This window comes from Janibacter cremeus (assembly GCF_029395675.1).
Taxonomy (GTDB): domain Bacteria; phylum Actinomycetota; class Actinomycetes; order Actinomycetales; family Dermatophilaceae; genus Janibacter; species Janibacter cremeus_A.
Genome location: NZ_CP115184.1, coordinates 913,990 through 970,640 on the forward strand (window position 1 = coordinate 913,990; position 56,651 = coordinate 970,640).

At 71.1% G+C, this 56,651-nt stretch carries 54 protein-coding genes and 2 tRNA genes (2 of these 56 only partly in view); 42 read left to right on the forward strand and 14 right to left on the reverse strand.

Features of this window, described 5'->3' with window-relative positions:
- On the forward strand, window positions 1-597 hold the final stretch of the coding sequence (locus O9K63_RS04185) for a cytochrome P450 (RefSeq protein ID WP_277240827.1). The gene continues 657 nt to the left of window position 1, outside the view; only the last 597 of its 1,254 coding nucleotides appear in the window; the start codon falls outside the window, past its left edge; the stop codon is at window positions 595-597.
- On the opposite strand, the gene O9K63_RS04190 is transcribed toward O9K63_RS04185, so the two are convergent.
- On the reverse strand, window positions 581-1,438 hold the full coding sequence (locus O9K63_RS04190) for a helix-turn-helix domain-containing protein (protein WP_277240829.1): 858 nt from the start codon (window positions 1,436-1,438) through the stop codon (window positions 581-583). The two genes, O9K63_RS04185 and O9K63_RS04190, sit on opposite strands and share 17 nt — an antisense overlap.
- Before the next feature lie 216 nt (window positions 1,439-1,654).
- Between O9K63_RS04190 and O9K63_RS04195 the strand changes: the two genes are divergently transcribed.
- The 4 genes from O9K63_RS04195 (at window position 1,655) to O9K63_RS04210 (ending at window position 4,273) form a co-directional block, all read left to right on the forward strand.
- Window positions 1,655-2,677, forward strand: coding sequence for a chorismate-binding protein (locus O9K63_RS04195; protein ID WP_277240831.1), 1,023 nt, complete (start codon window positions 1,655-1,657; stop codon window positions 2,675-2,677).
- Window positions 2,674-3,519: an aminotransferase class IV gene (locus O9K63_RS04200; protein WP_277240833.1), complete on the forward strand. Its 846-nt coding sequence runs from the start codon at window positions 2,674-2,676 to the stop codon at window positions 3,517-3,519. Before O9K63_RS04195 ends, O9K63_RS04200 begins: the two co-directional genes overlap by 4 nt.
- Window positions 3,520-3,536: 17 nt before the next feature.
- Window positions 3,537-4,106 carry a PGPGW domain-containing protein gene (locus tag O9K63_RS04205; protein ID WP_277240835.1) on the forward strand — a complete coding sequence of 190 codons (570 nt, stop codon included), beginning with the start codon at window positions 3,537-3,539 and terminating at the stop codon, window positions 4,104-4,106.
- A 90-nt stretch (window positions 4,107-4,196) separates the two neighbouring features.
- Window positions 4,197-4,273 (forward strand) — tRNA-Val (locus tag O9K63_RS04210).
- Between the two features lie 50 nt (window positions 4,274-4,323).
- Here O9K63_RS04210 and O9K63_RS04215 read toward each other — a convergent pair.
- Window positions 4,324-5,700, reverse strand: coding sequence for an NAD-dependent succinate-semialdehyde dehydrogenase (locus O9K63_RS04215; RefSeq protein ID WP_277240837.1), 1,377 nt, complete (start codon window positions 5,698-5,700; stop codon window positions 4,324-4,326).
- Window positions 5,701-5,891: 191 nt separating this feature from the next.
- On the opposite strand from O9K63_RS04215, the gene O9K63_RS04220 reads away from it, so the two are divergent.
- Entirely contained in the window at window positions 5,892-7,004 is a 1,113-nt protein-coding gene (locus tag O9K63_RS04220; protein WP_277240839.1) for a class I SAM-dependent methyltransferase, read from the forward strand.
- On the opposite strand, the gene O9K63_RS04225 is transcribed toward O9K63_RS04220, so the two are convergent.
- Window positions 6,967-8,139 (reverse strand): cysteine desulfurase family protein, encoded by a 1,173-nt coding sequence (locus tag O9K63_RS04225; RefSeq protein ID WP_277240841.1) that lies wholly within the window; start codon window positions 8,137-8,139, stop codon window positions 6,967-6,969. The two genes, O9K63_RS04220 and O9K63_RS04225, sit on opposite strands and share 38 nt — an antisense overlap.
- A gap of 135 nt (window positions 8,140-8,274) precedes the next feature.
- On the opposite strand from O9K63_RS04225, the gene O9K63_RS04230 reads away from it, so the two are divergent.
- A complete protein-coding gene (locus tag O9K63_RS04230) occupies window positions 8,275-9,960 on the forward strand; it encodes an ABC-F family ATP-binding cassette domain-containing protein (RefSeq protein ID WP_277240843.1) in 1,686 nt (561 codons plus the stop codon).
- Here O9K63_RS04230 and O9K63_RS04235 read toward each other — a convergent pair.
- Together O9K63_RS04235 and O9K63_RS04240 are read right to left on the reverse strand one after the other, a co-directional pair.
- Window positions 9,944-11,893 carry an acyl-CoA dehydrogenase gene (locus O9K63_RS04235; protein WP_277240845.1) on the reverse strand — a complete coding sequence of 650 codons (1,950 nt, stop codon included), beginning with the start codon at window positions 11,891-11,893 and terminating at the stop codon, window positions 9,944-9,946. The genes O9K63_RS04230 and O9K63_RS04235 overlap by 17 nt on opposite strands.
- Window positions 11,894-11,937: 44 nt before the next feature.
- The gene (locus O9K63_RS04240; protein ID WP_277240846.1) at window positions 11,938-12,624 is read right to left on the reverse strand and encodes a TetR/AcrR family transcriptional regulator; all 687 of its coding nucleotides are present in this window, start codon (window positions 12,622-12,624) and stop codon (window positions 11,938-11,940) included.
- A 122-nt stretch (window positions 12,625-12,746) separates the two neighbouring features.
- Between O9K63_RS04240 and O9K63_RS04245 the strand changes: the two genes are divergently transcribed.
- From O9K63_RS04245 to O9K63_RS04260, 4 genes are all read left to right on the forward strand, one after another.
- Window positions 12,747-14,033, forward strand: coding sequence for an acetyl-CoA C-acetyltransferase (locus tag O9K63_RS04245; protein WP_277240848.1), 1,287 nt, complete (start codon window positions 12,747-12,749; stop codon window positions 14,031-14,033).
- A gap of 29 nt (window positions 14,034-14,062) precedes the next feature.
- Entirely contained in the window at window positions 14,063-15,400 is a 1,338-nt protein-coding gene (locus tag O9K63_RS04250) for a 3-oxoacyl-ACP reductase (RefSeq protein ID WP_277240850.1), read from the forward strand.
- Window positions 15,400-16,269 carry a MaoC/PaaZ C-terminal domain-containing protein gene (locus tag O9K63_RS04255; protein ID WP_277240851.1) on the forward strand — a complete coding sequence of 290 codons (870 nt, stop codon included), beginning with the start codon at window positions 15,400-15,402 and terminating at the stop codon, window positions 16,267-16,269. The genes O9K63_RS04250 and O9K63_RS04255 overlap by 1 nt, the downstream gene beginning before the upstream one ends.
- A gap of 124 nt (window positions 16,270-16,393) precedes the next feature.
- Entirely contained in the window at window positions 16,394-16,756 is a 363-nt protein-coding gene (locus O9K63_RS04260) for a VOC family protein (protein ID WP_277240853.1), read from the forward strand.
- Window positions 16,757-16,763: 7 nt separating this feature from the next.
- Here the strand turns inward: O9K63_RS04260 and O9K63_RS04265 are convergent, their stop codons facing one another.
- Window positions 16,764-17,492, reverse strand: a complete 729-nt coding sequence (locus O9K63_RS04265; protein ID WP_277240855.1) for an MOSC domain-containing protein — start codon at window positions 17,490-17,492, stop codon at window positions 16,764-16,766.
- An 81-nt stretch (window positions 17,493-17,573) separates the two neighbouring features.
- On the opposite strand from O9K63_RS04265, the gene thrS reads away from it, so the two are divergent.
- The 6 genes from thrS to O9K63_RS04295 all read left to right on the forward strand — a co-directional run bounded on the left by thrS (window position 17,574) and on the right by O9K63_RS04295 (window position 23,519).
- A complete protein-coding gene (gene thrS / locus O9K63_RS04270) occupies window positions 17,574-19,592 on the forward strand; it encodes a threonine--tRNA ligase (protein WP_277240857.1) in 2,019 nt (672 codons plus the stop codon).
- Between the two features lie 2 nt (window positions 19,593-19,594).
- On the forward strand, window positions 19,595-20,152 hold the full coding sequence (locus O9K63_RS04275) for an HIT family protein (RefSeq protein ID WP_277240859.1): 558 nt from the start codon (window positions 19,595-19,597) through the stop codon (window positions 20,150-20,152).
- 64 nt (window positions 20,153-20,216) lie between these two features.
- Window positions 20,217-20,843, forward strand: a complete 627-nt coding sequence (gene pgsA / locus O9K63_RS04280; protein ID WP_277240861.1) for a phosphatidylinositol phosphate synthase — start codon at window positions 20,217-20,219, stop codon at window positions 20,841-20,843.
- A complete protein-coding gene (locus tag O9K63_RS04285) occupies window positions 20,840-21,772 on the forward strand; it encodes a phosphatidylinositol mannoside acyltransferase (RefSeq protein WP_277240862.1) in 933 nt (310 codons plus the stop codon). Before pgsA ends, O9K63_RS04285 begins: the two co-directional genes overlap by 4 nt.
- Window positions 21,769-22,950: a glycosyltransferase family 4 protein gene (locus O9K63_RS04290; protein ID WP_277240864.1), complete on the forward strand. Its 1,182-nt coding sequence runs from the start codon at window positions 21,769-21,771 to the stop codon at window positions 22,948-22,950. The genes O9K63_RS04285 and O9K63_RS04290 overlap by 4 nt, the downstream gene beginning before the upstream one ends.
- A complete protein-coding gene (locus O9K63_RS04295; RefSeq protein WP_277240866.1) occupies window positions 22,947-23,519 on the forward strand; it encodes a hypothetical protein in 573 nt (190 codons plus the stop codon). Before O9K63_RS04290 ends, O9K63_RS04295 begins: the two co-directional genes overlap by 4 nt.
- Before the next feature lie 10 nt (window positions 23,520-23,529).
- Here the strand turns inward: O9K63_RS04295 and O9K63_RS04300 are convergent, their stop codons facing one another.
- Window positions 23,530-24,867 carry an aminotransferase class I/II-fold pyridoxal phosphate-dependent enzyme gene (locus O9K63_RS04300; protein ID WP_277240868.1) on the reverse strand — a complete coding sequence of 446 codons (1,338 nt, stop codon included), beginning with the start codon at window positions 24,865-24,867 and terminating at the stop codon, window positions 23,530-23,532.
- A 123-nt stretch (window positions 24,868-24,990) separates the two neighbouring features.
- Between O9K63_RS04300 and pdxS the strand changes: the two genes are divergently transcribed.
- The gene (pdxS, locus tag O9K63_RS04305) at window positions 24,991-25,884 is read left to right on the forward strand and encodes a pyridoxal 5'-phosphate synthase lyase subunit PdxS (protein ID WP_431190353.1); all 894 of its coding nucleotides are present in this window, start codon (window positions 24,991-24,993) and stop codon (window positions 25,882-25,884) included.
- A gap of 18 nt (window positions 25,885-25,902) precedes the next feature.
- Here pdxS and O9K63_RS04310 read toward each other — a convergent pair whose 3' ends face one another.
- Window positions 25,903-26,937 carry a YihY/virulence factor BrkB family protein gene (locus O9K63_RS04310; protein ID WP_277240870.1) on the reverse strand — a complete coding sequence of 345 codons (1,035 nt, stop codon included), beginning with the start codon at window positions 26,935-26,937 and terminating at the stop codon, window positions 25,903-25,905.
- Window positions 26,938-26,974: 37 nt separating this feature from the next.
- Window positions 26,975-27,268 (reverse strand): YtxH domain-containing protein, encoded by a 294-nt coding sequence (locus tag O9K63_RS04315; protein ID WP_277240872.1) that lies wholly within the window; start codon window positions 27,266-27,268, stop codon window positions 26,975-26,977.
- 118 nt (window positions 27,269-27,386) lie between these two features.
- On the opposite strand from O9K63_RS04315, the gene pdxT reads away from it, so the two are divergent.
- The 10 genes from pdxT (at window position 27,387) to O9K63_RS04365 (ending at window position 37,575) form a co-directional block, all read left to right on the forward strand.
- Window positions 27,387-28,001 (forward strand): pyridoxal 5'-phosphate synthase glutaminase subunit PdxT, encoded by a 615-nt coding sequence (gene pdxT, locus O9K63_RS04320; protein ID WP_277240873.1) that lies wholly within the window; start codon window positions 27,387-27,389, stop codon window positions 27,999-28,001.
- An 84-nt stretch (window positions 28,002-28,085) separates the two neighbouring features.
- Complete coding sequence (locus O9K63_RS04325) at window positions 28,086-28,844, forward strand: YebC/PmpR family DNA-binding transcriptional regulator (RefSeq protein ID WP_277240875.1); 759 nt, start codon at window positions 28,086-28,088, stop codon at window positions 28,842-28,844.
- A 95-nt stretch (window positions 28,845-28,939) separates the two neighbouring features.
- Window positions 28,940-29,476, forward strand: a complete 537-nt coding sequence (gene ruvC, locus O9K63_RS04330; RefSeq protein ID WP_277240877.1) for a crossover junction endodeoxyribonuclease RuvC — start codon at window positions 28,940-28,942, stop codon at window positions 29,474-29,476.
- Complete coding sequence (gene ruvA / locus O9K63_RS04335; protein ID WP_277240878.1) at window positions 29,473-30,072, forward strand: Holliday junction branch migration protein RuvA; 600 nt, start codon at window positions 29,473-29,475, stop codon at window positions 30,070-30,072. The genes ruvC and ruvA overlap by 4 nt, the downstream gene beginning before the upstream one ends.
- Complete coding sequence (gene ruvB / locus O9K63_RS04340; RefSeq protein WP_277240880.1) at window positions 30,069-31,193, forward strand: Holliday junction branch migration DNA helicase RuvB; 1,125 nt, start codon at window positions 30,069-30,071, stop codon at window positions 31,191-31,193. The genes ruvA and ruvB overlap by 4 nt, the downstream gene beginning before the upstream one ends.
- Before the next feature lie 137 nt (window positions 31,194-31,330).
- Window positions 31,331-31,630 (forward strand): preprotein translocase subunit YajC, encoded by a 300-nt coding sequence (gene yajC / locus O9K63_RS04345; RefSeq protein ID WP_277240881.1) that lies wholly within the window; start codon window positions 31,331-31,333, stop codon window positions 31,628-31,630.
- Between the two features lies 1 nt (window position 31,631).
- Entirely contained in the window at window positions 31,632-33,518 is a 1,887-nt protein-coding gene (gene secD / locus O9K63_RS04350) for a protein translocase subunit SecD (RefSeq protein WP_277240883.1), read from the forward strand.
- Window positions 33,518-34,744 (forward strand): protein translocase subunit SecF, encoded by a 1,227-nt coding sequence (gene secF / locus O9K63_RS04355; RefSeq protein ID WP_277240885.1) that lies wholly within the window; start codon window positions 33,518-33,520, stop codon window positions 34,742-34,744. Before secD ends, secF begins: the two co-directional genes overlap by 1 nt.
- Window positions 34,744-35,271: an adenine phosphoribosyltransferase gene (locus tag O9K63_RS04360; protein ID WP_277240887.1), complete on the forward strand. Its 528-nt coding sequence runs from the start codon at window positions 34,744-34,746 to the stop codon at window positions 35,269-35,271. Before secF ends, O9K63_RS04360 begins: the two co-directional genes overlap by 1 nt.
- A gap of 9 nt (window positions 35,272-35,280) precedes the next feature.
- Window positions 35,281-37,575 (forward strand): RelA/SpoT family protein, encoded by a 2,295-nt coding sequence (locus O9K63_RS04365; RefSeq protein ID WP_277240889.1) that lies wholly within the window; start codon window positions 35,281-35,283, stop codon window positions 37,573-37,575.
- A gap of 107 nt (window positions 37,576-37,682) precedes the next feature.
- Here the strand turns inward: O9K63_RS04365 and O9K63_RS04370 are convergent, their stop codons facing one another.
- The gene (locus O9K63_RS04370) at window positions 37,683-39,059 is read right to left on the reverse strand and encodes a DUF349 domain-containing protein (protein ID WP_277240891.1); all 1,377 of its coding nucleotides are present in this window, start codon (window positions 39,057-39,059) and stop codon (window positions 37,683-37,685) included.
- A gap of 57 nt (window positions 39,060-39,116) precedes the next feature.
- On the opposite strand from O9K63_RS04370, the gene O9K63_RS04375 reads away from it, so the two are divergent.
- The 11 genes from O9K63_RS04375 (at window position 39,117) to O9K63_RS04425 (ending at window position 50,133) form a co-directional block, all read left to right on the forward strand.
- Window positions 39,117-39,821 (forward strand): MBL fold metallo-hydrolase, encoded by a 705-nt coding sequence (locus O9K63_RS04375; RefSeq protein ID WP_277240892.1) that lies wholly within the window; start codon window positions 39,117-39,119, stop codon window positions 39,819-39,821.
- Window positions 39,818-41,185: a histidine--tRNA ligase gene (gene hisS, locus O9K63_RS04380; RefSeq protein ID WP_277240893.1), complete on the forward strand. Its 1,368-nt coding sequence runs from the start codon at window positions 39,818-39,820 to the stop codon at window positions 41,183-41,185. Before O9K63_RS04375 ends, hisS begins: the two co-directional genes overlap by 4 nt.
- A gap of 1,056 nt (window positions 41,186-42,241) precedes the next feature.
- Window positions 42,242-43,153: a site-specific tyrosine recombinase XerD gene (gene xerD / locus O9K63_RS04385; protein ID WP_277242257.1), complete on the forward strand. Its 912-nt coding sequence runs from the start codon at window positions 42,242-42,244 to the stop codon at window positions 43,151-43,153.
- 66 nt (window positions 43,154-43,219) lie between these two features.
- The gene (locus O9K63_RS04390; protein ID WP_277240895.1) at window positions 43,220-44,107 is read left to right on the forward strand and encodes a ParA family protein; all 888 of its coding nucleotides are present in this window, start codon (window positions 43,220-43,222) and stop codon (window positions 44,105-44,107) included.
- 5 nt (window positions 44,108-44,112) lie between these two features.
- Window positions 44,113-44,997 carry a segregation and condensation protein A gene (locus tag O9K63_RS04395; protein WP_277240897.1) on the forward strand — a complete coding sequence of 295 codons (885 nt, stop codon included), beginning with the start codon at window positions 44,113-44,115 and terminating at the stop codon, window positions 44,995-44,997.
- Window positions 44,990-45,640 carry an SMC-Scp complex subunit ScpB gene (scpB, locus tag O9K63_RS04400; protein ID WP_277240898.1) on the forward strand — a complete coding sequence of 217 codons (651 nt, stop codon included), beginning with the start codon at window positions 44,990-44,992 and terminating at the stop codon, window positions 45,638-45,640. Before O9K63_RS04395 ends, scpB begins: the two co-directional genes overlap by 8 nt.
- Entirely contained in the window at window positions 45,637-46,563 is a 927-nt protein-coding gene (locus O9K63_RS04405) for a pseudouridine synthase (RefSeq protein ID WP_277240900.1), read from the forward strand. The genes scpB and O9K63_RS04405 overlap by 4 nt, the downstream gene beginning before the upstream one ends.
- Window positions 46,560-47,687 carry a prephenate dehydrogenase gene (locus O9K63_RS04410; RefSeq protein ID WP_277240902.1) on the forward strand — a complete coding sequence of 376 codons (1,128 nt, stop codon included), beginning with the start codon at window positions 46,560-46,562 and terminating at the stop codon, window positions 47,685-47,687. The genes O9K63_RS04405 and O9K63_RS04410 overlap by 4 nt, the downstream gene beginning before the upstream one ends.
- A 22-nt stretch (window positions 47,688-47,709) precedes the next feature.
- On the forward strand, window positions 47,710-48,408 hold the full coding sequence (gene cmk / locus O9K63_RS04415) for a (d)CMP kinase (protein ID WP_277240905.1): 699 nt from the start codon (window positions 47,710-47,712) through the stop codon (window positions 48,406-48,408).
- Between the two features lie 73 nt (window positions 48,409-48,481).
- The gene (der, locus tag O9K63_RS04420; RefSeq protein ID WP_277240907.1) at window positions 48,482-49,960 is read left to right on the forward strand and encodes a ribosome biogenesis GTPase Der; all 1,479 of its coding nucleotides are present in this window, start codon (window positions 48,482-48,484) and stop codon (window positions 49,958-49,960) included.
- Window positions 49,961-50,059: 99 nt separating this feature from the next.
- Window positions 50,060-50,133: transfer RNA gene (locus O9K63_RS04425), tRNA-Pro, on the forward strand.
- Between the two features lie 96 nt (window positions 50,134-50,229).
- Here the strand turns inward: O9K63_RS04425 and O9K63_RS04430 are convergent.
- From O9K63_RS04430 to O9K63_RS04445, 4 genes are all read right to left on the reverse strand, one after another.
- Window positions 50,230-50,466, reverse strand: coding sequence for a DUF2249 domain-containing protein (locus O9K63_RS04430; RefSeq protein ID WP_277240908.1), 237 nt, complete (start codon window positions 50,464-50,466; stop codon window positions 50,230-50,232).
- Complete coding sequence (locus tag O9K63_RS04435) at window positions 50,463-50,723, reverse strand: hypothetical protein (protein ID WP_277240910.1); 261 nt, start codon at window positions 50,721-50,723, stop codon at window positions 50,463-50,465. Before O9K63_RS04435 ends, O9K63_RS04430 begins: the two co-directional genes overlap by 4 nt.
- A 107-nt stretch (window positions 50,724-50,830) precedes the next feature.
- The gene (locus O9K63_RS04440; protein WP_277240913.1) at window positions 50,831-52,711 is read right to left on the reverse strand and encodes a multicopper oxidase domain-containing protein; all 1,881 of its coding nucleotides are present in this window, start codon (window positions 52,709-52,711) and stop codon (window positions 50,831-50,833) included.
- Entirely contained in the window at window positions 52,708-53,763 is a 1,056-nt protein-coding gene (locus tag O9K63_RS04445; protein ID WP_277240915.1) for a hypothetical protein, read from the reverse strand. Before O9K63_RS04445 ends, O9K63_RS04440 begins: the two co-directional genes overlap by 4 nt.
- Window positions 53,764-53,979: 216 nt before the next feature.
- Here O9K63_RS04445 and O9K63_RS04450 point away from each other — a divergent pair, with 216 nt between their 5' ends.
- The 3 genes in view from O9K63_RS04450 to O9K63_RS04460 are tightly spaced (at most 43 nt apart) and all read left to right on the forward strand, a layout consistent with a single transcriptional unit that may run on beyond the window.
- Complete coding sequence (locus O9K63_RS04450; protein WP_277240917.1) at window positions 53,980-55,347, forward strand: branched-chain amino acid ABC transporter permease; 1,368 nt, start codon at window positions 53,980-53,982, stop codon at window positions 55,345-55,347.
- Between the two features lie 21 nt (window positions 55,348-55,368).
- A complete protein-coding gene (locus O9K63_RS04455; protein WP_277240919.1) occupies window positions 55,369-56,361 on the forward strand; it encodes a branched-chain amino acid ABC transporter permease in 993 nt (330 codons plus the stop codon).
- A 43-nt stretch (window positions 56,362-56,404) separates the two neighbouring features.
- A protein-coding gene (locus O9K63_RS04460) for an ABC transporter ATP-binding protein (protein ID WP_277240922.1) crosses the window boundary here: on the forward strand, window positions 56,405-56,651 show its 5' portion. The gene runs 620 nt beyond the window's last position; the window shows 247 of its 867 coding nt (coding positions 1-247); its start codon is at window positions 56,405-56,407; the stop codon falls past the right edge of the window.

Consider the following 56,651-nt stretch of genomic DNA (forward strand, 5'->3'; position numbering starts at 1 on the left):
GTGGCGGCCGTCGAGCTGCTCAACCTCGTGCGGCCCCTCGTCGCGGTGGCCTGGTTCGCCGCGCTCGTCCCGATGGCACTGCAGGAGCGGCCCGACTGGCGCGAGCGGGTGGGGGAGTGCGGTGACGACGAGTCCCGACGGGCCTTCGTCCACGAGCTGCGGCGGCACTACCCCTTCGTGCCGGTGCTCGCGGCCCGCGCCACCCGGGACATCGAGTGGGGCGGCCACCACCTGGCCCGCGGTGGCCGCGTGCTGCTCCACGTGGTCGCCACCAACCATGACCCGCGGACCTGGGAGGAGCCGTGGGCGTTCCGGCCCGAGCGGTTCGAGGGGGTCGAGCCGGGTCCGTACGAGTATGTCCCCCAGGGCGGCGGTGACGTCCAGCGGGGCCACCGGTGCCCGGGGGAGCCCGCGACCGTCGAGGTGCTGCGGTTCCTCGTCGAGCGGGTCGCCGAGCTCTCGGATGGGCAGGACGACCTCGTGCTGGACACCACGCGCATGCCCACCGCGCCGACGCCACGCCCACCGCGGGCGGGGCCCGACGCGGGTGCCGGGGTCCGGCACCGCCGGGGCGGGTGGCTCACCAGGTCCAGGTGAATCCGTAGGCGCCGGGGTCGGCGTCCTCGAGGACGAGTGCCGCCTGCAGGGTGTCGTCGAGCGGCACCTCGTCGAGGAACTCGAAGTCCTTCCCCGGTGCCTTCTGCACGCGGCGCAGCGTCGTCGGAGCGACGGCGAACTCGACCGAGACGACGATGCTCCTCGTCGTGTGCGGCGCGCCCCAGATGAACCCGTCCGAGTAGCCGAGGGTGCCGTCCTCGTCGGGGTGGGAGAGGACCTCGTACTCGTAGGCGTGGAACTGGCCCTTGGCGAGGCGGCGCGGCAGGTCCACCCCGAAGACGGTGACGTTGCTGTCCTCGAAGTCCCACCGTCGGGAGAGCCGACAGCCCCGCAGCGGCACGAACTCCAGACGGGCAGCCGTGGTGTGCTCATCGCCGTTCTGGACGTTGAAGACCCGCTCCAGCCCGTCCTCGACCGCCTCCAGCGCGATCTGGCAGCGGGTCGTGGACATCCGGCGGTCGGCGCCGATGGTGGTGTGCCAGTTCTGGTTGATCACCCGGTAGGCCCCCAGGCCCGAGCGGGTCATCGCGTCGATCTGCTCCATCTCCGACAGGGTCGGGTCGACGAGGAGGCCGTCGTACCCGGGGTGTGGCGGTGTGGCCCACGCGTGCATGAACTCCGCCTGCTCCTGCGGGGCGAGCTCCATCGCCAGGGCCAGCTGCTGCAGGGTGGCCAGCTGGGGGCGCTGGATCTCCCCGCGCTCCAGACCACGGATCGTGCGCACGCTCACCCCGGAGCTGCGACCGAGGTCGCTCTGCGTGGAGCCGTGCGACTGCCGCAGACTCTTCAGAAGCGCGCCGGCGCGGGCGGGATGACTCATGGCTCCACCCTGCCGGAAACGGTCGGATCCGTCGCCCCGGCGACCCGTCGGGCCGCCCCTACCCCCTGGAGGAGCGGCCCGCGGTCCTCCCCCCGGAGCCAACCGTTATCGACGCTAGAGGGTCCACCCAGCCGATGACCAGACTTCATGAGCAAATTGCCGCTGGGTTGCCGCTCCCGGCGCGGCTCCTCCCCGGAGGGCCTCTATCCTTCCGGCGTGGAGTTCGCGCGATTCGGGTCGACGACGTGGTCCGACCCGGTGGAGGTCAGCCACGACGCGGCCGACCTCGAGCGCGGCTCGTGGGTCGTCGTGGTCACCTTCGAGGGGGAGCTGACCGCCGTCCGCTTCGCCCACCGCGACGAAGGGGGCGAGGCGCCCGGCCGTGCCGCTCGGTGGCCGGGCGTGGCCGGTTGGCGGGCGAGTCTGGACCGGGCCGGGTACGTCGCCGGCGTCGAGGAGGTCCGTCGGCGGATCGCCGCAGGGGCCGTCTACCAGGCGAACCTCACGACGATGCTCGAGACGCCGCTGCCGGCGGAGGCGCACCTGCCCGACCTCGCCGCGCGGCTCGCGGGAGGCAACCCCGCCCCCTTCGCCGGGACCGTCCACGTGCCCTCGGCGGGGCTGGACCTCGTCACCGCCTCCCCGGAGCGCTATGTGGCCCGCAGCGGCGACAGGCTGCTGTCCAGCCCGATCAAGGGCACCGCCCCGACGCCGGAGCAGATGCTGACCAAGGACGTCGCGGAGAACGTGATGATCGTCGACCTCGTGCGGCACGACCTGCAGCGGGTCTGCGCAGCGGGCAGCGTGGTCGTCGAGCGGCTGTGCGCACCGGAGGCGCACCCGGGGCTGGTCCATCTGGTGAGCGACGTCGCCGGACGTCTGCGCCCGGGCGTCACGTGGGCGGACGTCCTCGCGGCGACCTTCCCGCCCGGGTCGGTCAGCGGCGCGCCGAAGTCGAGCGCCCTGCAGGCGATCGCCGACCTCGAGACGGTCCCGCGGGGTCCGTACTGCGGCGCCATCGGGTGGATCGACCGGGACGACGACGGATGCGCGACCGGGGAACTCGCTGTGGGGATCCGGACGTTCTTCGCGACGACGGCCCCGGACGGGGGACGACTGCTGCGCTTCGGGACCGGAGCGGGCATCACGTGGTCCTCGGACCCGGAAGGGGAGTGGGCCGAGTGCGAGCTCAAGACCCGGGTCCTGATGGATCTGGCATCTGGAAGAGTAGAGCCATGAGCGACGTACGCGTGTGGGTCAACGGATCGATCGTGGGGCCGGACGAGCCGTCCCTGGCTGCGCTCGACCACGGCGTGACCGTGGGTGACGGGGCCTTCGAGACGTGCAAGATCGTCGACGGCGAGGTCTTCGCCGCCGATCGTCACCTCGCGCGCATGGATCGCACGCTCGCCGGCTTGGGCCTGCCCGCCGCCGACCGGGGTCTTGTCCAGCAGGGCATCGATGCCGTGCTGGGGGCGGGGGAGCGGATCGGCTTCGGCCGTCTGCGCTACACGATCACGGCCGGGCCGGGCCCGCTCGGCTCGGACCGGGGGGACCAGGGGATGAGCTACATCGTCACGGCCGCGGAGGTCGGCCCCCTCGCGCCGACGACAGCGGTCGCGACGGTGCCGTGGACCCGCAACGAGCGTGCCCCCACCGCGGCTCTGAAGACGACGTCATACGCGGACAACGTCATCGCCCTCGCGCATGCCAAGGACCGGGGCGGGACGGAGGCGATCTTCGCCAACACGCGTGGGGAACTGTGCGAGGGCACCGGCAGCAACATCTTCGTCGTCGTCGACGGGGTGCTGCGCACCCCGCCGCTGGACAGCGGGTGCCTCGCCGGCATCACCCGCGAGTTGACCATCGAGTGGGCTCGGGAGATCGGCGTCGAGGTGCGTGAGGAGGCCCTGCCCCTGATGGTGCTGGAGACCGCCGAGGAGGTCTTTCTGACCAGCAGCACGCGGGACGTCCAGCCCGTCCACGCCGTCGACGGGCGCGAGCTGCCCGCTCCCGGACCCGTGACCGAGCGCGTGCGGGAGGCCTTCGCCAAGGCCTCCCGTGCATCGATCAACCCGTGAGCCCGACGGAGGGCACCATGACCACCGAGTCGTCGACACCCGAGAAGGAGTCCCCGGGGCGCACGGCCGACGGCCGGCGCAAGACCTACCGGGTCGTGCGCGACGAGCAGCACGCCATCGTGCGTCAGGAGCTGCTGGACCGCTTCGGCACGGACGGGCGGATCGACGCGCACGAGGACCCGGTCCGGTGGCGGCGCGCCATCCGCACCAACCCGATGACCGGGACGATCTACCGCGTCGTCGTCGCCGTGGTCGGTCTGGCGCTGGTCGTCGCGGGGCTGCCCCTGGTGCCCCTCGTCGGCCCGGGCTGGGCGATCATCTTCATCGGCCTGTTCCTGTGGAGCACCGAGTTCATGTGGGCCCGCCGCGTCACGCAGTACGTCAAGGCGGAGGTCAAGGCCTTCGAGCAGTACACGCGGGCCCTGCCCTGGCGGGCGAAGATCCCGCTGCTGATCGCCTCCGCCGTCTTCGGATGGCTGTGCTTCTGGCTGGCCCTGACCATCACGGGCATCCCGGGGTGGCTGCCGGACCACCTCGAGGACCTGCTCCTCCAGGTCCCCGGCATCGAGCTGATCCCGCCGCGGTGAGACACGAACGGGGCCGATTGGCACGTTCGTGAGTCCGCCGGGTACTCTGCTCGGGTTGCCCGGCCGGGACGCTGGTCCGGGACACACCACGGACGTATAGCTCAGTTGGTTAGAGCGTTCGCTTCACACGCGAAAGGTCAGGGGTTCGAGTCCCTTTACGTCCACCACCAGACCGGCCCCGCACATCCGTGCGGGGCCGGTCTCGTTTGGGGCGGGCTCACTTCGCGGCGACCCGTACCAGCTTCCGGTTGACGAACTCGTGCATCCCGTCGCGGGCCAGCTCGCGGCCGTAGCCGGAGCGCTTGACGCCGCCGAAGGGCAGTCCCGGCAGCGTCGTCCCGTGCTCGTTGACGTAGGCCATGCCGACGTCGAGCCGTGTGGCGACCTCCGCGGCCTTCTCCGGGTCGTCGCTCCACACCGAGCCGGACAGGCCGAAGGTGGATGCGTTGGCCTGCTCCACCGCGGCGTCGACGTCGGTCATCCGGTAGACCATCGCCACCGGGCCGAAGAGCTCCTCGTCCCAAGCCCGCATGTCGGGCGTGATGCCGGTGAGCACGGTCGGCGCGTAGAACGCGCCGGGACCGTCCTGGGGCCGGCCGCCGGTGTGGACCGTCGCCCCCTTCGACACCGCGTCCTGCACCTGCTCGTGGAGGTCGTCGCGGGCCTGCATCGAGGACATCGGCCCCATCTGCGTCGCCTCGTCCAGAGGGTCGCCGACGACCGTCTTCTCGACGTTGCGCGTCAGCGCGGCGAGGAAGTCGTCGTGGATCTCGTCGGCGACGAAGATGCGCTTGGGCGAGTTGCACGCCTGACCGGCGTTGGACAGCCGCGCCTTCGCCGCGGTCCGGGCCATCGCCTCGACGTCGGCCGCATCGAGCACGATCATCGCGTCCGACCCGCCGAGCTCGAGCACCGACTTGGTCAGGTTCTTGCCCGCGGCCTCGGCCACCGAGGCGCCGGCGGCCTCGCTGCCGGTGAGCGAGACGCCCTGCACCCGGGGGTCGGCGATGACATCGGGGATGATGCTGCTGGGGGCGAGGAGGTTGACGAAGCCGCCGTCGGGGAGCCCCGCCTGCAGCAGGATCTCCTCCATGAGCGCGTTAGAGGCGGCACAGATCCCCGCGTGCTTGAGCAGGATCGTGTTGCCGATCATGAGATTCGGCGCGACGAAGCGTGCGACCTGGTAGTAGGGGTAGTTCCACGGCATGACGCCGAGCAACGCACCGACCGGCTCCTTGCGGACCGCGCTGCTCATCGCTCCCTGCGGGTCGAGCTGCTCGTCCTCCAGCAGGGCCGGCCCGTGGTCGGCGTACCACCGGTAGATCGACCCGGCGAGCTTCACCTCGCCCTTCGCCTCCTTCAGTGGCTTGCCCATCTCGACGGCGATGGTGCGGGCCAGCTCGTCGGCCCGCTCCTCGTACAGGTCCGCCGTGCGGCGCAGCACCTCGGCCCGCTCCTGCGCCGGGACGGTGCCCCACTGCTCGTACGCCGCGTGGACACGGTCGACAGCGGCGATCGCGCCGTCACGGTCGAGGGCGTCGAAGGTGCGCTCCACCTCTCCGGTCGTCGGGTTCTCGGTGCGGTAGCTCGACATGTCGTCCTCTCGTCGTGTGTTGGGGCGTCCCATCGGGCCTACCCGACGAGCCCCATGACATGCACGGCACCTCCGGCTGCGGACGTCGTGCGCGAAGGACGGTGTGGCATCCTCTGACCGGCGACGCCCGTCCAGCCACGTGCGTACTGCCTGCCAGTTCGCCGAGACACGTCCGAGCACCAGGGAGTCAGATGTCGATCCGCTGGACCGAGGACGGCGTCGAGCGATCCGCCGTCTGGCACTCCGAGAACTCCACCCCCGCACCGGCCACGGTCGTCGTCGTCGACGACACCATCCGGGCGGACACCGCGTACCGCCTGGCGAGGAAGGGGACCGGTCTGCTGTGGCGCGGTGACTATCACAACGCGCGACAGCTGCTGAAGGCGCTCGACCGCCGTCTGCAGCGGGATGCGTCACGGCATGGCGCCCAAGACGACTTCGTCGCCCACCGGGCCCAGCGGGCCGAACGCTCCCGCGTGCTGGGCATGCTCCTCGTCGAGCTGGAGGCCGACCACTCACTCCGGCTCCGGCGGGCTCCGGACGTGCGCGCTGCCTGCGACAGCGCATACGGCGAGCCCACCGGCCCCATGAGCGTCGCCCTGCAGGAGCTGCTCGGTGTGATCGGTGCCCACCAGTGGCAGACGAAGGGGGTCCCGGTCCCCGCCCTCGATGCGTCCGTGCACCCGGGGTACGGGGTGTTCTCGCCGGTGCGCGGGGAGTACATCGACCTCGTCGCCACGGCGCCGCTGCCCGTCGAGGCGCCACGGGTCTTCGACCTCGGGACCGGCACCGGGGTGCTGGCGGCGGTCCTGGCCCGGCGCGGGGCCGCCCGGGTGCTCGCGACGGACATCAGCGGGCGGGCGGTGGCGGCGGCACGCGACACGATGACCAGATTGGGTCTGGCGTCCACGGTGGAGGTCATCGAGACCGACCTCTTCCCCCCGGGCCGGGCGGACCTGGTCGTGTGCAACCCGCCGTGGCTGCCCGGCACACCCACCTCGACGCTCGAGGCAGGCATCTACGACCCCGACTCCGACATGCTGCGCCGGTTCCTCGGCGGACTCACCGGGCACCTCGAGCCCGGGGGCGAGGGCTGGTTGGTCATCTCCGACCTCGCCGAGCACCTCGGCGTGCGCACCCGGGAGGAGCTCCTCGCGCTGGTCGCCGACGCCGGGCTGCGCGTGGCCGGCCGGCACGACACCCGGCCCCGTCACGCCCGTGCCACGGACGCCAAGGATGCCCTCCACGCCGCACGGCGGGCCGAGGTCACCTCGCTGTGGCGTCTCGTGCCGGACCTCCCCTGACGGTGGGCGAAGGGGGCGGTCCCCCCGTGAGCGCGTGGCCGAGCACCTCGGCAGCGTGCTGGATCTGCGCCCGGGTGGTGCTGCGTCCCAGGGACAGGCGAACTGCCCCCAGCGCCGTCTCGTGGTCCAGGCCCATGGCCAGCAGCGCCGCGGACGGAGTGTGCTCCCCGGCGTGGCAGGCGCTGCCGGTCGAGGCCGCCACATCCTCCACCCGAGCGAGCACCTCGGCACCGATGCGTCCCGGGGCGGCGACCATGAGCGTGTTGGGCAGGCACCCGTCGGTGGGGGAGACCCGGACCAGGTCCGGCGCCACGCGGGCGAGCTCTTCCCACAGCAGGTCCCGCAGACCGGCCTGCCGGGCGCCCTCGGCCTCGAGGTGTGACCCGGCGAGCTCTGCCGCGGCGCCGAGGGCGACGATGCCCGGGACGTTCTCCGTCCCCGGGCGCAGGCCCCCTTCCTGCCCGGCGCCACGCAGCAGCGGCACCAGGGTGGTCCCGCGACGGACGACGAGGGCACCGACCCCCTTCGGCGCGTAGAGCTTGTGGCCGGCGATCGACATCAGGTCCACACCGAGGTCCTCCACCGACACGGCGATCTTGCCGACCGCCTGGGCCGCATCGGCGTGCACCACCCCACCGGCCGCGTGCACCCGCTCGGCGAACTCCGCCACCGGTTGGACGGCGCCCGTCTCGTTGTGGGCCAGGATCAGGGAGCCGAGACCGACCGGGGCCGTGGGGACCTCGGTCAGACGCACGCGGGACCCGTCGTCGACCGGCAGCTCGTGCACCCTCCACCCCAAACCACGCAGGTGCGCCAGGGGCGCGACCGTGGCGGGGTGCTCGATCGCCGAGGTGAGGACGTCGTACGTGCTGGCGACGGCGGCGGTGCCACGGATGGCCAGGTTGTTCGACTCCGTCCCGCCCGAGGTGAAGACGATCTCGTCGGGGTGGGCGCCGACGAGGCCGGCGACCTGCTCCCGGGCGTGGTCCACCGCCGCGCGGGCCCGTGCCCCGAGCGGGGTGGTGCTCGAGGGGTTGCCGAAGTGGTCCACCAGGTAGGGCCACATCGCCTCGGCGACCTCGGGCGCGACCGGCGTGGTCGCGTTGTGGTCCAGGTAGGTCGATGCGCTGCTCATGCCGGTCTCCGGTCGCGTCCGTGGTGTGCCCATCCTGCTCCACGTCCGCCGGACGCGCGAGGGGGCGACCATGGCGGTCCGCGCCGACGAAAGCCACTGGCCCCCGGTGAACCAGGTGGAGGATGATGCCGTCCCGTGGGACATGTGGACGTGGCCGGTGTGCGGTACGAGCTCTCGGACGGACGGGTGCTGCTCGACGACGTGTCGTTCCGGGTGGGCGAGGGAGCGAAGGTGGCGCTCGTCGGGGCGAACGGTGCCGGCAAGACGACCCTGCTGCGCATCATCACCGGCGAGCTCGCTCCGCATGCCGGGTCGGTCTCGCGCACCGGGGGTCTGGGCGTCATGCGTCAGCACGTGGGTGCCGGCCTGGGGGAGCGGGCCACGGTCGCCGACCTGCTGATGTCCGTCGCCCCCGCCGCGGTCCGGTCGACGGCCGCAGAGGTCGAGCGCCTCGAGCTGGCCCTGATGGAGACCGAGGACGAGCGCACCCAGATGCGGTATGCCACCGCCCTGTCCGACTACGCGGACGCAGGTGGCTACGACGAGGAGGTGCTCTGGGACGTCTGCACGATCGCCGCCCTGGGCATGCCCGTCGAGCGGTGCAGGTACCGCGAGCTGACCACGCTCTCCGGGGGAGAGCAGAAGCGTGTCGTGCTGGAGCACCTGCTGCGCGGGCCGAACGAGGTCCTGCTCCTCGACGAGCCGGACAACTACCTCGACGTCCCGGGCAAGATCTGGATGGAGGAGCAGATCGGCGCCTCCGACAAGACGATCCTCTTCATCAGCCACGACCGTGAGCTGCTGGCCAACACCGCGACCCGGGTCGCCACCGTCGAGCTCGGTCGCGCGGGCAACCACGTGTGGACCCATCCGGGCGGTTTCGGGAGCTACCACCGCGCCCGGGAGGAGCGCTTCGCCCGCTTCGAGGAGCTACGCAGGCGGTGGGACGAGGACCATGCGAAGCTCAGGGCCCTCGTCCTGATGTACAAGCAGAAGTCGAAGTACAACTCCGACATGGCCACGCGCTACCAGTCGGCCCGCACCCGACTGGAGCGGTTCGAGGCGGAGGGTCCGCCGACGGAGCAGCCACGCGAGCAGAAGGTGACCATGCGGCTGCGCGGCGGCCGCACCGGCAAGCGTGCCGTGGTCTGCGAGCGGCTCGAGCTCACCGGCCTCATGCAGCCCTTCGACCTGGAGGTCTGGTATGGCGAGCGCGTCGCCGTGCTCGGGTCGAACGGCTCCGGGAAGTCGCACTTCCTCCGGCTGCTCGCGGCCGGGGGCAGCGACCCGGACACGGAGAACCAGCCCGTCGGCGAGGCCGTCATCGCGCCGGTGGCGCACACCGGTCGGGCCGCACTGGGGGCGCGGGTGCGGCCGGGATGGTTCGTGCAGACGCACGAGCACCCGGAGCTGGTGGGACGCACCCTGCTGGAGATCCTGCACCGCGGCGACGACCACCGCACCGGGATGGGACGCGAGGCCGCCAGCCGGGTCCTCGACCGGTACGAGCTCGCCCACGCGGGCGAGCAGACCTTCCAGTTTCTCTCCGGTGGGCAGCAGGCCCGCTTCCAGATCCTGCTGCTGGAGCTGTCCGGCGCGACACTGCTCGTCCTCGACGAGCCGACCGACAACCTCGACGTCGAGTCGGCCGAGGCCCTCGAGGAGGGACTCGACGCCTTCGACGGGACGGTCATCGCGGTGACCCACGACAGGTGGTTCGCGCGCGGGTTCGACCGGTTCCTCGTCTACGGCGCGGACGGTCGGGTGCGTGAGACGGACGGCCCCGTCTGGGACGAGGGACGGGTCACGCGGGCCCGCTGAACTGCGCCAGGTCGGCCATCATCTCGGTGGTCAACCACTCGTCGGGGATCCCGAAGGCGTCGACGAGGACGCGCGCGTGGGGGCGCAGCTGCTCGCACAGCTCATCGGTGCGCGCGATGACCCCCTTCGCCTGCCTCGCGCTGAGTCGTCCGTGCTCGAGGAACCACCCGCGGTCGGTCTCGACGGTGCTGAGGACGAAGAGGTCGCAGACCTGCTCCAGCAGATCCCGCCCGGGCCCCTGCGGGGCCTCGTCGATCGCGGTGACGAAGGCCTCCAGCGCGACCCGGTCCATGTGTGCGCGGGCGGCCCGGAGGAGGTGGTCCTGGGCATCGTTGAAGACCCGGAAGGAGTCGGCGTCGTCATCACCGGCGCGACGCAGTCGCATGGCGAGGGTCTCCGTCAGGTGGGACTCCCGGTCCTCGAAGAAGGCCAGCTGTCCGCCGCGGTCGGTCAGGGCATCGTCCCCGTCACGCCCGGGGGCACCGGAGATCAGGCGCTGGATCAGCGAACCGCCGATGGTGTGCTCGATCGCCGAGCTCGTGACCTGCTTGGCGCCGAAGAGGATCGCCCCGCGGGTGTCGAGGTCGTTGAAGTCGCTCGCGTAGTTGGTGAGCATGCCCTTGGCGACGAGCTGGAGCAACACGGTGTTGTCGCCCTCGAAGGTCGTGAAGACGTCCGTGTCGGCCTTGAGGTCGGCGAAGCGGTTGAGGCTCATGTAGCCGGCGCCGCCGCACGCCTCCCGGCAGGCCTGGATGGTGTCGGTGGCGTGCTCGGTGGTCATCGCCTTCAGCCCGGCCGCGCGGGCCTCGAGCTCACGCTGGGCCGTCTCGCCCTCGACCTCCCCGGAGTCGAGCGCGGCCATCTTCTCCACGAGTCGGTTCTGTGCCAGGGCCAGGGCGTAGGAGCGGGCCAGCCGCGGCAGCAGCTTGCGCTGGTGTGCCCGGTAGTCGAGGAGCACGACCTCGTGCTCGCCGTCGGGGTAGGTGAACTGGGTACGGGCCAGGCCGTAGTCCATGGCGATGGCCAGAGCGCTGCGGGCAGCCGCGCCGGCTCCGGCCCCGACGGTGATCCGGCCGCGGACGAGGGTGCCGAGCATGGTGAAGAACCGGCGGTTGACGCTCTCGATGGGGGAGGAGTAGCGGCCCTCGTCGTCGATGTCGCCGTACCGGTTGAGCAGGTTCTCCCGGGGCACGCGGACGTGGTCGAACATCAGTCGCCCGTTGTCGACACCGCGCAGCCCCATCTTGGCGCCGCAGTCGCTGATCCCCACCCCGGGCAGCGGTGCGCCGGACTCGTCGCGGATGTGGACGAGGACGCAGTGCACCCCGTGGTTCTCCCCACCGACGACGAGCTGGGCGAAGACGGCCGCGAGCCGGCCGTCGCGCGCGGCACCGCCGATGTAGTCCTTGCGGGCAGCAGGCGAAGGGGAGTGGATCACCAGCTCGTCCGTCACCGGATCGTGGGTGGCCGTGGTGAGGATCGACTGCACGTCGGAGCCGTGGCCCGTCTCCGTCATGGCGAAGCACCCCGGCAGGGAGAGGTCGGCCATGCCCCTGATGTACCGCGCGTGGTGCCGCTCGGTCCCGAGGTTGATGATCGCCCCGCCGAAGAGTCCGAACTGCACACCGGCCTTGACGAAGACCGACAGGTCGCCGTGGCCGATCATCTCCAGACCGGTCACCGACGCGCCGAGGTCGCCCGTACCGCCCTGGGCCTCGGGAAGGCCCGCCCGCACGAGCTCGCTGCCCGCGAGCGAACGCACGATGTCCAGGGTGCGCCGGCGGTGCTCGTCCAGCCCCAGCTCGAGGGCGGGCACGGCGACGGGGAAGTCGGGATCCGCGCGCAGCTGCTGGCGGACGTGGGCCCAGCGACCGTCCAGGACGATCCTGATCTGCTCGGCGACGGGATCCTTGGGCGACTCGGACGTGACCATGTCGGCATCGTCGCAGATTGCAGTGACCCCCGGGTAACGTCGGGTCAGGCGCTCGGGCGCTTCCAGGCGATCTTGATGCCGGACCAGGCGAGATCGGTCAGCTGCTCGGTCAGCTGCTCGCGGGTGAAGTCGCCGGCCGATCCGGCCAGCCAGGCGTCAGCGCCGGCGCGGACGAGACCGACGAGGGACTGGCCCCACAACCGGGCGGGTGCCGGGTCGGCGCCCCGGTCGACGAGGGCCGCCGAGATCAGCTCGCTGATCTGCCCGGCCATCTTGCCGGTGGCCGACGCGACGGCCTCGGCGGCATTGCCGGACTTCCCGGTGCCGACGATCGGGGCGGAGACGATGAAGCGGTACAGCTCGGGATCACGCTCGACCAGCATCAGGTAGGCGTCGATCGCCGCCCGGATCACGGAGCGGGGGTCCACGTCGAGGACGCCGAGACTGGCTCCCTTCTCCCCCTTCGCCGCGCCCTGGCCGAGCGCGGTGCCGATGTCCCGCAGGATCAGCTCGTCGACCCGCTCGGCGACTGCCTGGTAGAGCCCGTGGCGGTCGGTGAAGTGTCGGTAGAAGACGGTCTTCGAGGTCGCGGCGCCGGCGGCGAGCTCGTCCATGCCGACGGCGGCGCCCCGGCTGCGGATGGTCCGGATCGCCGACTCGACCAGCTCCTTGCGGCGCTGCTGCCGGTGGACCTCCCAGCGGGCGCTGCGTCCGTCGGTGGTGGTGCTCACAGTCAGGGACGGTAGCAGGTACTGCAGGTACCTGCTACCGTCCGTATCGTATAACTCGTGTGGGATTCCTCGCCCGTGGGCGGATCGCACAGACACCCCAACTCACGACCAGGAGACCCGGAGTGGCCAACAACCAGCCCCGCCGTGCCGCCGTCCTCGGTGGCAACCGCATCCCCTTCATGCGCCAGTTCGGCCCCTACGCCGAGGCGTCCAACCAGGACATGTTCACCGCCGCCCTGGACGGGCTCATCGCCAGGTACAACCTCGGTGGCAAGCACATCGACGAGGTCGCCGGCGGTGCCGTGATCAAGCACTCCCGCGACTACAACCTCATCCGTGAGTCGGTCCTCGGCTCCGCCCTCGCGCCGACGACCTCTGCCTACGACCTGCAGCAGGCGTGCGGCACCGGCCTGGAGGCCGCCCTGCTCGTCAGCAACAAGATCAAGCTCGGTCAGATCGAGTCCGGCATCGCCGGTGGCGTCGACACCGCGTCCGACGCGCCCATCACCGTCAGCGAGAAGCTGCGCACCAAGCTGCTCAGGGCGAACCGGGCGAAGGGAGCCGTCAACCAGCTCAAGGCCATCGCCGCCATCCGTCCGACCGACCTGGGCATCGCCTTCCCCGGCAACGCGGAGCCGCGGACCGGCCTGTCCATGGGGGACCACATGGCGATCACGGCCAAGAAGTGGGGCATCTCCCGCGAGGCGCAGGACGAGCTGACCGTCAAGAGCCACCAGAACATGGCGCGTGCCTACGACGAGGGCTTCCACGACGACCTCATGACCAGCTTCATGGGGCAGTCGCGTGACCAGAACCTGCGGGCGGACTCCTCGATGGAGAAGCTGGCGAAGCTCAAGCCGGTCTTCGGCAAGGGCGATGACGCGACGATGACGGCCGGCAACTCCACGCCACTGTCCGACGGCGCCTCGACGGTCCTCCTCGGGTCGGAGGAGTGGGCCGCCGAGCAGGGCCTGACCCCGCTCGCGTGGTTCGTCGACGGCCAGTCCGCCGCGGTGGACTACGTCCACGGCGCCGAGGGCCTCCTCATGGCGCCGGCCTACGCCATCCCGCGCATGCTCGAGCGCAACGGCCTGACCCTGCAGGACTTCGACTACTACGAGATCCACGAGGCCTTCGCCTCGACCGTGCTCTCCACGCTGAAGGCCTGGGAGGACGAGTCCTGGTGCCGCGAGAAGCTCGGGCGTGACGCGCTGGGCTCGATCGACCGGGACAAGCTCAACGTCAACGGCTCCTCACTGGCCGCCGGTCACCCCTTCGCCGCCACCGGCGGTCGCATCACCGCCGCCCTCGCGAAGATGCTGCACGCCAAGGGCCCGGGCAGCCGCGGCCTGATCTCCATCTGCGCAGCAGGTGGACAGGGCGTCGTGGCCATCCTCGAGGGCGCCTGAGCCTTCCGAAGCAGATCAAGGAGAACCCCATGGGATTCGAGTACGGCAAGTTCGTCAGCTCCGGTCTGGGCAAGCAGATCGCCAACACCCTCGGCCTGCCCCGGCCGACCACCCTGCGCCGCCACACGGCCGGCGCCCCGCTCATCAACGGCGCGGTGCTCGTCGCCGGCCACGGGGACGCCCCCGTCGCGGCGGCGCTGACCGAGGCGCTGTCGGCGGACGGCATCCAGATCGCCTCGTCGCCGTCGACCTCCGTCGCGGGCGTGATCGTCGACATGACCCGGGCGGAGACCCCGGCCGACCTCGAGACCCTGCGCGGCATCCTCTCGCCGGCGTTGAAGACGCTCGCACCGACTGGTCGCGTCATCGTCATCGGTCGCCCGGTCGGGGACACCGAGGACGTCGCCCAGGCAGCCGCCCGGCGCGCCCTCGAGGGCATCGTGCGCTCGGTCGGCAAGGAGATGCGCGCCGGCGGCACGGCCAACATGGTCTACGTCGCCGAGGGCGCGGACACCGATGCGGAGGCCACCATCCGCTTCCTCCTCTCGGGCCGCTCGGCCTACGTCTCGGGGCAGGTCGTCCACGTGGCCACCCCCGTCGGTGACGTCGTCGCCCCGGAGAGCTGGGAGGCGCCGCTGGCCGGCAAGGTCGCCGTCGTCACCGGAGCCGCCCGCGGCATCGGTGCGGCCATCGCCGAGACCCTCTCCCGCGACGGCGCCACGGTCGTGTGCGTCGACATCCCGGCCGCCGGGGGCCCGTTGGCAGACGTCGCCAACCGGATCGGTGGCTCGGCGCTCCAGCTCGACGTCACCGCCGAGGACGCCGGCGCCAAGATCGTCGACCATGCGAAGAGCCTGCACGGCGGCTTCGACATCGTCGTGCACAACGCCGGCATCACCCGCGACAAGCTCCTCGTCAACACCGACGCCGACCGTTGGGGCTCCGTCCTCAACGTCAACCTCCTCTCGATCCTGGCGATGAACGAGGTGCTCGTCCCGGCCATGAACGAGGGTGGCCACATCGTCAACGTCTCCTCGATCGCCGGCATCGCCGGCAACCGCGGGCAGACGAACTACGGCGCGAGCAAGGCCGGTGTCATCGGCATGACCAAGAGCCTGGCCACCGACCCGCAGGTCGTGGCCAAGGGCATCACGGTCAACGCCGTCGCACCGGGCTTCATCGAGACCGAGATGACGGCGAAGATCCCGCTGGCCACCCGCGAGGTCGGCCGCCTGACCAACTCCCTCTCGCAGGGCGGGCTGCCGGTCGACGTCGCCGAGACCATCGGGTGGTTCTCCTGGGACGCCAACCGCGGCGTGACGGGCAACGTCGTGCGCGTCTGCGGCCAGATGATCCTGGGGGCCTGATGGCTGTCGAGACGCTCACGTCCGTCCCCTCCCTGGGCAGGATCTACGCGAAGGCCGCGCTCTCCTCGGTGCCGGGTGTCCCGGGCCCGAGGCCCGCAGGTGACCTGCCCGAGCGGACCCTGCGCCTGGCGGGGCACCGGATCGACCGGCACGACCTGCTCGAGTACGAGCGGACCTGCGGGTTCAGCAACTCCGACGTGCTGCCCCACACCTACCCGCACGTCGTCGGCTTCCCGCTGCAGATGCTGATCATGACGGCCGGGGACTTCCCCCTGGCCGCCATGGGGATGGTGCACGTCGAGAACGTCATCACCGTCCACCGCGGGATCCGCTTCGACGAGGAGCTCGACATCACCGTCGCCGCGCAGAACCTGCGCGCCCACCCCAAGGGCCGGGTGGTCGACCTCGTCACCGAGGTCGACGTCGCGGGGGAGCGGGTCTGGGAAGGACGCTCCACCTACCTGGCCCGGGGTCGGGGTGACGCCGAGGCCGACCGGGGTGAGCAGCCCCCGTCGATCCCGACGGGGCCCGCGGCGGCGAAGTGGTCCCTGCCGGGCGACCTGGGCCGCACCTACGGGCTGGTCTCCGGCGACGTCAACCCGATCCACATGAGCGCCCTCACCGCAAGGGCGATGGGCTTCCCGAAGGCCATCGCGCACGGCATGTGGACCTACGCCCGCACGCTCGCCGCGATCGGTCCCGTCACGAGCGGCCCCGGGACGAGCCACGTGTGGTTCAAGAAGCCGGTGCTGCTGCCCGGGAAGGTCGACTTCGTCATCGAGAAGGACGCCCGTGACGGCTCCGTCGTCGCGGGTCTGCGCAGCTCGCGCAAGCCGGCCACCGAGCACCTCGTGCTGACCCTGTCCTGACGCACCGCATCCACGTCGAAGGCCCGTCTCCCGCAAGAGGAGACGGGCCTTCTACGCGTCCGGCGATCGACCGCTCGGCGATCGGGGAGTGATCGAGATCACCTCGCGGTGGGATGCTCGGGGGATGGCACACGGAGACATCACGCACATCGACATCCCGGTCGCGGACACGGACCGGGCCAGCGCGTTCTACAGCGGACTCTTCGGCTGGCAGATCGCCGAGATGCCCGGCTACGAGGGGTATCCCATGTGGCAGGCGCCCAACAAGATCAGTGGGGGTGGTCTCGCGCCGCGCGGGGACGGATTCACCCATCCCCGCTCCTACGTGGAGGTCGACTCCATCGACGAGGTCCTGGCGAAGGCCACCGACTCCGGCGGGTCGGTCGTCATGGAGAAGTCACCGATCTCGGAGACCAGCTGGTACGCGGTCCTCGCAGACCCGGACGGCAACCACATCGGACTGTACGAGGGCACGACCGAGGTCTGAGGGGACCTCACCGGCCGGCGTCCGACACGGGGTCGCCGGTGCGCACGGTGCCCGGGACCAGCACGTCGGCGTCCATCCCGAACGGGAGCTCCCCGATCGGGCGCGGGCGAGCCGCCAGCGTCCCCAGGTGGCGGGTGTCCATCGCTCCCGTGGCCGTGTTGATGTCGACGACGCGGCACCGGGGGAGCATGGAGCGCACCCGGATGACCGCCCGGCCGAGGGTCAGCTCGGTCCCGGGCCCCGGGAGTCGCTCGGAGTCGATCACGAAGGTCGCCCGGAAGCGGGCCGGGTCCGACTCGCCGAGCGCGGCGATCTCACCGGTGCTGGCCAGGCTCACCGACCCGGCGTAGACGACCTCTCCGGGGCGGGTCACCCGGGCCAGACGCACCGGCCGGCCGAGGTGGTCCCCGAGCTGCTCGGCGTGGGGGGAGTCCTGCAGCTCGACCCGGGCCTGCCGACCCCAGTACTCGAAGGCCAGCTGCTCGCCGGTGGGCCGCGGCGGCGCGGTGACCACACCCCCTTCGGGCGTGGCCGTCGTGAGGACGGTGCCGTCCCAGCCGGCGTCCACGAGCACGAGGCGCGGGTGCTCCACGGTGCGCAGCACCCGGCCCTCGCGGGGGTCGACGAGGCAGAAGACCCGGTCGCCGACCGGGCCGCTCTCCTCGAGTCGCACGCGGGGCTGCTCGACGTGCCGCGCACCCTTGAGCGGGGTGTAGCCGATCCGGGCGATATGCATGTGGCCCAGTCAACCAGCGAGGATAGAGTTCGTGGGGTGCCCACTCGGGACACCCATCGACACCGACCCAGGAGAACCATCGTGCCTGCCCAGATCACCATCACCGTCGCCGGAGACGAGCGATCGGTGGCCCCGGGCACCACGGCGGCGGAGGTCTTCGAGGGCGACCGGTCCGTCATCGTGGCCCGTGTCGGGGGCGAGCTGCGGGACCTGGCGCACGTCCTGGCCGACGGTGACGTCGTCGAGCCGGTCACCGCCGAGGAGCAGGACGGCCTCGACGTGCTGCGTCACTCCTGCGCCCACGTGCTCGCGCAGGCCGTCCAGCAGGTCCACCCCACGGCCAAGCTCGGGATCGGCCCACCCATCCGGGACGGCTTCTACTACGACTTCGACGTGGAGGAGCCCTTCACCCCCGAGGACCTGAAGGCCCTCGAGAAGGCGATGCAGAAGATCATCAACGAGGGCCAGGCCTTCCACCGTCGCGAGGTCAGCGACGAGGAGGCCCTCGCGGAGCTGTCGCACGAGCCGTACAAGTGCGAGCTCATCGGCCTCAAGGGCAAGGGCGACGCGCCCGAGTCCTATGGTGAGGGCGCCGAGGTCGAGGTGGGCGGGGCCCAGCTGACGATCTACGACAACCTGCGCCGGGACGGCTCCGTGGCGTGGGGCGACCTGTGCCGCGGCCCGCACATCCCGAGCACCAAGCTGCTCGGCAATGCCTTCAAGGTGATGCGCTCCGCCGCGGCGTACTGGCGCGGGAGCGAGAAGAACCCACAGCTGCAGCGCATCTACGGCACGGCCTGGCCCACCAAGGCCGAGCTGAAGGACTACCTCGACCGGCTCGCCGAGGCCGAGAAGCGTGACCACCGCAAGCTCGGTCGCGAGCTCGACCTGTACTCCTTCCCGGACGAGATCGGCTCCGGCCTGCCCGTCTTCCACCCCAAGGGTGGGGTGATCAAGCGGGAGATGGAGGACTACGTCCGTCGGCGGCACATCGAGGAGGGCTTCGAGTACGTCGGGACGCCGCACATCGCCAAGGAGGGGCTCTTCCACACCTCGGGGCACCTGCCGTACTACGGGGAGGGGATGTATCCCCCCTTCGACGTGGACGGGATGGACTACCGCCTCAAGGCGATGAACTGCCCGATGCACAACCTCATCTACCGCAGCAAGCAGCGCTCCTACCGCGAGCTGCCGCTGCGCCTCTTCGAGTTCGGGCACGTCTACCGCCACGAGAAGTCCGGCGTCATCCACGGCCTGACGCGCGTGCGCGGCTTCGCCCAGGACGACAGCCACTCCTACGTCACCAAGGAGCAGGCGCCGGACGAGATCCGCCACCTGCTCGACTTCATCCTCGGCCTGCTGCGGGACTTCGGCCTGAACGACTTCTACCTCGAGCTGTCCACGCGGGACGACGAGGGGGAGGGGAGCACCAAGTTCATCGGCTCCGACGAGGACTGGGCCGAGGCGACCGCGGTGCTCGAGCAGGTCTGCTCCGAGACCGGCCTCGAGCTCGTGCCCGACCCGGGTGGCGCCGCCTACTACGGCCCCAAGGTCTCCGTGCAGGCACGCGACGCCATCGGCCGGACCTGGCAGATGAGCACGATCCAGTACGACTTCAACCAGCCCTCCCCGGACCGGTTCGCCCTCGAGTACCAGGCGGCGGACGGCTCCCGCCAGCAGCCGGTGATGATCCACTCGGCGAAGTTCGGCTCCATCGAGCGCTTCATCGGCGTCCTCGTCGAGCACTACGCCGGTGCCTTCCCCGTGTGGCTGAGCCCCGTCCAGGTGCTCGGTGTCCCGGTCGCCGAGGAGTACAACGACTACCTCTGGGACGTGCTGTCGCGGATGAGGGCCGAGGGCATCCGGGTCGAGCTCGACGAGAGCGACGACCGGTTCCCGAAGAAGATCCGCAACGCCAGCAAGTCCAAGGTGCCCTTCACCCTCATCGCCGGGGAGGAGGACCGGGGCAACCACGCCGTCTCCTTCCGCTACCGCGACGGCTCGCAGGAGAACGGCGTGCCGGTCGAGGCCGCGATCGCCAAGGTCCTCGCGGCCATCGAGGGCAAGGACCAGGTCACCACCGCACCCGCGACGGACTGACGATGGGTGACCGCAACGAGTTCCCCGTCGAGGACGAGCGCTCCTTCGCCGGTGTGCCCGACGGCTTCGACCGTCTCTGGACGCCGCACCGGATGGCCTATGTCACCGGCGAGCGGCCGAGCGAGGAGGCCGGTGACGGCTGTCCCTTCTGCGTGGCCCCCGACAAGGAGGACGCGGAGGGGCTCGTCGTCCACCGCGGGGAGACCGGCTTCGTCGTGATGAACCTCTTCCCGTACAACGCCGGGCACGTCCTGGTGTGCCCCTACCGGCACGTCTCGCTGTACGTCGACCTCACCGACGAGGAGACGGCCGAGTTCACGGCGATGACCAAGACCGTCATCCGCACGCTGCAGGAGACCTCGCAGCCGCACGGTTTCAACATCGGGATGAACCAGGGCGCGGTCGCGGGCGCGGGGGTCGCCGCCCACCTGCACCAGCACGTCATCCCGCGCTGGGGCGGTGACATGAACTTCCTGCCGATCATCGCCCAGACCAAGGCACTGCCCATCCTCCTGGAGGATGCCCGAGCCGCCCTCGCCGCGGCCTGGCCGAGCGACTGACCGACCCCACGCTCGGTGCGTCGCGGCGGGACGACTCCGTGGGCCGGTTACCCTGTTGCCCGAGATGCTCAATCGATACGCGCGCGCGACCGCCACCCGGATCCTGACGCCAGTGGCGAGATTGCTGCTCCGTCTGGGCATCAGTCCCGACATCGTGACGATCATCGGCACCCTCGGGGTCTGCCTCGGCGCGCTGGTCTTCTTCCCGCGGGGCGAGCTGCTCGTCGGGGTCCTCGTGATCACCGCCTTCGTCTTCTCCGACACGGTCGACGGCATCATGGCCCGCCAGCTCGGTCGCTCCGGCACCTGGGGAGCCTTCCTCGACTCGACACTCGACCGGATGGGTGACGCCGCGATCTTCGCCGGTCTGGCGATCTGGTTCTTCCAGGGCGGCGACGACCGCGTGATGGCCTGGCTCGCGCTGGCCTGCCTCGTCCTGGGCAGCCTCGTCTCCTACGCCCGGGCACGCGCGGAGGGCCTGGGCATGCGCGCCGACGTCGGCATCGCCGAGCGGGCCGACCGTCTCGTGACCGCCCTCGTGACGACCGGCCTCGTCGGCCTGGGCCTGCCCGAGGTCGTTCTCAAGGTGGTCCTGGCACTGCTCGCCGTCGCCAGCCTCGTCACCGTCATCCAGCGGGTCCTCGTCGTGCGCCGGCAGGCAGGCGCAGGCTCCGCCGCCGCATCGCCGTGAGCCGGTTCCGGCAGCGGCTGACCGTCATCGCCTTCCTCCTGGGGTGGCGGGTGCTCCGCCTCCTCCCGGCCCCGCTGGCCTACCGGCTCTTCGACGTCGCCGCGGACCGTGCCACCTCCGCCGACGGTCCGCCCGTGCAGCGGCTCCGCGCCAACTACGCCCGGGTGCGTCCCGACCTGGGCGAGGACGAGCTGCAGAAGATCACGGCGAAGGGGGTCCGCGCCGCCCTGCGCTACTACGTCGAGGCCTTCCGCCTCCCGGCGCTCCGTGGGGAGGACGTCGACCGCCTCGTGCGGTGGGAGGGTGCGATGCCGCAGCTGAAGGCCGAGCTGGTCGCCGGGCGTCCGGTGCTGTGCTTCCTCGGGCACACCGGCAACTGGGACCTCGCCGGGGTCTGGTGCGCCCGCCACCTGGGGCCGGTGGTCACGGTCGCCGAGCGCCTCGAGCCGGAGGAGATGTTCCACGCCTTCCTCGACTACCGCGAGGGACTGGGCATGCGGATCCTGCCGGCGCAGAAGGGCACCTTCGACGTCCTCCGCGCCCAGCTCGACAGCGGCGAGCCGGTCGTCATGCCCCTGCTCGCGGACCGGGACCTGTCGGACACGGGGGTCGAGGTCCGGCTGTGCGGCCACCCCGCCCGGATGGCCGCCGGACCCGCCGCCCTCGCGGTCGGGAGCGGGTACCGGCTCTACCCGGTCACCCTGCGGCACGAGCGTGTCGGCCGTGAGTGGGGGATGGTCATCACGATCCACGACGCCGTCGACGTGCCGCCGGCCGGGACACCCCGAGCGGTGCAGCGGGTCACCCAGTCCTGCGCCGACGCCCTCGGTGCGGCCGTCGCGGAGCACCCCCAGGACTGGCACATGATGCAGCGGGTCTTCGTCGAGGACCTCGACGGCCGTGCCGACGACCGCCGGAGGGCCGCATGAGGATCGGACTCGTCAGCCCCTACTCCTTCGACGTGCCCGGGGGGGTGCAGTTCCACATCCGCGACTTGGCCGAGTACCTCCGGCGGGAGGGGCACCACGCCTCCGTGCTGGCGCCCGCGGAGGTGGGCACGCAGCTGCCCGAGTACGTCGTGCCGGCCGGGCGGGCGGTGCCCATCCGCTACAACGGCTCGACGGCGCGGCTGCTCTTCGGCCCGGTCGCCGCGGCGAAGGTGGGGCGCTGGCTCGACGAGGGCGACTTCGACGTGCTGCACCTCCACGAGCCCCTCGCCCCCAGCCTGTCGATGCTCGCCCTCTGGGCCGCGGAGGTGCCCGTCGTCGCCACCTTCCACACCTCCAACGTCCGCTCACGCGTCATGCAGGCGGCCTCCCCGCTCCTGCGCCCCTCGCTGGAGAAGATCCACGGTCGCATCGCCGTGTCCGAGGACGCCCGCCGGACCGTGACCACGCACATCGGCGGGGACGCCGTCGTCATCCCCAACGGCGTCGACACATCCGTCTTCGCGCACGCCGGGACGAGGGCGCAGTGGGGCGGCCGACCGGGGGAGCCCACCCTCGTCTTCCTCGGTCGACTCGACGAGCCCCGCAAGGGCCTACCCGTCCTCGCCGAGGCGATGCCCCGGATCCTCGACGCGATCCCGGGGGCGCGACTGCTCGTCATCGGCCCGGGCAGCGGCCAGGCCGCCCGGGCACGACTGCCGGAGAGGGTCGTCGAGGCGACCGAGTTCCTCGGCGTCCTCTCCGACGAGGACAAGGCGAGCGCACTGGCGTCGGCCGACCTGTACATCGCTCCGCACACCGGTGGCGAGAGCTTCGGCATCGTGCTCGTCGAGGCGATGGCCGCGGGTACCCCGGTGCTCGCGAGCGACCTCGCGGCCTTCCGACGGGTGCTCGAGGGAGGTCGCACCGGCATGGCCGGTGCGACCTTCACGACCGGCCGCGCTGACGACCTCGCGGAGATGGCCGTGGAGCTGCTGTCCGACGGTGACCGTCGGCGGGTACTCAGCGACCTCGGGCGGGAGCGGGCTGCGACCTTCGACTGGGAGGTCGTCGCCGAGGAGATCCTGGCGGTGTACGAGACCGTGCTGGACGCCACGGCCGTCCGTCCCGAGGTCACCCGGCTGCGGCCCGGCCGCAGCCGGGCGGGAGGCGCCGGATGACCACCCTCGCCTGGATCGCCGTCGTCGTCGGCCTGCTGCTGGCCCTCGCGTGGTACCTCTCCTACAGCGCCGCCCGTCTGGACCGGCTCCACGCGAAGGTCGAGGGGGCCCTCTCCGCCCTCGACGCCCACATCGTGCGCCGTGCCGAGGCGACCCTCGAGCTGGCCAACAGCGGCGCACTGGACCCGGCGTCCGCGCTGCTGCTCGTCGGGGCAGCGAGTGGCTCGCTGGAGCGGGTCAACGAGCACACCTTCGCGGCGGACCCGCTCGAGGGCCAGCACTTCGCCGGTCGTGAGGGAGTGGAGAGCGAGCTGACCGAGGTGATCCACGCGGCGCTGCCACCCGAGGTCGTCGCGGAGATCGAGGAGGCCGGGGGGACCGGCGCGGCCGCCCTGGAGCGGCTGCGCGCAGCGGGTCTGCGCGTGCAGCTGGCACGTCGCTTCCACAACGACGCGGTCAAGGAGGTCCAGCGCGTGCGGGCCAAGCCCGTCGTGCGCCTCTTCCGCCTGGCGGGTCACGCGACGCTGCCGCAGACGGTGGAGTTCGACGACGCGCTGCCCTCCCGCTGACTCCTGCCGGTCAGCGCGCCTCGTCCACCGCCTCCGTGAGGTCGCTCGCCAGTGCGGCCGCCTCGCGCTCGGCGAGGTCGTGCACGGTCAGCCGCAGGTGGTGGGAGGGCTCCTCGCTCTGCTCCAGGCGGAACTCGTCGCCGGTGCGCACGAGCCAGCCACGGCGGGTCAGCCGCTCGGCCACGTCCCGCGCCGGCACGGGAAGGGGGACCCACAGGCTCATCCCGTCGCCCGCCTCCACCGGCAGGCCTCGTTGCGTGAGCAGGTCGGCGAAGGAGGCGTTGCGCTCGGCGTAGTGCGCGCCGGCCCGCTCGATGAGCGACAGGGCGGACTCGTCGGTCATGACCGAGTGCGTGACCCGCTGCAGCAGGTGGCTGACCCACGTGGTGCCCGGGCTGAGCCGCAGCTCCAGGCGTGCTGCCGTCTCCGCGTCGCAGGCCGTCACGGCGAGGCACATGTCCGGCCCGGCGAATTTCGAGACCGAGCGCACGAGTGCCCAGCGCTGGTGGTCGGGGCCGACGATCGAGTGGAAGGGCCGGCGGGAGAGGTAGGAGAAGTAGTCGTCCTGGATGACGAGCACGTAGGGGTGCGGCGCCAGGACCTCCCGCAGCGCTGCCGCGCGCCGTGCGCTCAGCGACGCGCCGGTGGGGTTCTGGGCGCGGGGGGTGCTCACGACGGCCCGGGCGCCCTGGTCGAGGGCCGTGCGGAGACCGTCGACGGTCATGCCCTCGGCGTCGACGGGTACGGGCACGGCCCGGTAGCCCCCGAGCTGGGCGAGGTGGATGCTCGCCAGGAAGCACGGATCCTCGAGGGCCACGGTGTCATCGCGCAGGAGTGCCTGGGCCAGCAGTCGTTCCACGGCGTCGACGGCGCCACTGGTGAGGGTCAGGTGCAGGTCCCGGGGGTTCGCCGGCACGTCGGGCGCGATCCACTCCCGTGCCCAGGCCTTGAGGTCGCGGTCGATGGTGGGCTCGCCGTAGAGCACGTGCCCCCGTCCCGCTGCCGTCGCGAGCGCCGGTCCCAGGTCGGGGATCAGGTCGGGGTCGGGGTTGCCGGTGCCGACATCGCGCAGCGATCCGGCCGCGGCGAAGCCCTCCTGGGGGACCTGCGAGCGCTGGGCGACACGCGTGCCGGCGCGACCCTGGGACACGACGACCCCGGACCGGGCCAGCGTCCGGTAGGCCGCCACCGCGGTGTTGCGGTTGACCCCCAGATGCTCGGCCAGGGAGCGCACCGGCGGCAGCACCTCGCCGGGGGAGAGGTGACCGCGCTCGACCAGGGCCCGCACGCTGTCGGCGATCTCTGCGGCCGTGCCCCCGGTGATCAGCGTCCCTGCCTCAGTACCCACGGGCCGAGTCTAGGTCGTCCCGGCGCCTCCCGGACGCCTCGCCGTGCATTGGCCTGTGCCGTGGTAATTTATGGCCTAGATCAATAATCGGTGCCGTAGCCGCGGCCGGACGAGGAGCGAATCATGAGCAGTGACACCACCACCGGGACCGCCCGCGTCAAGCGCGGCATGGCCGAGATGCTCAAGGGCGGCGTGATCATGGACGTGGTCACGCCCGAGCAGGCGAAGATCGCCGAGGACGCCGGCGCGGTCGCGGTCATGGCGCTCGAGCGGGTGCCTGCCGATATCCGTGCTCAGGGCGGCGTCTCGCGGATGAGTGACCCGGACATGATCGACGGCATCATCGAGGCCGTCTCGATCCCCGTCATGGCCAAGGCCCGCATCGGCCACTTCGTCGAGGCGCAGGTGCTGCAGTCGCTGGGTGTCGACTACATCGACGAGTCGGAGGTCCTCACGCCGGCCGACTACGCCAACCACATCGACAAGTGGAACTTCACCGTCCCCTTCGTCTGCGGAGCGACCAACCTCGGTGAGGCCCTGCGGCGCATCACGGAGGGTGCGGCGATGATCCGCTCGAAGGGGGAGGCCGGCACCGGTGACGTCTCCAACGCCACGACCCACATGCGCTCGATCCGTGCCGAGATCCGACGCCTGCAGACCCTCGCCGAGGACGAGCTCTACGTGGCCGCGAAGGAGCTGCAGGCCCCCTTCGACCTGGTCAAGGAGGTCGCGACGCGGGGCGCGCTGCCCGTCGTGCTCTTCACCGCCGGTGGCATCGCCACGCCGGCCGACGCCGCGATGATGATGCAGCTCGGTGCGGAGGGGGTCTTCGTCGGCTCGGGCATCTTCAAGGCCGGGAACCCGGCCGAGCGGGCCGCGGCGATCGTCCGGGCCACGACCTTCCACGACGACCCGGACATGCTCGCCAAGGTCTCCCGCGGCCTGGGGGAGGCCATGGTCGGCATCAACGTCGACGACCTCCCCCAGCCGCACCGGCTGGCCGAGCGGGGTTGGTGACCGGAGCGGTCGCCCGCCTCAGCGGTTCCTGTGGCCCCGCCGCAGCCGGGCGCCCCGCTCGACGTCCTCGGCGTGCTTGGCCTCCGCCTTCTCGATCCCGGTGGTGTCCCTGGGCGGCAGCTGGATCTCCTCCTCGGCCGGCATCCCGGCCTGCAGCTGACGGCCACGCTCGAGCTCGGCATCGAACTCCGCCCCGAAGAGCAGGGCCACATTGGTGATCCACAGCCACAGGAGGAAGACGATCACACCGGCCACGGATCCGTACGTGGCGTTGTAGGACGAGAAGTTGGCCACGTAGAAGCCGAAGCCGATCGAGGCGAGGATCCACGCGAGGATCGCCAGCAACGCGCCGGGACTCATCCAGCGGAACTTGGGCGGCTTCACGTTCGGTGTCGTGTAGTACAGCAGAGCGACGATCAGGACCACCACGGCCAGCAGGACCGGCCACTTGGCGATCTGCCACACCGTGACCACAACGGACCCCAGGCCCAGTGCCGAGCCGATCGACGTCGCCACCGGTCCGGAGACCACGAGGGCGATGAGGACGAGTGCGATGAGCACGATCAGCACGAGGGTGATCAGGATCATCACCGGTCGCAACTTCCAGATCGGCCGCCCCTCGGTGATCTCGTACACCCGGTTCATCGCCCGGGAGAAGGCGTTGACGTACCCGGAGGCCGACCACAGGGCGCCGGCGAGACCCAGGACGAGGGCCAGCCCCGCCCCGGGCGTCTGGGACAACGACGTGAGGATCGGCTCGAGCGTGTCCGCCACCGACGACCCGGCCGTCTGCCGCACGATGCGCAGGATGGTCTCGACGGTCCTCGGTCCCTGACCCAGGAGGCCGATGAGCGACATCAGGGCGATGAACGCCGGGAACACAGCCAGCACGGCGTAGTAGGTCAGCGCGGCAGCGAGGTCGGTGCAGCCGTCCTCCAGGAACTCGCGCACCGTCTTGCGGACGACGTAGCGCAGCGTCGGCTTCTCGATGTCGCCGGGCCCATCGGGCTTGCGCGAATCCTCCGGGGGGACCTCCCGTGCGTCGTCTCGCACAGAACTCCTTCGCTCGTCTCGCACGGAACTCCCTCGCTCAGGCACCGGGACCGGCCGTCGCGGGCGGTGATCCCGGGGTGGTGGTGGAGGAGGGGCCGGTGCCGTCAGACCCCTTCCCGAGACGCTCCTCCACCGTGGAGGAGACCTTGTCCTGGGCCCGGTGGGCCGCATCGTCGGCGGCGTGCTGGGCGCGGGCGGCCTTGTCCTGCACGCGTGGGTCGCGCCAGACCTTGCGCGCCTCGGCGACCATCTTGTCGTACTGCTGACGACCGGCCCTCGTGCCGAGCACGTAGCCGATCCCAGCGCCGACCAACAGCGTGATCTTTCCCATGACACTTCCTCCAACAGGTCGCGTGGTGACGTTCCCTCCAGCCCTACCCCCGGACCGGTGCGCCGAAACCCTCCGGCCGACGGGCGCTGCCCCGGCCGGTGGACGTAGTCTTCCGGCCGTGCCCCCTCGTCAGGACCGACTCGTGATCGGTGTGCTCGCCGTCCAGGGCGACGTCCGTGAGCACCGCGCGGCCCTCGAGTCCTCGGGAGTGACCACCACGGCCGTGCGCCGCCCCCGCGAGCTCGCCGAGGTCGACGGCCTCGTGATCCCCGGTGGTGAGTCCACGACGATCGACAAGCTGAGCCGGATCTTCGGGCTGCGTGACCCCCTTCGCTCCCGGATCGCCGACGGGATGCCGGTCTACGGCAGCTGCGCCGGGATGATCCTGCTCGCCGACCGCGTCCTCGACGGCCGCCCGGGCCAGCAGACCCTCGGGGGTCTGGACGTCACCGTGCGGCGCAATGCCTTCGGCCGCCAGGTCGACTCCCACGAGTGCGACCTCGAGGTGCGCGGGGTGGCCGGCGGTCCGGTGCGCGCGGTCTTCATCCGCGCCCCGTGGGTCGAGGAGTGGGGTGGCGGGGTCGAGGTGCTCGCCGCGGTGGAGGCGAAGGGAGGAACCCGGCCCGTCGTCGTGCGGCAGGGGAACCTGTTGGCGACGAGCTTCCACCCGGAGGTCACCGGCGACCACCGGCTCCACGCCCGGTTCGTCGAGATGGTCCGCGCCGCGCGCTGAGGCGCCCGAACGTGCGCGTCGCCCCGCGGACGGGGCGTAGGATCGTCGATCGGACCAACTGCCAGCCACACCGAGGAGACCTACGTGTCCGGCCACTCCAAGTGGGCAACCACGAAGCACAAGAAGGCGGCGATCGACGCCAAGCGCGGCAAGCTCTTCGCCAAGCTGATCAAGTACATCGAGGTGGCCGCCCGCACGGGCGGCGGTGACCCGGCAGGCAACCCGACGCTCTACGACGCCATCCAGAAGGCGAAGAAGAACTCCGTCCCCAACGACAACATCGACCGGGCGGTCAAGCGCGGCTCCGGGGCCGAGGCCGGTGGCTCCAACTGGGAGGCCATCACCTACGAGGGCTACGCGCCAGGTGGCGTCGCCGTCCTCATCGAGTGCCTCACCGACAACAAGAACCGCGCCGCGACGGAGGTGCGCACCGCCCTCTCGCGCAACGGGGGAAACCTCGCCGACCCGAACTCCGTCGCCTACCTCTTCAACCGCCGGGGCGTCGTGATGGTGCCCAAGGCGGAGAGGTCCGACGAGGAGCTGCTCGAGATCGTCCTCGAGGCCGGCGCCGAGGAGATCAACGACTACGGGGACTCGTGGCAGATCGTCTCCGAGGCGACGAACTTCGTCGACGTGCGCACCGCGCTGCAGGAGGCCGACGTCGACTACGACTCCGCCGAGGCCGTCTTCCTCCCCAGCATCGAGGTCCCCCTCGACCTGGAGGGCGCCAAGAAGATGATCCGGGTCGTCGAGGCGCTCGAGGACAGCGACGATGTGCAGAACGTCTACACCAACGGCGACGTCCCGGACGAGGTGCTCGCCCAGCTCGACTCCCAGGAGTGAGGCGGCGTGTCGACGGTCGTCAGCCGACCGTCGACCCGTAGTGTCCTAGAACAGGTGTTCTACTCGGAGCGCCCGAAGCGATCGAGGAGGTCCCCGTGCGCGTGCTCGGCGTGGACCCGGGGCTGACCCGGTGCGGCCTCGGCGTCGTCGACGGCCAGGCCCGTGACCTGCGCATGGTGGCCGTCGGTGTGGTGCGCACGAGCGCGCAGCGCTCGGCCGGCGACCGGCTGGCCTACATCCAGGACCAGCTCGACGCCTGGCTGGACCGCTTCGACCCCGAGGCGATCGCCCTCGAGCGGGTGTACGCGGCCGACCACGTGCCGACCGTCATGACCACCGCGCAGGTCAGCGGCCTCGTCCTGCTCGCCGGGGCCCGCCGCGGTCTGCCCGTCGTCCTCCACACGCCCACCGAGGTCAAGGCCGCGGTCACCGGGTCCGGTCGGGCCGACAAGGCGCAGGTGACCACGATGGTCACGCGCATCCTCACCCTCGACGAGGCACCCCGGCCGGCGGACGCGGCCGATGCGCTCGCCCTCGCGATCTGCCACCAGTGGCGGGGGAGCGGTCAGGCCCGGCGGGAGCTGGCCGCGGCCGGCGAGAGGGCCCGCCAGCGGGCGGTGGCCGCCCGATGATCGCCTCGCTGCGGGGGACCGCGAGCCACGTGGGGCTGGACCGGATCGTCGTCGACGTCCACGGCGTCGGACTGCTCGTGCACACTCCCCCGGCCGTCGCGGCCGGCTGCCGCCACGGGGCCGAGGTGGAGCTGGCGACGAGCATGGTCGTGCGCGAGGACTCGATGACCCTCTACGGCTTCTCCGCGGTGGGGGAGCGCGACACCTTCGAGCTCGCCCAGACCGTCACCGGGGTCGGGCCCCGCGTGGCCATGGCCCTGCTGTCCGTCCTCAGTCCCGAGGAGCTGGCCACGGCCGTCGCCGCCGACGACATCACCACCCTGACCAAGGTCCCGGGCATCGGCAGGAAGGGGGCGGAGCGCATCGCCCTCGAGCTGCGCGGCAAGCTGCCCGAGGTGCCCGGTGCGGCCGCGACGGCGGCGCCCGCCGTTTCGGGCGGCTGGCAGGACCCGGTCACCGAGGCGCTGGTCGGCCTCGGGTACTCGGCCAAGCAGTCCGCCGATGCGGTCGACAAGGTCTCCCGGGAGGGCGGCGAGAGCGCCCCGGCCGATGTCTCCACCGCCCTCAAGGCGGCCCTGCAGGTGCTGGCGCGATGAGCGACGGCTTCAGCTCCGAGATCCGCGTCGCCGAGGACGACCCCCGCGAGGACGACGGGTCCTACGATGCGACCGCCCGGATCGTCGACGCCGCGGGCACCGACGACGACGGCGTCGTCGAGGCGGCCCTGCGGCCGCGTCGCCTGGCCGACTTCCCGGGCCAGCCGAAGGTGCGCGACCAGCTCGGTCTCGTCCTCGAGGCCGCCCGACTGCGCGGCGCGCCCCCGGACCACGTGCTGCTCTCCGGCCCGCCCGGTCTGGGCAAGACCACGCTGGCGATGATCGTCGCCGCGGAGCTCGAGCAGCCGATCCGCGTCACGTCGGGTCCGGCGATCCAGCACGCCGGCGACCTCGCCTCGGTCCTGTCCTCCCTGACCGAGGGCGAGGTGCTCTTCTTCGACGAGATCCACCGGATGTCGCGCCCCGCGGAGGAGATGCTCTACCTCGCGATGGAGGACTTCCGGGTCGACGTCATCGTCGGCAAGGGCCCGGGCGCGACGGCCATCCCGCTGGAGCTGCCCCCCTTCACCGTCGTGGGGGCGACGACCCGCGCCGGGCTGCTGCCGGCGCCCCTGCGAGACCGCTTCGGCTTCACCGGTCACCTCGACTACTACGACGACGCCGACCTGGAGCAGATCCTGGCCCGCAGCGCGGGCCTGCTGGAGGTCGAGGCGGATGCCGACGCCCTGGCCGAGATCGCCCGGCGCTCCCGCGGGACGCCGCGCGTGGCCAACCGGCTGCTGCGGCGGGTGCGGGACTGGGCCCAGGTCCACGGCACCGGCAGGGTCGGGCTCGACGCGGCCCACCGGGCCCTGGCCCTCTTCGACGTCGATGAGATCGGCCTCGACCGGCTCGACCGCGCGGTCCTGGACGCCCTGTGCCGCCGCTTCGGCGGAGGGCCGGTCGGCCTGTCCACGCTCGCGGTCTCCGTGGGTGAGGAGACGGACACCGTCGAGACGGTGGCGGAGCCGTACCTGGTGCGTCAGGGGTACGTGGTGCGCAGCCCCAGGGGTCGCATCGCGACGCCGGCGGCGTGGGAGCACCTCGGTCTCACCCCTCCGGCAGGGGCGCAGACCCCCCTTCCCCTGCCCGACGACCCCGAGGCCGGACGCCTCGGATGACGGCCGGCGGAACCCCGCCACCGGCCTACCCGTTGGTCACCCCGGTGGCCTGATTAGACTCGGCCATTGGCTCGGGGGCTCCCGAGCCACTGTGACGTCGCCCTGACCGATCGGTCCCGACCCAGGAAGTCCCACTCATGAACGAAGGCTCGCAGACCGCCAGCCTGCTCCTGCTCGTCCTCCCGCTGCTGCTCATCGGCTTCATGCTGTACTCGGCCAGGAAGCGTCAGCGCACCATGGCGGAGTTCTCCGCATCCCTGCAGGTGGGTGACGAGGTCTTCACGACCTCGGGCATCCTCGGACGGATCACCGACCTGGACACGGACCGTGTCCGCCTCGAGGTCGCACCCGGCACGGTGCTCACCCTCGACCGGCGGGCCATCGGGATGAAGGCGGAGACCGGCGCCGAGGCATCCACCGACAACGGGCAGGACTGACGTGGAGGCTCGTCGCAGCAAGGACGCCGCCCGCAAGGACAACGCCACCCGCACCCTGATCTGGCTCTTCGTGGGCATCTTCGTGCTCATCGGGGCTCTGGGGTACGGCGTCGTCAGGGATAGCGCCACGTGGGCCCCCCGACTGGGCCTGGACCTGGCCGGGGGCACGCAGATCATCCTCGAGCCCCGGGTGGAGGGCGAGGAGGTCTCCCCGGAGCAGCTCTCCCAGGCCCGCGACATCATCGTCCAGCGCATCGACTCCCAGGGCACGACGGGTGCCGAGGTGACCACGCAGGGCGACACCAACATCGTCGTCGCCGTGCCCGGCTCCCTGACCGAGGAGCAGGAGGAGGCCATCTCGGCCTCGTCGCAGATGCAGTTCCGGCCGGTCCTGGCCACGGCGCTGGGCAGCCCGCAGGCTGGCCAGCCGACCCCGTCGGGCACCGAGTCGCCGACCTCGGGGGGCGAGTCGCCGACCTCGGGGGCCGGTGACGACGCGTCGACCTCGGACGAGAAGGCATCCGACGGCGAGACCTCCGACGGCGGCGCGCAGTCCGTCGAGGCCGCGTCCGAGCCGACCGAGGAGCCCACCTCCGACGCGTCGTCCGCGTCGGAGGAGAAGAGGCCCGCCGACGACCCCAGCGCCTCGCAGAGCGAGAGCCCGGCGGTCCAGGACCCGGCTGCGGGCATCGACTGGAGCCCGTCCGGCGAGCCGACCGGCCCGATGGACCCGAACCACGTCTCCAAGGAGCTGTGGGAGAAGTTCCAGGAGCTCGACTGCTCGAAGCCGCCGGAGCAGGCCCCCGTGCAGACGAAGGACCCGATCGTCGCCTGCGGGCAGGACGGACAGCTGAAGTACGTGCTCGGGCCCGTGGTCGTGCCCGGCAAGGACATCGCCGACGCGGAGGCCGGGTACCAGGTCAGCCCGCAGGGGGCCCAGACCAACACCCCCGAGATCTCGCTGACGCTCACGGACGAGGGGCGCGAGGCGTACAAGGAGGTCTCCACGGAGATGGTCGGCATGCAGCCGCTCAACTCCGCGTCGCCGGTCAACCCCCCGGCGTCCTACAACGCCCTGGCGGCCGTGCTCGACTCGCAGGTGCTCATCGCGCCCGGATTCAACGAGGCCATCCCGAGCGGACGGGCGAGCATCACCGGCTTCGACATCGAGGAGGCCCGCTCCCTGGCGCAGTCGCTGAAGTTCGGTGCGCTGCCGATGTCCTTCGACCTGCAGACGCGTCAGGACATCAGCCCGACGCTCGGCTCCGAGCAGCTGCGACTGGGCATCATCGCCGGCATCATCGGTCTCTTCATCGTGCTGGGGTACGCGCTCCTGCAGTACCGCGCGCTGGCCAGCGTCGTCGTGGGGTCGATGGTCGTCGCCTTCGGTATCACCTATCTCGCCATCGCCCTGCTGTCGTGGGGGTACAACTATCGCCTCGACATGGCCGGGGTGACAGGTCTGATCATCGCCATCGGTGTCACCGCCGACAGCTTCATCGTCTACTTCGAGAGAGTCAGGGACGAGCTGCGCGAAGGGCGCAACCTGCGTGCCGCGGTCGAGGCCGGGTGGGCCCGGGCCAAGGGCACGATCCTCGTGGCAGACGGCGTCAACGTCATCGCCGCGGTCGTCCTGTACGTCCTCGCCAGCTCCGGGGTGCGCGGCTTCGCCTTCACCCTCGGCCTGACGACCCTGATCGACCTGGCGATCTTCTGGCTCTTCACGCACCCGATGCTCACGATCCTCGCGCGGAACAAGTTCTTCGCCTCCGGCCACCCCTGGTCCGGCTTCGACGTGAACACGCTGCGCGAGGCCAAGCTGCGCTATCGCGGCCGCGGCCAGGTCGACATCGACCCGGCCGTCCGCCCGGCAGGAGGGACCGCCTGATGAGTCGCTTGGCGGACTGGGGCAACGACCTCTACACGGGCCGACGGTCCTTCGACTTCGTCGGCCGTTCCAGGACCTGGTACAAGGTCTCGGCGGTCATCATGGTGATCGCCGCGCTCGGCTTCGTCGTGCGCCCGTTGAACTTCTCGCTGGAGTTCACCGGCGGCTCGGAGTTCCGGGTGGCCACCCAGCAGGCACCCGACGACTACGAGTCCCGGGCGACGCAGGCGGTCCGCGAGGTCACCGGACCGACCGCGTCGGCGAACATCTCCACCATCGGTGGGGACATCGTGCGGGTCCAGACCGAGGAGCTCGAGGCCGCGGAGATCCGCGACGTCACCGGTGAGCTGGCCGAGTCCTTCGACGTGCAGTCGGAGGACATCAGCTCGAACCTCATCGGTCCCTCGTGGGGTGCATCGGTGAGCCAGGAGGCACTGCGGGCCCTCGTGGTCTTCCTGCTGCTGACGACGCTGATGATGACGCTGTACTACCGCAACTGGAAGATGGCCGTCTCCTCGATGGTCGCCCTCGCGCACGACATGCTCATCACGGTCGGGATCTACACGTGGGTCGGCTTCGAGGTCTCCCCGGCGACGCTCATCGGCTTCCTCACGGTCCTGGGCTACTCCCTCTACGACACGGTCGTCGTCTTCGACCACGTCAAGGAGAACACCCGCGCGGCCTTCTCGAACCGGCGCAAGAGCTTCGCCGCGGCAGCCAACCTCGCCGTGAACCAGACGCTCGTGCGCTCGATCAACACGACGGTCATCGCCGTGCTGCCGATCATCGCCGTGCTCGTCATCGGATTCGCCTACCTCGGTCCCGGCACGCTCCTCGACCTGTCCCTGGCGCTCTTCATCGGTATGACGGTGGGTGCGCTCTCCTCGATCTTCATCGCCACGCCCCTGCTGGTGGACCTGCGCCGCAAGGACCCAGAGGTGGTCCTGCTCGCCGAGGACGCGGAGAGGTCCGAGGCCCTGCGGCGACGGGACGAGGAGCGCCGCGCTGCCTCCGAGCCCGAGCCGGCACCCGTCGGTGGACCCGCGAGCGCGTCCTCGGCGGCGAAGGGGGTGAGCGGCCCCTCGTCGACCGTGACGGGGGATGCCGCCGCACCCGCCGACAGTGGCGCCCAGACGGTCACCGGGCGCACGGTGCACAAGTACGCCCAGTCGTCGGGACCGCGCAACCAACCGAAGAAGACGCCCCGGAACCGGCGGAGGGGCTGATGTCCGACAGCCTGGCCGAGCGGATCCTGGCGACCATGCGCGAGGTCGAGGACTTCCCGGAGCCGGGGGTGACGTTCAAGGACATCACTCCGGTGCTCGCGGACGGTGGGCTCCTCGCCGAGGCGGTCCGGGCCCACGCGGACCCCTACCGGGGCCAGGTCGACATGGTCGCGGGTCTCGAGGCGCGGGGCTTCATCTTCGGGGCGGCGGTCGCGCTGCACCTCGGCGTCGGCTTCCTGCCGGTGCGCAAGGCCGGCAAGCTGCCCGGTCCCACCGTCGGTGTGGACTACGAGCTGGAGTACGGGAGCGCGCGCGTCGAGGTCCATGCCGGGGACCTGCCCGACGGCGCTCGGGTGCTCGTGGTCGACGACGTCCTGGCGACCGGGGGCACGGCAGCCGCCGCCTGCCGACTCCTCGAGCAGTGCGGGGGCACCGTCGTCGCGGTGGAGGTCCTGACGGAGATCGTGGCCCTCGATGGTCGCGCGCTCCTGGAGGGCCGTACCGTGCGGAGTCTTGCCAGCGTCTAGGCTCTCTTCATGAGCGAGCGCAACACGAGCACCGGCGGGTTCTCCGCACGGTCGTTGGCGCGCGCGTCCTTGGCCCGGATCGGGAGTGGCCGGGCAGCCACTCCCGGCGTGCTCGACCCGCTGCTGACGATCGTGCGGCAGAGCCACCCGAAGGCCGACCTGTCCATCATCGAGCGCGCCTACGACGTCGCCGAGCAGAAGCACCAGGGGCAGCGCCGCAAGAGCGGCGACCCGTACATCACGCACCCGCTCGCCGTCACGACCATCCTCGCCGAGCTGGGGATGACCCCGCTGACCCTCGCGGCCGCCCTGCTCCACGACACGGTCGAGGACACCGACTACAGCCTCGAGGACCTCGAGGAGGAGTTCGGGGCAGAGGTCGCCAAGCTCGTCGACGGCGTGACCAAGCTGGACAAGGTCACCTACGGCGAGAGCGCGCAGGCCGAGACCGTGCGCAAGATGATCGTCGCCATGGCCCGGGACATCCGGGTCCTCGTCATCAAGCTCGCCGACCGGCTGCACAATGCCCGGACCTGGCGCTACGTGTCGGCGGAGTCCGCCCAGCGCAAGGCTCAGGAGACACTCGAGATCTACGCCCCGCTGGCGCACCGCCTCGGGATGAACACCATCAAGTGGGAGCTGGAGGACCTGTCCTTCGCGACCCTCTACCCCAAGGTCTACGAGGAGATCGTGCGCCTCGTCGCCGAGCGTGCCCCGGCCCGGGAGGAGTACCTCGCCACCGTGCGGTCGCAGGTCGTGCTGGACCTGCGCGAGGCGAGGATCAAGGCGACGGTCACCGGCCGCCCGAAGCACTACTACTCGGTCTACCAGAAGATGATCGTCGGCGGTCGGGAGTTCGGCGAGATCTACGACCTGGTGGCGGTGCGCGTCCTCGTCGACACCGTCCGTGACTGCTACGCCGCACTCGGCGCGCTGCACGCCCGGTGGAACCCCCTTCCCGGGCGGTTCAAGGACTACATCTCGCTGCCGAAGTTCAACATGTACCAGTCCCTGCACACGACCGTCATCGGTCCGCAGGGCAAGCCGGTCGAGATCCAGATCCGCACCCACCAGATGCACCGCCGGGCCGAGTACGGCGTCGCGGCGCACTGGAAGTACAAGGACCAGGCACGCGCGGACAGCGGCCAGGTCGTCGAGGACGGTCAGGTCGGCGAGATGGCGTGGCTGCGCCAGCTGCTGGACTGGCAGCGTGAGACCGCGGACCCCAGCGAGTTCTTGGACTCCCTGCGTTACGAGATCAGCACCAACGAGGTCTACGCCTTCACCCCCAAGGGTCAGGTCATCGCCCTCCCGGCCGGCTCCACGGCGGTGGACTTCGCCTACGCGGTGCACACCGAGGTCGGTCACCGGTGCATCGGTGCCCGCGTCAACGGTCGCCTGGTGCCCCTGGACTCCGCCCTGGACCACGGCGACGCGGTCGAGATCCTCACCTCCAAGGCCGAGGGCGCCGGGCCCTCGCGCGACTGGCTCAACTTCGTCCGGTCCGCCCGGGCGCGCAACAAGATCAAGCAGTGGTTCACCAAGGAGCGCCGGGAGGAGATGGTCGACTCCGGCAAGGAGGCCATCGCCAAGGTCGTGCGCAAGCAGAACCTCCCGCTGCAGCGCATCCTCACCGTGGAGAGCCTCACCTCCGTCGCGAGCGAGCTGCGGCGCCAGGACGTCGACGGCCTCTACGCAGCGGTCGGGGAGGGGCACGTGTCCGCGCAGCACGTGGTCTCCCGACTCATCGCCGCCGTGGGTGGCGAGGACGGGGCCACCGAGGACCTGGCCGAGGCCACCCTGCCCGGACCTCCCCGGCACCGCCGCAGCGGCACCGACCCGGGCGTCGTCGTCAAGGGCGTCGACGACATGTGGGTCAAGCTCGCCAAGTGCTGCACCCCGGTGCCCGGCGACGAGATCATGGGCTTCATCACCCGGGGCAACGGTGTCTCCGTGCACCGCACCGACTGCACGAACGCCAAGTCGTTGCGCAAGGAGTCCGAGCGGTTCATCGAGGTCGAGTGGGCCCCGAGCAGCTCCAGCCTCTTCCTCGTGCAGGTCCAGGTCGAGGCACTCGACCGGTCCGCGCTGCTCTCCGACGTCACCCGGGTGCTGTCGGAGTCCGGGGTGAACATCCTCTCCGCCACCGTGCACACCTCGCGCAACCGCGTGGCGATCCTGCGGTTCACCTTCGAGATGGGTGACACCGGCCACCTCAGCCACGTCATCCAGCAGGTCAAGCGGACCGAGTCGGTCTTCGACGCCTTCCGCATCACCGGCGGCCAGCTGCCGAGCAAGGACTGACTCGGGGGTCGCCACACGGCCCGATCACGATCGGAGCCCCGAGATCACCGTGTCGTGATCCCGGGGCTCCCGTCGCAGCGCCGATCGGCCCTTCGGTGTCGGTGCCGTCAGCCGCCGAACTCGTCCAGCCCCTTGCGGGCCTGGTCCAGCCACATCTGCTGGGCCCCGATCTGCTCGCGGATCCGCTTCGCCCGGGAGGAGTCCCCCTTGGCCTCGGCCCGCTCCAGGTCCGACTCGAGATCGGTCACCTTGGACTCGAGCTGGGTGACCATGGAGGCGGCGCGGGCCGACTTCTCCGGGTTGACGGACGACCACTTCTTGTCCTCGGCGTCACGCACGGCCTGCTCGACGCGGCGCATGCCCTTCTCCATGCGGTCGATGTCGCGCCGCGGCACCTTGCCCGCCGCCTCCCAGCGCTCCTGGATGTCACGCAGCGCGGACTTGGCCTTCTCCAGGTCCTTGACCGGCAGGAGCGCCTCGGCCTCGGCGAGGATGCCCTCCTTGACGGCGAGGTTGCCGCGGAAGGCCTCGTCCTCCTTGGCCGCCTCGGCGTCCTTGGCGTTGAAGAAGGCGTCCTGGGCGGTGCGGAACCGCTCCCAGAGCCGGTCGTCGTCGGCCCGGCCTGCGCGGCCGGCCCGGCGCCACTGGTCCATCAGGCGCTTGAACGCCCCGGCGGTGGCGTTCCAGTCCGTGGAGGTCGACAGCCGCTCGGCCTCCGCGACGAGCTCCTCCTTGTGGGCCTTGATCTCCCCACGGGACTGCTCGAGCTTGGCGAAGTGGGCACGACGCGCCTTGTCGAAGCCGTTGCGGGCCTTGGAGAAGCGCTGCCAGAGGGGTGCCTCGACGTCCTTGTCCAGGCGGACCTTGCCGCGCTGGTGCGCCTTCCACTCGTCCAGCAGCTCCCGCATGCGGGCGGTGGACTGCTTCCACTGGACCTTCTCGACCGGCTGCGCAGCGATCTTCTCCGCCTCGGCGACGATGACCTCGCGCTCGGCCGCGGCCACCTTCTTCGCCTCGGCGCGCGCGCTCGCCTCGTGCTCGCGCTTGTCGGCCAGACCCGCGTCGACCTCGGCGATCAGAGCGGCCAGAGCCGGCAGGTCGCCGACGACATTGGGCCTGTCGGCATGCTCGTGCAGGGACTTCAGCCCGTCCGCGATCTCCTTGGCGGTGACCTCGGGGGAGTCGAGGCGCTGGCGCAGCAGTCCGGCTGAGGCGAAGAGCTCGTCGTACTTGCGGGCGAAGTACTGCAGGGCCTCCTCGGGCGAGGCACCCGGGTAGGAGCCGACCTCGCGTTCCTCGTCCCCGTCGCGGACGAAGACGCGTCCTTCCTCGTCGACCCGGCCGAAGGCCGCGGACGCGCTGTGGTCGTCCGTGACCGCCTGGATCTCGGGGGCCGGGGTCACGGTCGGTCGGGTGGGAGCCAGCTTGGCCAGGGCTGCTGGCGAGGGCGCCGTGGGGCGCGGGGCATCTGTCTCGTCGCTCACACTCTCGAGGTTACCCATTCACGCGGCGGATGCAGGCCTCCACGTAGGGTTCGGTGCGTGCTGACCATCTCCTTCCCGGCGCAGGCCTTCGGGACGAACTGCTATGTCCTCGCGGACGGACCCGGCGAGGAGTGCCTCGTCGTCGACCCCGGCATCGGGATCGAGGAGACCCTCCGCGAGGTGCTCACGACCCACAGGCTCAAGCCGGCCGCGGTGCTGCTGACCCACGGTCACATCGACCACGTCTACTCGGTGACCCCGGTCTGCGGCGGCGAGCTGGCGGCCTACATCCACTCCGACGACCGCTACCGCCTCGTCGACCCGCTCGGCAGCTCCTCGCTCGGCGACCAGCTGACCGGGATGCTCGAGCAGCAGTTCGGCCGGAAGGCGACCTGGCGCGAGCCCGAGCACGTCGTCGAGGTGACCGACAGCGAGACCGTCTCGGTGGCCGGTATCGACCTGGACGTCGTCCACGCGCCCGGCCACACCGAGGGATCGGTGATGTTCTCCCTTCCCGGACTGCCCGACGGCATCCCGGACGAGGCCGAGGTCGACCGCACCCTCATCACCGGGGACGTGCTCTTCGCCGGGTCGATCGGCCGCACCGACCTCCCCGGGGGGTCGGCAGAGGCCATGCAGCGCTCCCTCCGCGACGTCGTCCATCCGCGGCCGGACTCCAGCCTCGTCCTGCCCGGCCACGGTCCGGCGACGACGCTGGCCCGCGAGAAGGCGACCAACCCGTACCTGCAAGGACTGTCATGAGCAACCCCCGACCGACCAAGGTCACGCCCCTGTCCGGGTTCCCCGAGTACCTGCCCGAGCAGCGGATCATCGAGCAGCACTTCCTCGACGTCATCCGCTCCACCTTCGAGCTGCACGGATTCCCGTCGATCGAGACGCGCTCGGTCGAGCCGGTGGAGCGCCTGCTCGGCAAGGGCGGCGATGCCGACAAGGAGATCTACGGCATCCACCGCCTCGCCGACGAGGGTGAGGGGCGGCCGGATGCGGAGCTCGGGCTGCACTTCGACCTGACCGTGCCCTTCGCCCGCTACGTGGTGGAGAACGCCGGCCGGCTGAACTTCCCCTTCCGTCGCCACCAGATCCAGAAGGTCTGGAGGGGCGAGCGTCCCCAGGAGGGGCGCTACCGGGAGTTCACCCAGTGCGACATCGACGTCGTCGACGTCGGGGAGCTGGCGCCCCACTTCGAGGCGGAGATGCCGCTGGTCATGGCCGAGATCTTCGCCAGGCTGCCCATCCCGGAGATGGTCATCCAGGTCAACAACCGCAAGATCCCCGAGGGCTTCTACCGCGGGCTGGGGATCGGCGCGGAGGACGAGACGGAGATCCAGGAGACCCTGCGCATCATCGACAAGCTGGACAAGATCGGCCCGGACGAGGTCGCTGCCCTCCTCGTCGGGGCCGGACGCACGCCCGAGCAGGCGCAGGCCTGCCTCGACCTGGCCACGATCCGCACGCAGGACACCTCCTTCGTCGAGCGCGTCCGCGACCTCGGCGTGGCACACCCCGTCCTCGACGAGGGCCTCAGCGCGCTGGCCGCGGTCATCGAGACCGGGGCGGCGGCCGCGCCCGGTGCGATGGTCGCCGACCTGCGCATCGCCCGCGGGCTCGACTACTACACCGGCACGGTCTACGAGACCCAGCTCGTCGGGTACGAGTCCTGGGGCTCCTTCTGCTCCGGCGGTCGCTACGACGAGCTCGCGAGCGACGGCAGGAACACCTACCCGGGCGTCGGCATCTCCATCGGCCTCTCCCGGCTCCTCGGCCTGCTGCTCGGCAAGGGTTTGGTCGGAGCGAGCCGCAAGACCCCTTCGGCGGTCCTCGTGGCGGTGACGGACGAAGGGAGCCGGCCGGCGTCCGTGGCCGTGGCCACCGCGCTGCGGTCGCGGGGGATCCCGTGCGAGGTGTCACCGGCCGCGGCGAAGTTCGGCAAGCAGATCCGCTTTGCGGAGCGTCGCGGGATCCCCTTCGTGTGGTTCCCGGGCGCAGGGGAGGCGGGGGACCAGGTCAAGGACATCCGCTCCGGCGACCAGGTCGACGCGGAGGCCTCCACGTGGGCCTGCCCGGAGGACGACCTGCACCCGCAGGTCGTGCGTCTGGAGGAGTGAGAGCGTCCCGGTGCACCACGTGCAGCACGGCCACCGGGCGCGCGTCCACACCCACGGGCCCTCATGGCCGATGCATCGTCCGTCGACCAGGCGCTCGGTCGAGGACCGGAAGCGTACTGTGCCGGTGGCCGGCAGTCGTCGTCTGCCGGCATCCCGAGCCACGAGATCAGGGACCCCCCACGCCACGTCACTCTCCTCGCCGAGAGCGCTGGCGGTCTCAACGGTCTCGGGGACGATGGCGAGACGGTGGCCGGTCAGCGCCAGTAGGGTCTCGACCTTGTGGAGGGGGAGGGCAGCCGCATCGACCTCGGCCCTGGCGAGGGCGGAGCGACTCCACCCGATCTCCTGTGCCGTCTCGCGTTGACTGTGACGGCTCTTCCGTCGATGACGTCACAGTACGAGACCGATCCGCCGCCCGAGGGTGATCCGCGCACGCTCGCGGGCGAGGACGTCCGACAGCACGGGCGAGGTCCTACCCGGCAGTGGTGAGGGGCCGGCCTTCTCGGTCGGTGCCGGACGGGGCCAGAAGAGGCAGGGCAGGCAGTCCTCACATGCACCATCGCCCTGATCGGCGCACCACGTGCAGGACATCGGGCACGTGATGTCCCCTTCGTCGTCGTCTCCGGACGGATCCATGTCCCTACTGCACACCCGGAAGGGCCGACGTGGACGCGGAGACGGACGATGCGTGGGCCGTGCCCGGACAGGAAGGTGCTTGTGGACGAGGGGCGCCAGCACCGACGCCGGCCCCGGTGTGCTGGGGCGGACGCAGCCGAAGATCCCACTGCCTACGCTCCTGCTCCACCTCACGGGCACTGACCGCGAGGTGGAGCAGGAGCGTAGGCACGAAGGACCACCCACGGACAGGCCTGCTGCAGAGCCCCCGCCCAAATGAGTGATCATTGCGAATCGGACACAGGCATGGTCTCCGTCACGCACGCCGCCCTAAACTCCCGGCGTGGCTTCGCCACCCGTGGGCACAATGGGGTGTCCACGGCTCAACGAAGCCACGTGAACGTCCGCGGAAGGGGAGCGCTGTCCGTGAGCACGACCCCCATGGAGCGGGCCGTGCGGACCTGGCTGACGCAGCTGGACGTCGAGCGAGGAGTCTCCGCCCACACCCTGACCGCCTACACCCGTGACGCACGGCGCTACCTCGACCACCTGGCGGCCCGGGGCGTCACCGCGCCCACCGAGGTCACCGAGGCCCACGTCGCCGACTTCCTCGCCTCGCTCCGCTCCGGTGACGACGAGCATCCGCCGCTGGCGGCCAGCTCGGCCGCCCGCTCCCTCACCGCCGTGCGCGGGCTGCACAGGTTCCTCGCCCTCGAGGGGCAGACCACCCACGACCCGGCCGAGGACGTCGCCCCGCCGGCGCCCCCTTCGCGCCTGCCCAAGGCCATCAGCGTCACGGAGGTCACCCGACTGCTCGACGCGGCCGGTGCCGGCGACGGGGCACTGCCGCTGCGCGACCGGGCGCTGCTCGAGGTGCTGTACGGCACGGGGGCCCGGATCTCGGAGGCGGTCGGTCTCGACGTGGACGACCTCGACCTCGAGGTGGGAGCGGCCCGGCTCCTCGGCAAGGGCGGCAAGGAGCGGATCGTGCCGCTCGGCTCCTACGCCTGCGAGGCCGTGCAGGCCTGGCTGGTGCGCGGGCGGCCCGAGCTGGGGGCGAAGGGGAAGGCGGGCCCGGCGCTCTTCCTCAACCAGCGCGGTGCCCGCCTGTCGCGGCAGAGCGCCTGGGCCGTCATCACCGCAGCCGCGGAACGCGCCGGTCTGACCGGGCACGTCTCGCCGCACACCCTCCGGCACTCCTTCGCCACGCACCTGCTCGAGGGGGGCGCCGATGTCCGCGTGGTCCAAGAGCTGCTCGGCCACGCCTCCGTGACGACCACGCAGATCTACACGATGGTGACCGTCCAGCAACTGCGTGAGGTCTACGCACAGAGTCATCCCCGCGCGCGCTGATAGTGTCATCGCTGATCGATCAGCGAGACGCTGAACGCACGCGAGACGCGATGGAGTGATCCGACTGTGGCATCCGAGGTGACGCCGCCGCTCGACATCGAGCACGAATGGACCCAGAACGGGCCGACCGGTCGACCCCTGCCGACCTTCCCGGAACCACAGCCGTTGGACTCCCACGGCCCGGCACGCATCATCGCCATGTGCAACCAGAAGGGCGGCGTCGGCAAGACGACCACGACGATCAACCTCGGCGCAGCGCTCGTCGAGGCCGGCCGTCGTGTCCTGCTCGTCGACTTCGACCCGCAGGGTGCGCTGTCCGTCGGTCTCGGCGTGCCCACGCACTCGCTCGACACGACGATCTACGACCTGCTCGTCTCCCGCGGCCACGACATCACCGAGATCATCCAGCACACCTCCGTCGAGGGCCTGGACGTCGCCCCGGCCAACATCGACCTGTCGGCCGCGGAGGTCCAGCTCGTCGGTGAGGTCGCCCGCGAGCAGATCCTGGCCCGCGTCCTGCGTCCAGTCGTCGACGACTACGACGTCATCCTCATCGACTGCCAGCCCTCCCTCGGGCTGCTCACCGTCAACGCGCTGACCGCCGCCCACGGCGTGATCATCCCGCTGGAGACGGAGTACTTCGCCATGCGCGGCGTCGCCCTCCTCGTCGAGACGATCAACAAGATCACCGACCGGCTCAACCCCGCCCTGAGCATCGACGGGATCCTCGGGACGATGTACGACGGTCGCACCCTGCACAGCCGCGAGGTCGTCGAGTCGGTTGTGGAGCACTTCGGCGACAAGGTCTTCCACACCGTCATCTCCCGGACGGTGAAGTTCCCCGACGCGACGCTCGCCGCCGAGCCGATCACCACCTACGCCACGGGCCACTCCGGCGCCAATGCCTACCGGCAGCTGGCCCGCGAGCTCATCTCGCGGGGCGGGTCTCCCTGACGGCCGTGGACGGCGCCGACACCGCGGTCCCCGGCGGGGTCATCACCACACGCGGGTCCGAGAAGGCCTTCACCGTCCACCTGGACAACTTCGAGGGTCCCTTCGACCTGCTGCTCGGCCTGATCTCCAAGCACCAGCTGGACATCACCGAGATCGCGCTGGCCAGGGTCACCGACGAGTTCATGGCGCACCTGCGCGCGCTGCAGGCGAGCGAGCCCGCGTGGGACCTGGGGCAGACCAGCGAGTTCCTGCTCGTCGCCGCGACGCTGCTCGACATCAAGGCCGCCCGGCTGCTGCCCGACACCCGGGAGACGGACGAGGACGACCTCGAGCTGATCGAGGCCCGGGACCTGCTCTTCGCGCGGCTGCTGCAGTACCGCGCGTTCAAGGAGGTTGCCGACCACGTCGAGGCGACGATGGCCACGACCGGCCGGATGACCCCGCGTCAGGCCGGCCTCGAGCCGCACCTCGCCACGCTCCTGCCGGAGCTGGTCATGAACGTCACCCCCGAGCAGCTGGCCATGGTGGCCGCACGGACACTGACCCCCAAGGAGCCGGAGACCGTCGGCCTGACCCACCTGCACGCGTCTGCGGTGAGCGTGCGTGAGCAGGCGCTCCTCGTCGTCGACCGCCTGCGCACGGAGGGCGCGCTCTCCTTCCGGACGCTCGTCCGGGACGCGGACTCCACCCTGATGGTCGTCGCACGATTCCTGGCGCTGCTGGAGCTCTTCCGCGACCAGCAGGTCGTCTTCGACCAGGCCGAGGCGCTCGGCGAGCTGGACGTGCGGTGGACCGGGAGCGAGGAGGGCACCGTGGACGTCGGTGCCGAGTTCGACGAGGGGGAGGCACCACCCCCTTCGCCCGATGATGGAGAGAGCAACGATGAGTGAGCCCACCGACCACGCCGACCCGCCCGTGGAGGCGGACGTGCCCGAGCCCGAGGGCGAGGACGTCCAGGTCGCCTTCGACGTCGGCGAGCTGCCCGGGGGAGCGAAGGGGGCGATCGAGGCCGTCCTCATGGTCGTCGAGGAGCCCGTGACCGACGTCGCGCTGGCGTCCGTGCTCGAGCTCCCCGTCGAGGAGGTGCGCGCCGTCCTGGCGGAGATCGAGGACCAGTACTCCGGCGGGGAGCACGGCTTCACCGTCCGCAACGTCGGCGGCGGGTGGCGCTTCTACAGCCACGCGGCCTACGCGCCGGTCGTCGAGCGCTTCGTCCTCGACGGGCAGCAGGCGAAGCTGACCAGGGCCTCGCTGGAGACCCTGGCGGTCATCGCCTACCGCCAGCCGGTCTCGCGGGCCCGGGTCGGAGCCGTGCGCGGGGTCAACGTCGACGGCGTGGTGCGTACCCTGCTGACACGCGGCCTGATCACGGAGGTCACCAAGGACGAGGAGTCCGGTGCGACCCTCTACGGGACGACCGCCTACTTCCTCGAGCGGATGGGGCTGAACTCCCTGGACGACCTGCCCCCGCTCGCCCCCTACCTTCCCGATGCCGCAGTGCTCGACGATCTCGTGAGTGAGGCCCGACCATGACACCGCCCAGCAACCGACGCCCTTCCGGCGGATCCGGCGCACCCAGCGGCCGCGGACCCAACCGCGGCCCCGGTCAGCGCCGGCGTGGCCAAGGAGGTCGCCAGCAGCCCGAGCGCGGCACCACCGGGCGCACCCGGCCCGGGCAGCCCGACCTCGCCCCGCCGGAGCCCACGGGCCCGCAGATCGACGTCCACGACCCCAAGGGCACCCGGCTGCAGAAGGTCCTCGCCGCGGCGGGCATCGGCTCGCGCCGGGCGTGCGAGCAGCTGATCACCGACGGCCGCGTCATGGTCGACGGCCACGTGGTCACCGAGCTCGGCGTGCGGGTCGACCCCCTCAACCAGACGGTGCACGTCGACGGCGAGCGGGTGCAGCTGGACGAGTCGCGCGTGTACCTCGCCTTCAACAAGCCCGTCGGTGTCGTCACGACGATGTCCGACGAGCTCGGTCGGCTCAGCATCGGCGACTACGTCGCGGGGCGGCCCGAGCGCCTCTTCCACGTCGGCCGGCTCGACGCCGACACGGAGGGCCTGCTCATCCTCACCAACGACGGGGACCTGGCCCACCGACTCCAGCACCCCGCCCACGGTGTGCTCAAGACCTACGTCGCCGAGGTGCCCGGCCCGGTCGCCAAGGACCTGGGCAAGCGCCTGCGCGAGGGCATCGAGCTCGACGACGGGCCGGTCTCGGTCGACTCCTTCCGGATCATCGACTCGCGCCCCGGCAAGGCGATCGTCGAGGTGATCCTCCACGAGGGGCGCAAGCACATCGTGCGGCGCATGCTCGAGCAGGTCGGTCACCCGGTGCTGTCCCTCGTGCGCACGCAGGTCGGTCCGATCACGCTCGGCTCGACGAAGTCCGGCCGGTGGCGGCCGCTGAACCGCGACGAGATCGGCAAGCTGTACAAGGCCGCGGGGCTGTGACGACCTCGGCAGAGGCGAAGGGGGCCGCCTCCGGCCTCCCACCCGTGCACATCGTCGGCGCCGGGCTGATCGGCACGAGCGCCGGACTGGCCCTCCGGGGAGTCGGCGTGGACGTCTCCCTCGAGGACCAGTCCGAGACCTCGGTGGCGCTGGCCCGTGACCTCGGCGCCGGCAGGATCACCGGCGAGGTCTCACCCGGACTCGTGGTCGTCGCCACGCCCCCGGACGTCGCGCCCGGGATCGTGGTGGAGTCGTTGCGCCGGTGGCCGGAGGCCGTCGTCACGGACGTCACCTCGGTCAAGCAGGTCATCCTCGCCGACGTCGTGCGCGCCGGCGTGCCCATCGACCGGTACATCGGGTCCCACCCGATGGCCGGGCGCGAGCGCTCGGGCGCCATCAGCGGCCGCGCCGACCTCTTCGAGGGCCGGTCCTGGGTGCTCTGCCCGCACGAGACCACCGACCCCCGGGCCACCGAGCTCGTGGCCCGCCTCGCCCGGGCGACGGGTGCCGCGGTGCGCACGCTCAGCCCGCCGGACCACGACGCCGCCGTCGCCGCCGTCTCGCACGTGCCCCAGGTCGCCGCCTCGCTCGTCGCCGCCCGCCTGGAGCACCTGAGCGAGCAGGCCATCGGTCTCGCCGGCCAGGGCGTGCGCGATGTCACCCGGATCGCCGCCAGCGACCCGGGCCTGTGGACGCAGATCCTGTCCGGCAACGCACCCGCCGTGGCAGCGATCCTGCGCGACCTGTCCGCGGACCTCACCCGTGTCGTCGGCGCCCTGGACGCCCTGGGTGACAGCGAGGACGACGTGGCCGATGCACCCGGCGCCCGTGCCGTCCTGGCGCGCAGCATCGCCGACGGCAACGCCGGCCACTCGCGCCTGCCGGGCAAGCACGGTGCGGGGACGGCCGCATACTCGGTCGTCAGCGTCGTCGTCGACGACAGCCCCGGAGAGCTGGCCCGGCTGCTCGTCGAGATCGGCGAGGAAGGCGTCAACCTCGAGGACCTGCGCCTCGACCACGGCATCGGGCTGCCCTTCGGACTCGCCGAGGTCCACGTGCTGCCCCAGGTCGCGGGGCCCCTCACCGAGGCCCTGCAGTCGCGGGGCTGGCAGATCCACAGCTGAGCACCGACTAGGCTGACCCCTCGTGACCAGCCAGCCCACCCCCTTCGTCATTGCCGTCGACGGACCCTCCGGATCGGGGAAGTCGAGTGTCTCGAGGACCGTCGCCAGCACGATCGGCGCCGGCTACCTGGACACGGGGGCGATGTACCGGGCCCTGACGTGGTGGTGCCTGCACGACGAGGTCGACCTGCTCGACCACGAGGCCGTCGCCGCAGCAGCACGGTCGCTGCCGCTGGAGATCGGGGACGACCCCGTGGCGCCGTGCGTGCACGTCGACGGCACCGACGTCGCCGAGGAGATCCGCAGCAGCGGGATCTCCTCGCAGGTCTCGCGGGTGGCCACCGTGCCGGCCGTGCGTACCGAGATGCGCCGTCGCCAACGGGCGCTCATCGACGACATCGCGGCCCGCAGGGGTGCGTGCGTCGCCGAGGGGCGGGACATCACCACCGTGGTCGCTCCCGACGCGCACGTGCGCATCCTGCTCACCGCGAGCGAGGAGGCGCGGCTGCGTCGCCGCTCGCTCGAGGTGCACGGTGCCAGCGACGAGGCCGCCATCGCCGCCACGCGCGACCAGGTGGTGCGCCGTGACCGTGACGACTCGACCGTCTCCCAGTTCACCGTGGCCGCTGACGGTGTCGTCGTGGTGGACACCTCGGAGCTGGACTTCGACGGCTCGGTGGACGCCGTCATGGCCGTGGTCCGCGCCGCCCGGGCGAGCTGAGCGCGACGAGTCCGGTCATCGGCCCGATGACTGCGACAATGTGCACAACCCCACCGATTTCACCAGGAGCACCGTGGACACCACCCCCGAGCCGACCGACGCCGGTCACGACCAGCACGCCGAGGGCGTCGAGCGCGTCCTGCGCGCGGGTCTGGACGACTTCGAGCTGACGCCGGAGGACCGGGCGCTCATCGACGGCTTCCAGGAGTCGTCGGAGGAGGCCCCCAGCGGCCCGCTCCCCGTCGTCGCGATCATCGGACGGCCGAATGTCGGCAAGTCGACGCTCGTCAACCGCATCCTGCGCCGCCGCGAGGCGGTCGTGGAGGACACGCCGGGCGTCACCCGGGACCGCGTCGCCTACGAGGCGGAGTGGGCCGGACGCGACTTCACGCTGCTCGACACGGGCGGCTGGGAGATCGGTGCCGAGGGGATCAACCTGCGGGTGGCCGAGCAGGCCGAGATCGCCATCGAGATGGCCGACGTCGTCATCTTCGTCGTCGACGCCATCGTCGGCGCCACCGACGACGACGAGGCGGTCGTCCGGCTGCTGCGCCGCTCGGGCAAGCCGGTGGTGCTCGTGGCCAACAAGGTCGACGACCAGCGTTTCGAGGCCGACGCCGCTGCTTTGTGGAACCTCGGTCTCGGTGAGCCGATGCCCCTGTCCGCCCTCCACGGACGGGGGAGCGGCGATGTCCTCGACGCCGTCCTCGACGTCCTCCCGGAGGTCTCCGCCACGGGCACGGCCCCGATGGCGGGCGGGCCGCGGCGGGTCGCGCTCCTGGGCCGACCCAACGTCGGCAAGTCGAGTCTGCTCAACCGCCTCGCCGGGGAGGACCGGGTGGTCGTCGACGACGTCGCCGGGACCACCCGCGACCCGGTCGACGAGATCATCGAGCTCGGTGGCCGTCCGTGGAAGTTCGTCGACACCGCCGGTATCCGTCGTCGGGTCAAGCACACGCGTGGCGCGGACTTCTACGCGTCGCTGCGCACCCAGGCGGCACTGGAGAAGGCCGAGGTCGCGGTGGTGCTCATCGACACCCACGAGCCGATCACGGAGCAGGACCTGCGGATCATCAGCCAGGTCGTGGAGAGCGGTCGGGCACTGGTCATCGCCTACAACAAGTGGGACCTGCTCGACGAGGAGCGGCGCTACTACCTCGAGAAGGAGATCGACCGGGAGCTCATCCAGGTCACCTGGGCGCCGCGCGTGAACGTCTCGGCCCTCACCGGTCGCCACGTCGAGAAGCTCACTCCCGCCCTGGACACCGCCCTGGACTCGTGGGACAGCCGGATCCCGACCTCCCGCCTCAACGGGATGCTCGGCGAGATCGTGGCGGGCCACCCGCACCCCGTGCGTGGGGGCAAGCAGCCGCGGATCCTCTTCGCGACCCAGGCGTCCACCCGGCCGCCGCGTTTCGTCATCTTCGCGTCGGGGTTCCTCGAGGCCGGGTACCGGCGCTTCCTGGAGCGTCGCCTGCGCGAGGAGTTCGGCTTCGAGGGCACGCCCATCGAGATCTCGGTGAGGGTGCGCGAGAAGCGCCGCCGGCGCTGAGCTCCGCTCCGCCAGTGGGTCGCCGGGACACGCCACGGGTCGATTGGGACGGCGTGGCCCGCGTGGGATAAGGTGACGTGGCTCCTGACGGAGCAGCCACGGGCTGTGGCGCAGTTTGGTAGCGCACGTGACTGGGGGTCACGGGGTCGCAGGTTCAAATCCTGTCAGCCCGACCGGGTGATGTCCCGCGACATCAGCGACGGCCGGCCCTGCTTCGTGCAGGTCCGGCCGTCGCCGTTCCGCGGGGGCGGTGCGCCCGCGCCCTCGTCTCAGACCGTCGGACGACCGATCCGCACGCGCCAGACCTCGGGCCCCTGCTCGAGGTAGTCCCAGGTGAACTGGTCCGTGTACTCGGCGTCGAACTGGTAGTAGAGGGGCTTCGGGTCGTGGTCGTTGACCAGCTCGAAGCCCGATCCCGGGGCCAGTGCGTGGTACGTCTCCAGGATCAGGGTGTGGCGCTGGGCCGGGGCCTCCGCGCGGACATCGAGCTGCTGGTCGGTGCTCATGCTCTCTCCTTCGGTGCTTGTGTGGGTGGAGCTCCCGCCTCTGCGGGCAGTCGGGCGAGGAAGTGCATGAGTCCGTTGACCCGCTCGGCCTCGCGCGGGTGCGAGTCGCGCAGCACCCACCACGCCCGCGCCGCCAGACGGCTCGCGGCGTCCGGGTGACCGTGCTGACCCAGCGCGCGCAGCGCCTTGAGAGCGACCTCGACCGTGCCGTCCAGGGCCGCATCCGGCGACTGGGCGTGCGGGGCGTCAGGTGCCATGCGTCTCCCTCGTCATTAAACACGGTCAATCCCGTGTTTATACGCGCACGTTACCGCACCACTCTGCCCGGGCGACAGCGGTCGCCTCCCACGGCAGGCACGAGGGCTCAGGTGACCTCGAACAGGCCCAGCGCGCCCCGCTCGCCGTCGCTCATGACGTGGTTGACGAAGGGGTAGCGGCCCGGCTCCGTGAAGGCCAGCTCGACGAAGCCACCCTGGGCAGCCAGCAGGCCGAGTGACTGGGACCCGCCCGAGGTGGTTCCCGGTGGGTCCAGCGGGCCGCGACCACGCTTCAGCCGGTAGGCACCCTCCTTGTACACCGTGTCGAACTGCGCTCCGACGACGTGGAACGACAGTGGCCGGTTCGGTCCCAGGTCGAGGGCCCAGACACGGATGCGTTCGCCCACCTTCGCCCGCAGCGGGCGGTCGACGTACTGGTTGACGTAGCCGTTGAACACGACGGCATCGGGCTCGTCATCGACCACCTTCGTGCTGTTGACCGCCTCACCCTGGGGTCCGAGGTGGATCTCCGACTGGGCGATGACGTACGTGCGGTCCACCTCGGCCAGGCCCTCGGGCTCGACCACGACCGCCCCGGCGAGCCCCGAGGCGATGTGCGTCGACATCGGCGGGGTGCCGCAGTGGTACATCCAGATCCCTGCGCGAGCGGCCGTGAACTCGTAGCGCAACCTCTCTCCGGGCGGGATGGTGCGCATCTCCCGGTTCGGTGCGACCTCGCTCGCGTGGAAGTCGATCGAGTGACCCATGGTCCCCTCGTTGACCAGGGTGACCACGAAGCGGTCGCCGACCCGCCCGTGGAGGGTGGGGGCCAACGAGTCGCCGTTGTACGTCCAGCGCAGCTGTGTCACGCCCGGAGCGATCTCGATCGGCACCTCCGAGACGGTCAGGGTCACCTCGCGGACCGAGGAGTCCCCCAGGGGTGGCAGGGTCGGGTCGATCCCCGTGAAGTCCTCGCCCCAGCTGTCCCTGAAGTCGATCCGCGGCGCCTCGTCGTCGCGGTCGTGACTCGGCTCCTGCGTGCCGTTCACGGACCCCGTGGCGGTGATCCGGAAGACCATCCCCATCTGACGGTGCCCGACGACGGAGCACCATCCCTGCGTGGGTGCCCCCACGGGACCGACCTCCAGCGTCGCCCGCCCGCCGGGGGAGAGCCGTGGGGACGCGGTGCCGTCGGCCAGGACGAGGTCGTGGATGTCGGTCGAGTCGGTGTTCTCCAGCTCGATCACCAGCCGGTCGCCCACGTCGACCGAGACCTCTTCCGGGTGGAACCGCATGTCGTGGGCCCGAACTCGCACCCGTCGCGTGCGACCGGTCCCCACGACGTCGCGCCGTGCGCCACCGCCGGCGGCCCGACCCAGGCCCGCGGCGGCCGGATCCAGGCCGACGCCCACGCTCGTGCCGAGCGCGATGATCCCTGCGCCGGTGAGGAGCTCCAGACGCGACCAGGCGGGGGCCGCCGGTCCCGCCGGACGCCCCTCCCGGGGGAGGTCGACCTCCCTCTGCGGCACCGCAGCACGTGCGGCCCGGACCGCACGGACCAGCAGGGGGAGTGCCAGCGCCAGGGCGAGCCCTGCAAGGACGGCGATGACGAGGCGCACCAACGGTGGGGTGGGGAGGAGGTGGAGGGCCAGGCCCAGATTGGTCACGACCACCCTGCCGGTGCCCCACCGCTCGAGCTCGGCGGCAGCGTCGTGCGTCGCTGCCGGGCTCCGGCCGAGCCGACGGGGCAGGACGCGGGTGGTGACGCCCAGCAGCATCTGCAGTGCGAAGCCCACGAGGAGGATGAGGGCCACCCGGCCGGTCGTCACCGCAGCCGGTGGCCCATCGGAGAGCGCGGCATGGAGCGTGGTGGCCAGGCCGATGACGAGCCACACCATGCCCGCTGCCGAGGACGGCAGCGAGAAGGTCGGGGGAGGGCTCTGCCCCAACCAGCCTCCCAGCGCCCCAAGGCGGATCTTCTCGCTCACGAGGCCCTCCCGGGTACGGGTCCGGCGATGGCCGACCCGGCGGCGACGACGACGAAGGCCAGGAGTGCGACGACGTTGAGGACCGCGCCCGTCTGCCACACGGTGTGCAGGCCGGCGAGGTCTCCGGGGACGAGACGGATCGCCAGGCCGATGTGCAGCAGGACGAAGGGGGCCCACATCACCGGTCGATAGGGAAGGGGGCGGCGCAGCACCGCCGGCAGGATCACCGGGGCGTGGGCCATGACCATCGAGATGGCGAACCCCAGCATGACCGCGTGGACCACGAGGTCGTAGTGGACGCCGCTCGTCCGGGCGCCGCCGACGAGCCAGACCACCGCTGCCAGGAGGAGCCAGACGTAGCCGCCCAGCAGCGCGGCCGCGCTGAAGCGCGGGAGACCCGTGGCCCGGATCGTCCGGCGAGCGACGTCGTTGCGCACGAGCCAGAGCACGAGCGAGGCGATGACCAGACCACTGAGCCTCGCCCCGGCAGACGGCCACAGCAGAGTGGCGACGAGGGTGATGGTCAGGACTCCCGCGTGCAGGACCAGGGTGCGTCCTCCGGTGGGCGGCATGTGCAGCCGCGCCAGCTCGACTCGTTCGGCACAGATCGTGAGGACGACGAAGCCCACGAGCCACGGCATCAGCCAGGGCACGTCGAGCCGGAGCCAGAGCCCGGCGCCGATCGACAGGTGGAGGGCGGCGAGGAGCTCGACGAGTACGACGTCGTCGTGGTTGCGCTGGAAGAGGGCGGCGTAGACGGTGACGAGGGCGATGCCACCGCTGACCAGGAGGGTCTGACCCACCACCAGGGGCAGGGGGGTGAGCAGGGCGATTCCCCCCGCACCCAGGAGGAGTGGCGCGGAGAAGGCCAGAGCATGCCGGAGCGCAACCGCCCGCTCCAGCGCGATGAGCGTGGCCAGGAAGCCGCCGACCATGAGCATCCCGTGGAGATCGCCGGCCCGTGCGGTCGGTGCGGGCGCCCACACGCCGACGAGCACGAGTGCGGCATTGACACCGGCGAGCATGGCCAGGCCCGCGGGGAGCAGAAACACTCCGCGGAAGAGGGGTGACGCCGTCCCAATATTTTTCACGAGACCAACCGTATATAACTGACGGTGACTGTGCTGCAGCACGTCGCCGGAAGGCTGCTCGGTTGGGCCGCGACCCAAGGTCACAGTCGGGTGTACGTCCAGCTTTTGGTCCCCTGTTCGTCCCGGTGCCGGTTATGCTCCGCAGCGGTACACAACGACGTTTCCGGAGGACAGCACGTGCGAACGCGCCTCGCGGTGGCCTTCGGGGCGCTGCTCTTCATGTTGCTCGGGGCTCCGACGGCCATGGCGCACGCCGTCGCCGGCCCGGCGTCGCTCGCCGCAGCCGAGGAGCCCGCGATCACCGGCATCCTGCGGGGACCTGATCGGGAGCCCATCGAGGGAGTCACCCTCACGGTCACCGATGCCGGGAGCGCCACGACCGACGCGAAGGGGGAGTGGCGGATCGAGGTGCCGGGCCCCGGCACGTACGAGGTGACCCTCGACACCTCGACACTGCCCGACGGGTTGCAGACCCGCGACAAGGGCGGGGAGACCCTGCCCGCGGTCCAGGTGCGGGCGGGGCGCGACTCGACGGTGATCTTCCCGCTCATCCCACAGGGGGAGCAGCAGGAGTCGGGGACACCGTCCGGGACCGACGACGCGGATTCCACGGAGTCCGACACCTCGGCGGGGACCACCGCCGGGGACGGCGGCAGTGACTTCACCGGCCGGTTCCTCCAGCTCGTCGTGGAGGGCATCAAGTACGGCACCATCATCGCCATCACCTCGGTGGGGCTGTCCCTGGTCTTCGGGACCACCGGCCTGATCAACTTCGCCCACGGGGAGCTGGTCGCGCTCGGCGCCATCGCCGCCTTCTTCTTCTCCGCCGGCGTCTTCGACCTGCCCCTCGTGCTCGCCGCCCTCGTGGCCATCGTCATCGGTGGCGGGGCCGGCGCAGCGCTCGAACGCGGTCTGTGGCGGCCCCTGCGGCTGCGGGGGACCGGACTGATCCAGATGTTCATCATCTCCATCGGCGTCTCACTGTTCCTGCGACACCTGCTGCTGATCTTCTACGGCGGCCGACGTCAGCAGTACGACCAGTACGCGCTCCAGTCGGAGATCGACCTCGGCCCGGTCTCGATCACGCCTCGGGACCTGACGGTGACCGTCGTCGCCATCGTGGTCATCATCGGTGTCGGGCTGATGCTCCAGCGCACGCGGATGGGCAAGGCGATGCGTGCGGTGTCCGACAACCGGGACCTGGCGGAGTCCTCGGGCATCGACGTCAACCGGGTCGTCCTCTTCGTCTGGATCCTCGGTGGGGGCCTGGCTGCGCTCGGTGGCGTGTTCTACGGCCTGACCACGGCCATCTACTGGGACATGGGGTTCAACCTGCTGCTGCTGATGTTCGCCGGCGTCATCCTCGGGGGCCTGGGCAGTGCCTTCGGCGCCGTGGTCGGCAGCCTGGTCGTCGGTCTCGTGGCCCAGCTGTCGACCCTGTGGTTCCCCACCGAGCTGCAGAACGCCTGGGCCCTGCTCGTTCTCATCATCGTCCTGCTCGTGCGCCCCCAAGGGATCCTTGGCCGGGCCGAGCGCGTCGGTTAGACCGACGAGTCAAGGAGAGAAATGGACTGGCCCAGCATCATCGGCAACGCCGTTCGCGGGATGTTCGGACCCGAGGCGGCGATCTATGCGCTGGCCGCGATCGGTCTGAACATCCACTTCGGCTACACCGGCCTGCTCAACTTCGGCCAGGTGGGTTTCATGCTCGTCGGTGCCTACGGCGTCGCCGTGTCGGTCGCCGTCTTCGGGTGGTCGATGTGGGTGGGCGTCCTCCTGGGGATCGTCTGCGCGATCCTGCTGGCACTTCTTCTGGGCCTTCCCACGCTGCGATTGCGTGGGGACTACCTGGCGATCGCCACCATCGCCGCTGCCGAGGTCCTCAGGTACTTCTACCGCTCGAGCACCCTCGAGCCGCTCACCGGGGGCGTCTACGGTCTGCGCCAGTTCGCCGGGGAGTTCTTCGTGCTCAATCCCTACCCCTCCGGGACGTACGGGTGGGGGCAGGTCACCTTCGACCACCGCTCGATGTGGGTGATGACCGTCGGCTGGGGCCTGGTGGCCCTCGGCTGCCTCATGGTCAAGCTGTTGATCAGCAGCCCGTGGGGGAGGGTGCTGCGCTCGGTGCGTGAGGACGAGCTGGCCGCACGGAGCCTGGGCAAGAGCGCCTACGGCTTCAAGCTGCAGAGCCTCGTGCTCGGTGGGGCCCTGGGTGGGCTTGCCGGAGTGCTCATGGCGATCAGCATCCAGTCCGTGCAGCCGGACAGCTACGACCCGAAGGTGACCTTCTACCTGTACACGATCGTCATCCTCGGCGGTGCCAGTCGGGTGCTGGGCCCCGTCCTGGGTTCGATCATCTTCTGGTTCATCGTCACCTTCTTCGACGCCTTCCTGCGGAGTGCGACCTCCTCGGGACTCATCTCCCCGTCGGTCCTCGACAGCGGCGACGTCGGAGCGGCCCGATTCCTCCTCGTCGGTCTCGGTCTGGTCCTGCTGATGGTCTTCCGACCGGCGGGGATCCTCGGGAACCAGAAGGAGCTGAGGCTCGATGTCCGATGACCAGGTGCACGGGGTGCCGGACGGGCCGAGGAAGGATGCCGCGATGAGCGAAGCACCGACCGTGGGAGCGGCGCAGCTCGTGGGGGTGCGTCCGGAGCCGGGTGTCGCGAAGCCCGACCCGATCTTCGTCGCCGACGACGTCGTGCGCAGCTTCGGCGGTCTCAAGGCGGTCGACGTCGACCACCTCGAGATCCAGCGCGGGACGATCACCTCCCTCATCGGCCCCAACGGTGCCGGGAAGTCGACCTTCTTCAACGTCGTCTCCGGGTTCGACACACCGGACAGCGGCA

Bases quoted from the DNA above. Each gene is read 5' to 3' on its own strand.
- secF (WP_277240885.1), top strand. From the start codon at position 33,518: ATGAGTCGCTTGGCGGACTGGGGCAACGACCTCTACACGGGCCGACGG.
- ruvB (WP_277240880.1), top strand. From the start codon at position 30,069: ATGAGCGACGGCTTCAGCTCCGAGATCCGCGTCGCCGAGGACGACCCC.
- xerD (WP_277242257.1), top strand. From the start codon at position 42,242: ATGGAGCGGGCCGTGCGGACCTGGCTGACGCAGCTGGACGTCGAGCGA.
- yajC (WP_277240881.1), top strand. From the start codon at position 31,331: ATGAACGAAGGCTCGCAGACCGCCAGCCTGCTCCTGCTCGTCCTCCCG.
- pgsA (WP_277240861.1), top strand. From the start codon at position 20,217: ATGCTCAATCGATACGCGCGCGCGACCGCCACCCGGATCCTGACGCCA.
- O9K63_RS04205 (WP_277240835.1), top strand. From the start codon at position 3,537: ATGACCACCGAGTCGTCGACACCCGAGAAGGAGTCCCCGGGGCGCACG.
- O9K63_RS04455 (WP_277240919.1), top strand. From the start codon at position 55,369: ATGGACTGGCCCAGCATCATCGGCAACGCCGTTCGCGGGATGTTCGGA.
- O9K63_RS04290 (WP_277240864.1), top strand. From the start codon at position 21,769: ATGAGGATCGGACTCGTCAGCCCCTACTCCTTCGACGTGCCCGGGGGG.
- scpB (WP_277240898.1), top strand. From the start codon at position 44,990: ATGAGTGAGCCCACCGACCACGCCGACCCGCCCGTGGAGGCGGACGTG.
- O9K63_RS04275 (WP_277240859.1), top strand. From the start codon at position 19,595: ATGGGTGACCGCAACGAGTTCCCCGTCGAGGACGAGCGCTCCTTCGCC.
- O9K63_RS04435 (WP_277240910.1), bottom strand. From the start codon at position 50,723: ATGGCACCTGACGCCCCGCACGCCCAGTCGCCGGATGCGGCCCTGGAC.
- pdxS (WP_431190353.1), top strand. From the start codon at position 24,991: ATGAGCAGTGACACCACCACCGGGACCGCCCGCGTCAAGCGCGGCATG.
- O9K63_RS04265 (WP_277240855.1), bottom strand. From the start codon at position 17,492: ATGCATATCGCCCGGATCGGCTACACCCCGCTCAAGGGTGCGCGGCAC.
- O9K63_RS04360 (WP_277240887.1), top strand. From the start codon at position 34,744: ATGTCCGACAGCCTGGCCGAGCGGATCCTGGCGACCATGCGCGAGGTC.
- O9K63_RS04255 (WP_277240851.1), top strand. From the start codon at position 15,400: ATGGCTGTCGAGACGCTCACGTCCGTCCCCTCCCTGGGCAGGATCTAC.
- O9K63_RS04260 (WP_277240853.1), top strand. From the start codon at position 16,394: ATGGCACACGGAGACATCACGCACATCGACATCCCGGTCGCGGACACG.
- O9K63_RS04405 (WP_277240900.1), top strand. From the start codon at position 45,637: ATGACACCGCCCAGCAACCGACGCCCTTCCGGCGGATCCGGCGCACCC.
- O9K63_RS04215 (WP_277240837.1), bottom strand. From the start codon at position 5,700: ATGTCGAGCTACCGCACCGAGAACCCGACGACCGGAGAGGTGGAGCGC.
- O9K63_RS04200 (WP_277240833.1), top strand. From the start codon at position 2,674: ATGAGCGACGTACGCGTGTGGGTCAACGGATCGATCGTGGGGCCGGAC.
- O9K63_RS04225 (WP_277240841.1), bottom strand. From the start codon at position 8,139: ATGAGCAGCGCATCGACCTACCTGGACCACAACGCGACCACGCCGGTC.
- O9K63_RS04220 (WP_277240839.1), top strand. From the start codon at position 5,892: ATGTCGATCCGCTGGACCGAGGACGGCGTCGAGCGATCCGCCGTCTGG.
- O9K63_RS04190 (WP_277240829.1), bottom strand. From the start codon at position 1,438: ATGAGTCATCCCGCCCGCGCCGGCGCGCTTCTGAAGAGTCTGCGGCAG.
- ruvA (WP_277240878.1), top strand. From the start codon at position 29,473: ATGATCGCCTCGCTGCGGGGGACCGCGAGCCACGTGGGGCTGGACCGG.
- O9K63_RS04235 (WP_277240845.1), bottom strand. From the start codon at position 11,893: ATGGTCACGTCCGAGTCGCCCAAGGATCCCGTCGCCGAGCAGATCAGG.
- O9K63_RS04430 (WP_277240908.1), bottom strand. From the start codon at position 50,466: ATGAGCACCGACCAGCAGCTCGATGTCCGCGCGGAGGCCCCGGCCCAG.
- O9K63_RS04250 (WP_277240850.1), top strand. From the start codon at position 14,063: ATGGGATTCGAGTACGGCAAGTTCGTCAGCTCCGGTCTGGGCAAGCAG.
- O9K63_RS04315 (WP_277240872.1), bottom strand. From the start codon at position 27,268: ATGGGAAAGATCACGCTGTTGGTCGGCGCTGGGATCGGCTACGTGCTC.
- O9K63_RS04295 (WP_277240866.1), top strand. From the start codon at position 22,947: ATGACCACCCTCGCCTGGATCGCCGTCGTCGTCGGCCTGCTGCTGGCC.
- hisS (WP_277240893.1), top strand. From the start codon at position 39,818: ATGAGCAACCCCCGACCGACCAAGGTCACGCCCCTGTCCGGGTTCCCC.
- O9K63_RS04365 (WP_277240889.1), top strand. From the start codon at position 35,281: ATGAGCGAGCGCAACACGAGCACCGGCGGGTTCTCCGCACGGTCGTTG.